Here is a 53815-nt window from a genome sequence, read left to right as displayed (position 1 = left end):
CGACTGCGCGATCTGTGCGACTGCTTCTTGATGCGTTGCCCCGACCGCAATCAATGCCAGGTACTCGGCGGCAAATGGTGCTTTGATTTGCGGGAGATACATCGGATCCTCTTGCATGCGTGCGATGCAGACGGAGGATGCGTTCTGGTCTCACGTGGATCAACTTAAGTTCTCGAACTTTGGGGTGGAGGCATGTCGCGGCCGTTCAGCTACTGAAAAAATGCTTGGCTGTTGCGTATCGGCAACACAAGGCGATTGCTTTGCTCGCCGGAAACTGGCATGCGCCAAATCAATTTGGCAAGTGCCTCCCGAGTGAAAACCTCCAAACTTTCGAGGATCGGCGCGGAAACTCCTGCCAGAAGCGCGACGTGGCGTCAACGGATTCCGCTTGCCTTTTAAATGGGCGTTCCGTAATCTGTGTCCATCCCAGCGACGCGAATCAATCGCTCGAGTGCGGAAGCATCCGAGTCGAGCGCTAGCTTTGCCCATTGCAATCTCAGGTCTGTGTGCCGTCGAGAGGGGATGACTTTGTTTTAATTTTCTGAAAGGAACCAACCATGAGCACGGCAACTGCAATCGCTTCCAACGGTACGCAATCGGACGGGCAAGTAATCGACATCAACCAACTGATCGCGGAACGGCAGCAGCTGATCAGCCAGCAAAAGGCCATCGAAGATCAGCTCGCAAAGCAGGCGGACCAGAAGGGCAAGATCATCGCTGCGCTGCGGCAGCAGGACCGAGACAAGTACGCAGCGCTGGGCCTGAAGCCGCAAGACGTGTGGCACGACCTCACCAAGCCCGCCGGTGAGAACACGACCGAGTCTGCGCCTAAGCAGCAGCCGCAGGATGCCAACGGCAAGGTGCCGCGTAAGAAGCCCGGTGAGATGCAGCCGACGCATAAGTGGACCAGCCCGGAAAGCGGCGTGACCTACTACTGCAATGCTCAGAGCCGGGGTAAGCGGCCTGACTGGATGAAAGTCAATGCGAAGTATGTTCTAGACGCCGACAACAAGGTCCGCTACGACGTGATGGATCCTTTCACCGAGGCAGACGTATGGCACTGGCGCGAATCGCTGAAAAAAAAAGCTCGTCGTACGTAAGGAAGTCGGATCGGCCCTTGTGGACGGGCGAGGACCCCAGCGAGTGGAATCCCGCTGAGCGCTATCGCTTCGATGAAGGCTATACGTTCAGCGGGTACGAATGGTACGTCAATAACCGAAACGGGCGATCCTACATTCCGCCAGAGCTGCGCGATGAATTCGAGCAGGTGCAGCAAGCGAACGCCGGAAGGCGCTACTAACAACTACGGAATGACGGGGCGATTCGAATGAAATCAATGTGTGACTTGCTGTTGTGTGAGCGCGACGATAACGTTTGAGGCGACGACCGCACCGATCGTCAAGCCATGGGGCTGCCAGACGTGCCTATGGGGCTGTAGGCCGCATGGGCGCGCAGTGCAGGCCGGGCGACCCAAGTAAATATTGCGAGAAAGCAGCTGCGAACGCAGACTGGAGTTCGGTCCAGCGTAGGCCGACATTAAGAGGAGATCAGCATGAAGCTGGCAGACCAAGAGTTGCGCAAGGTGCGCGACGCGTACAACGTACAGAAGAAAACCCAGGCCCGCCGCAAACCGGATCGCAACGGCCACCGCATCCAGGTCACGATGACCTTTGAGGAATGGCTGCAGGTCTGGATAGAAAGCGGCAAGCTGCACTTGCGAGGGAATGGGCGCGGCAAGTTCTGCATGGCGCGGAAGGACGATCTTGGCGACTACGCAGTCGGCAACGTGGTAATCAAGGCCTGCGAGGAGAACAGCCGGGAAGCAAAACTAGGGAGGTCCCACTCCGCTTGCACGCGCGACAAGATGAGCGCGAGTAGGGAAGGCGTCGCAAAGTCGCAGGACCACAAGGACAGCATCGCCGATGCACACTCGGCATTGCCCGTCGTCCGCTGCCCTCACTGCTCCAAGTCGGGCAGACAGGGCGGGGCAATGCGTCGTCATCACTTTAACCGGTGCAAGTCTGGTTGGCATGGGTTGGACATGCCCCAGCGGTAGACTACGAGAATGAAAGACGCGGACGAAGGGGATTCCCACGAGAAGATGCGCGCCAAATGGGCAGCAGAAGTGGGCAGGTTTGTTATGGCGTTTGGCTCTATTGAGGGCAGCACTTACGCTGCGGCACTGTCCCCGCGACCCAATCGCGCAGCCGCTGATCGAAGCGAATCTAGCCCTTCCACCGCGCATTGATCTGCTGACAGGAATTGTGGGGGCACGGAGCGGGTCGCACTGGGCAGCATTCCAAGCGGTGCAAAAAGAATTAAAGCGTTGGCAAAGAAGCGGAACCTAATCGCCCACAATGGGGTTGGACTTGCTGACGGGAAGCTTTGGAAGGCCACCACCTAAATGTCGCCCCGCTTGGCCTTCTGCTTTTCTTTCAACTCGTCGATGAGTCGGCGAGACATCATGCTCAAGCTGCTGGTCGAGATGTCAGATACGAACCGAGAAAGAGTGACCGAGCCTGCCGGCGAATCCGACCTGCATCGCTCTTGTTTGAAAGAGGCGCCAGCGCGAGTACTGACGATCTCTTCTTCGCATTGGAACTGGCTCGAATACTTTGTCAACAGCGCTGCTCTTACGTCGTCGTACCCGTTCGCGGTGAAGTAGAATGAAAATGAGTCCAGCACCCCATCTTTGAAATACACGTAGGGCGTGCTGTACTTGGATTGAATGCCGGCAACTGTGAACCCGTTCAGGTTCGGATGAAGCTGCTTGAAATCGGCTTCTGGCATTCCAAGATAGATGCCTTTAATTTCGATGGTTTGCGCAGAGGCGGCGAAGGAGCAGGCAAAGAGGCCGCACGCAAATACGTGCTTCAAGAATGGCGAATTCATCGAGCAGGTCATAGAGCAATGTTTTGCCAGTGGACGCAACATACTAGAAGCTAGAGCACTACAGCGATAGCTGGTTTGCCCCGCAGACTTTCAACTGCACAAGTAGCGACTTGGTGCTCTGCTAGTAGCTCATCATTGACGGGATGCCCTGCTGCTGGCATGATCGGCGCTCTGCTATTGAAGCTAGAACATGGACAAGGTAAAGCGCTTCTTCGAGTTCCTCTTCAGTAAAGATTCCCTGCTACGACTGCTGATCATCGCTGGCATCTTTGCGCTGCTTAGTGTGTCGGACGGCAGATTCAACATCCGTATCGACCATTACCACAACTTAACATATGGTGGCTTCGACGTCAACGTAAAAGAAAAGTGATGAAAGCAGCGGCGCTCATTCTAGGTCTCGCACTTTCAAGCGTGGGCAGTGCCCAAGCTGCGCTGGCTTATGAGGTTCCTGACTGCGGCACGTGGGTCCGGCAGGACGTTACGGGGCACCGCTGGTGGTTGCTAGGGTTTATCAGCGGCCTCAACTCGGCGCTTCGGCACGAAGTCAAAGAAGACCCTCTGCGCGGAGTTAAAGGGGATCAAGTTCTTCTCTGGATGGACAACTACTGCAAAGCCAATCCGCTGAAGAACATTCACGACGGTACGTACAAGCTTTACGAAGAGCTGCGTCAACGCGCCGGGATTAAGTGAACATGAGTAGAGGTTGGTTCAGACTTGGAGTGTTTGCCACGACGCTTTGGCTGCTAGCGGTGGTAGGCCTCTTTGCTTGGGAGCGGGTACACCTCTTGGGTTGTGGCCTCGGGCCATGGGTTGAATACGGCGGTAGAGACTATTGTGGCTATGTGTTCTGGTATTGGGTGAGTGATCCCCTTGCTCTGTTTGACACAAACTGGCTGACTAAGCATGGAAGCAGCCCCCAGTACCCATACACAGCACTTCCAGACTGGGTGCGGTTCGGAATGTTGCTGGTGCTGCCGCCTGCGTTCTTGTGGGGAGTAGCAGCAGGGCTGGCGTGGGTCAGGAGCGGTTTTGCGCAAGCAACGTAGGCGCCAACCTTCGGAACCAAGGTGGCGACAAGGTACGGGGCTTCTTAGGGCAACTACTAACTGTTCAGGCTACGCTTTTTACACGTGGTGTCTTACGATGGCCCCTTGGCCTTCTTCCTATACATCATCGGAGCGGTAGCCTTTATCGCTGGTCTGAGCGTGTTTGGCGCTTCCAAAGGCGCTATTCACGAGATCGAGGCACTCATGTTCATGGTACTAGGCGCCATTTGCATTTCGGGCGGGGGCATCATTGACGCGGTGAACCGGCTTGGAAAAAGGTCCGCTGTTGAGCCTCAAGCAGCGGGGCCGAGCGCAAGGCACGAGCCAACATGAATTGAAAGTTCGCCATGAGGATGGCGACTATTCGCGGATACTGAAGTGAAAGTCTTTCCGCCAGAGCTGGTGAATCACCATTGTCTACAGCTTGAAGTAGAAGTTCGCAACCAAAGGGTGTGAATGACCAGTGCCTTCTATGTTTCCCGAATTCTTGGCAAGAGGTCAAGCAATGCCGTTCAAAAAGAATGTCTCTTGACTTGGCAGCCACCTGAGTGTGGGCATCAGCGAGCACCGTAACAATAGAACAGCTATGGCTATGTGGCAAGAAAGACCAGATGCCACAAGAGCTTAGGTGATGTTCTTCACACTGGTACGAATGGTGCGTAAGTCATTGCCAAGGTACACAGGTGACCTTTTATTTGAACTCAAGAGAAAATGGACATTCGCCTGGCCGTGCAGGTCGTAGCGCGTGTTGTCCTTGCTGTAGATGGGCAGCGGGTCGTCGTGCTTGATGCTGAACAGGGGCTGGACGCTCACGGCCATCTTCCTGTGCGGCTGTGTGGCCGTGATGCGCAGGATGTTCATGGACATCCTTGATGGTGTTCCGCAGGCAGTCACAACGAATTGTACCGGTGGGGAAGTAGATCCCGTTGAAGAAACGGTCAACACTGCTGGTAGTTCGGGACTTCAGTACGATCCGCTCACCATGCAATACACGTATGTTTGGAAGACGGACAAGAAGTGGACTGGATGCCGGCAGTTAGCGATGAAGTTCAAAGATGGATCGACCTACCGCGCCAATTTCCAGTTCACCAAGTAGGTCCATCGGTGTGCCACGTATGACGACTCATCTCTGCACCGGCAGACAGGCGTCGTCGTGGTCCATTGAAGAGCACCGGACCGCTACCCGCGAGCAGATCACTCACTTGAGGGCTTTAAGGAGCGCTGCCGCCGCGAGCAGGATGGTGGGCGTCAACAGCAGCGCCCATGCGGCCAGCTTCCAGCCGGGGTGCTCCTTGTGCCAGTCGAATTTGGGCATGGGGTTCCTCCAACGCATGCACAGCATTGTCCCTGGCAGGCGTCGTCCACCCCGCTGCTCATCTGTCAGTCGGCCCCTGTCATCAATGTAGGTGAACAGCAGACATGGGCACATCAGTGGTCAGGTTTGTAGCCCATACGTATTCCTTTTAGGTGTTCTCGCCACACCCATGGGGTGCATCTGCAGGTCGTAGCGCGTGTCGTCGCCGTAGAACATGACGCGGTGCCAGTCACGGTGGTCTTCCACTCCTGCTTGTTGATGGTGACGCCGCCTGTACGTTGATGTGCAGCTAGCCGTCGCCCCACGTGTTCGGAAGCTCATGAGCGACTGCAGCGTGTGGTAGACGCCCAGCCCGTCCTTCTTGAGGTATTTGCCTCCCCTCCTGGGCGGTGTAGCCCCCATTCTCTGGATCTTTCGAGCTACAGTGCCGCACGCCATTCGGGCCCGCTACAGACGCTGGAACCGAATGACGTAGCGATCGCCGGTGAGTTCGTGGACTGAGCCTACGAGGTCATCGCGCAGGATGAACTCCTTGCGGATCTTGCTCGCGACCTCTCCGGCCTGCACTCGTCCAATCTGGTCTGTCTTGACGATGACCATTCTCACGCGACTTCCAGCGGCCAAAGCGCGGGCGACGTTCTCACGAAACTCTCTGTTCCCGTGCCCAGCCCAACGTTCGAACGAGTCAGCAAAGTCCATCATGCCGGGCGGGGCGCCGGGCAGGAAATGGTGATCCCAAAGGCTAACAACCAGATCGCCCGAAGGTGTCCACGCTGAAACTGACCATTGGGGGTTGTTTAGCGTTGCGCCGTAGGCTGCGAATGCGGCGTTGATCGCGAGCTTTGCCACGGCTACCTGCGCCGTTTGTTCAACGCGGTCCGCCGTGCCTGCAGCAGCTGCTTGGCTGGCTGGCCAACATAAATGCCACCGATGGCGAGCAACCCGGGGAGCGCGTAGCCAAGCAGGCTTTCCGGTACCCACCACAAGGCGTATGTCGGGAAAGCCTCTCTCAAGCCAGTCAGGGCCGGAAGCTTACTGAGGCTACGACTTGAGTTGATTGCGGTGGTGGTGACCCGACCGATTAAGCCGCTGACGATCAGAAAGCCGCCAAGCGCGAACAAGGACTGTCCAGCAAGAAGAGCAAGCTTGGGTGCCGCAGCAATCTGAATCTTGAGCCAGCTCATAGCTCTACTGTATACGAAGCAGAGATGTGCAGGACTGTGCCTTGTTGCACGGATTCAGCAGACGATGCACGCTCCGGTCACGATGTGAATGGAGTGGCCATGCACAGTCGTGGGCGAGAACACTACTGGCGCTTGAACCGAATGACGTAGCGATCGGCAGTAAGTTCGTGGACCAAGCCGACCAGATCATCGCGCAGGAAGAACTCCTTGCCAATCTTGCTCGCATCTTCCCCCGCTTCAACATGCGCAATCTGATCCGTCTTAGCAACTACTAAGCGAATGCGACTTTCCGCAGCATACGCCTTGCTCAAGTTCTCCCGGAACTCCTTGTTCCCATGCCCCGACCACCGAGCAAAGGAATCAGCAAAGTCCATCATTCCGGGTGGCGCTCCCTTACGGAAGTGGTGGTCCCAAAGACTTACGACCAGTTCGCCTGAGGGCGTCCAAGCGGATACGGACCATTGCGGATTTTTGAGTACGGCGCCGTACGCTGCGAAAGCTGCATTGATCCCGAGCTTCGCCATGTCTGCTCCAGCGCCTTTTTTCACATTACTGAAATATCACCTGCCGCAATCTTTCGGTCGAACTCATTCGAGTCGTATTCCAGTTGATCGGGCGGGCTGTTGTCGTGCGGATCATCCACCAACGTCAGAACGACAAGATGGGCATCCCTACTCGCTATCTGATAGATGACGCCGTTGATGAGGTAAATGGTGTCAGACATAAGCAGCTTTCATGACGCATCCGTCACACCAGCCTGTGTCGTTAACGCCGGCTTCGCGCGATGCGCTCGGGTCGTATAGCCAGCTTACTGCGTACGCGCGGCCTCCGCACAACATCAGCACGCTGCGCTGCACGCTGGCCGAAGCCGCTTGGGCTGACGCTTCCGCTGACTTCTGACTTAGCTTATGTACTGAGTGGTTCCAAGCCCGTTTGGGGAGTCGATTTAGGTCCGTTCGAAGAACGTCTTGATCTCATGGGCAACGTCTTTGGGTCGCACCATGGCCGGTAGATGTCCGCTTCCCTCCAACTCTACGAATTTGGAGTTCGGCAGTAGCGAGTCTAAGTAGTGGAAGTTACGCACATCGAACAGGGCATCTTTTTGCCCGTGTATCAGCAGCGTCGGCAGGGAAAAGGTAGCCAGTCGGGTTGGCCAGTCGATCTTGTCCTGAAATTCCACCATGAACAATCGATCGGCAATATCGGGTGGGGAGCGGAACAGGATGTGCATGCCCCAACGCCGGATGTGATCCACGTCCTCTTCCGGCGTGCAACGCTCGATAAACCAGCGCAAGTGTTCTTCGTGTGTCTCGCCTGGCCACTTGGACGGAGCGATGCGAGTCGCAACGGGCAAGCTTGGGTCGCGGACCTCCCCATGCCCGTTCAAGAGCACCAAGCCGTCGAACCGCTGCGGTTGCTGGACGGCGGCGCGCAGGACAGTAGCCGTCCCGCGCGAAAAGCCGCCCAAGATGCAGCGGTCGATCTGCATCGCGTCCATCACGCGGAAAACATCGTCAACGAGACTTTCGGACGTGATCGCTTCAACTGGAACGGGCGATTCACCGGAACCACGGTGGTCGTACACCACGACGCGCCAAGAGCTACTTAGCAGGGCAACGACGTCAATCCAGTCTTCGAAGTTGCTGATCCAGCCGCCATGCGCCAAAAGCGTCCTCTCCCCGCTTCCGAAGCTAAGGGCGAAAATCTTGTGTCCGTCGATCTGCAGAAACATGAGCGAACCTCGTTCCTGTGCTGGTGCTGGGCGCTAGCCGGCGACCCGCGCTTTTTCAAGGGAGGGTAGCCCGGAGTATTTGCAATGTGCAGGCGACGCCGACCCCAGGTAAACCCGATACTGCGGCGCTTGCTGGCTGCCTATCCTGGCTCGTTTCCAAGGAGAACATGCCATGATCAAGGTGAGCGTCATGTACCCTCATTCGAAGGGGGCCCGGTTCGACCATGCGTATTACCGGGACAAGCACATGCCGCTGGTCAAGCGTCGAATGGGTGATGCATGCCTTTACTACACAGTTGACAAGGGAATCGCCGGGGGAGCCCCTGGTTCCGAGCCTGTGTACGTCGGCAGATGCGACATCTTTTGCGAGTCGGTCGACAGCTTTCAAACGGCCTTCGGTCCGCACGCGAAAGAAATTATGGCGGACATTCCCAACTACACGGACATCCAGCCGCTCATGCAGGTCAGCGAGGTGGTTATCGAGCGATCTTAGGCGGTCGGACTGCCCAGGAAAATGTTCGCCGGCCGTGCGCGGCGCAACTTGCCCAAACAGTGCACGCGCCCGGCTGTGCGGCCCAGGCATCAGCAATGCCCAAGCAGCGGCTTCCGCAGCGTCCCCACGCTCCCGTCAAACCCGTCCGCACCACTTGCAAACTGGTCCGAGCAGCCCACAATGCTGGTGAACTGCAGCCGGATCGTCACTCATGTCCTTTTCCACCATTGCTGTCGTCACCGCAGTAGCGGCAATTCTCCTGGGCTTGGCTTGGCTGTTCGCTGGGGGCCTTCTGTTGCGTCGCTGGGGAATTGAACCTAGCCCAACCGGGTTGCTGATTGGAAGGCGAATCGGCTGCATCTATCTTGGCCTCGCGGCGTTGCTGCTCATGGTGCGAGCGACGTCAGCACCCGAAGCGCGGTGGGGCATCGCTGCAGGATTTGCTGTTGCGCTGAGCTTGCTAGCCCTCATTGGCATTTTCGAGCTGATCGCGAAGCGAGCGAAGCCCGGCATTCTCTCCAGCGTGGCGCTGGAAGCGCTGCTTGCTGCCGGTTTCATCAGCAGCATGGCGGTGACAAGCTAGTTCTCGCCGGCGCCCGTCAAAACCGGCACTGTTGCACACTATCTGCACGCTGCCCTACACGCTGGCCCATACCGCTTGGGCCGACGCTCTCGCCAGTCTCAGGCTTAGCTGATGTACTGCAGGGCGGCCGAGATGGATTCGATGAGGTCGGCGGCCTTGATCGTGGTGGGCATGCGGGTTCCGGCGGTGTGGTGGGGCAGGGCGGGATTATCCCAAAGGCTGTCGAGGCGCCTTCCGCCACGCTTCGGCGGCACTTCAAACGCTCGGGGCCACGCTGCTGCGACGCTGCGCACCTGCACAAATCAGCACAAAACGGCTGGGCGCGCTCAGCTCTAAAGATGCAGCAGTCCTCGCTTGCTCAGAACGGCCAGTGCGAGCCCCACGACGAAGCCGATTGCAACGTTCCCGATGCAAAGCGCAGCACAGACAAGGACAACGATCCCGCCCCTGCGACTCGCAGGAAGTGCACCCGTTCGAGCTGCGAGCTGGATGCCAGCAACGAACAGCACAACGCCAAGGACTGCCGTTCTTGCGCCGAAGGCCACGTGGGCAGCCATCCCGCCAGCCCGTGACGCATGGGGATGCCCGGCCATGTTGTGGCCGCGCACAAGCGCCTTGCAAACATCGTCACCCAGCGGCCGTCTTCATATAAAACGCGCTTCATGATCATTGAAATTGTCGGCGCATGTTTACTGGCGGTTGTCGTTGTGGCCCTGTTCATTACGGCCGACAGATGGTCCAACGCTTTATGGGCCAAGCACCGGGAACAAATCCCGCCGGGCGGTCTGCTCGGTCAGCTGTGGCGAAAGCTGACCCGCTCGAAGCAGAAGTGAGGCAGTTTGGGCGGCCGTTCGATCGGCAGAAGCTGTGCGTGGGACGTCACCCACGTGGACTCAACCGCCACTCCTGCGCGCCGCATCGCCCTATGGTGGCAATCTGAGATGGCTCGACAACAGAACAGGAGATTCAATGGCATGGAACCGCATCCAGGCAGCACGCCTGCTGTCCACCAAGGAGATGGCACTCTTCGAAAGCAGCTTGAGCGATCAGGCGCCGCAGATGGCCGACAAGGAACTGCAGGCCACGATACGGCGGACTCGAAATGAGCGTGACAAGTACCAGGACCTGCTGCGGCGTCAACGCGTATCGACGCGGGAGCGGAGTGGGACGAAATCCGGCCGCAGCGGAGTCGCCAACGCTCGGACCGATCAGAAGGTGCAGGTGTTTTCCGAGGCGCTTGGCCGCTTGGAGAAGCAGCAGGCTCAACGCGAACGACATTCCGAAAAGCCAGCCGCCAGCAAGCCTGGACGTAAGACGACCGTGCGATCCGCCGTTCGCCTCGCAGTGGAGTCGAAGGCAAGGAGTCGCACCAGCGACAAGCCTCAAGCAAGCCGCAGCAGCAAGGCGCCTAGCGACGGACCACGAAGCGCCGCTGCCAGCAAGGCCGCGACGCAGAGCCCCGCTACCACGCCGCACGCCAAGCGGGCACAGGCGATGGGACAGCAGCGGCCACTGGCACATGTCTCCTCGCGCGGAAGGCAGCAGCAGGCGAAACGCGATTCGAAATGAGCAGGTATCGCGCTGCGATGAACGCAGCCCCGGCCGACGCTTTCGCCAATCTCAGACCTAGCTGATGTATTGCAGCGCGGCGGCGATGGATTCGATCAGGTCGGCTTGCTTGATGGTCGTCGGCATTGCGTTCGGTCGGTGTTGGACGGGCTAATAATCCAACCATCTTCTGAGCGAAGCGATGGCTGTTCTCCAGGTCGAACGCCGCGGGGAGCAACGAAGTGCGACGAGCAAGTGAATTACAAAATTGATCGCTCTGGGATCAGACCTGCCCCGAGCGCCAGCGCAAGAACCTTGAACCTTGACTGAACGTTCCTGAAAACGTTGCCTTGGTGTTGCAATCACGAGCAAGGCGACAGGACCAAGCCTGTACGTGGCCACCGATGAAGGCGACATCACAAGATGACGCCGAACTGAAACCCGCCCTGCGCCGCGCGGCCCGGCCGGGCCGTGCGGCGTGTCCGATGAAGTACGAGGACCTGCCCATGCGCCATGCCGCCGCCTTCTCCGTGGCTTCCGTGTTCCTTGTGACCGTCGGCACCTCGCCGATGCCGACCTGTTCAGGAAATCCAAGTGCCTGGCCTGCCATGCGGTGGACCAGAAGCGCCTGGGTCCGTTGCTGAAGGAGGTGGCGGCCAAGTACCAGGGCGACAGCAGCGCCGCCGACAAGCTGGCCAGGAAGATCCGCGAGGGCGGCGTCGGAGTGTGGGGCCAGTTGCCGATGCCGCCACAACCCCAGGTCTCCGAGGCCGATGCCAAGAACCTGGCCGCGTACATCCTGTCGCTGTAGCGCTGCGGGCGCGGTGGATGGATCAGCCGGTCCCCGCGTCAGCGCTGGGTGCCCCCAGCTCCAGCCAGGCCGCGAACGAGTCCAGCCGGTGGGCCAGCCGCCACTCGTCGAGGACGGCGCGGGCTGTGGCGCGGGCCGCGCCCGGGGCGGCGCTGGCCTCCACGTGGTCGAGGAGCCACTGCTCGAATGCCTCCGGCTCGGGGTCGTCGCGCGCGACGCGCTCGAGCAGCTCGCGCCTCAGCGACAGGCCGATCGCGTCCGCGGTCTGGTCGCGCTTGCGGGCGCGGCTGCGGCCTTCGGCCGCGTCGAGCGCGGCCAGCAGGGCCACGCAGATGCGGGCCGGGCGTAGCGTTTCGGTCATTGCGGGCGCGGCATCGCCGGCGGCGCGGCAAGGTCTGCGAGCGAGGCATCCAGCGCGAAGCCGGGCTCGGGCGGACGCAGGAAGCCGCGCTCGACCGCCGCCAGGTCGAACTCGACGCTCTCGAGGTCCGTCACCATGATCTCGTCGGGCGGCGTCGCCTGCAGCGTGGTGCAGGTCTTGAGGTAGCCCGAGCAGCCGCTGCAGGTCTCGGCCGCGAACTTCGATGTCTGGCCCTCGACCACCAGCGTGCCCAGCGTGTCGTGGTCGGTGGTGCCGCAGTAGGTGCAGGCCAGGATGGCCATCGGCCAGCCCGTGCCGCAGCGGCCGCAGCGCAGGTGGCGTGTGCGTTCGATGCCGCGCAGTTCGGCGAACGCCGGCCACGCCCCGCACACAGGGCAGTAGCCCTGAGACCAGATGGGATCGGGCTCGGCCGCCCAGCCCCGCCCGCAGGCATGCAGGTAGGGCATGGGCAGCAGGCGGGCCAGGGTACGCCAGCCTTCGGGCGTGGCGCCCACGCGCGAAGCCTGCAGGTCCAGCGCCGCCGGGTCGTGGTTGATGGACGCCAGGAAGACGGCCAGGGCCTCTTCGGCCAGTGCGTCGTGCGCACCGGCCGACGTGCCCGTCAGCGCATGCAGGCCCTGCGCATGGGCGACGCCAAACAGTCGCTGCAGCAGTTGGGCGAGGGCGCCTGCATCGGGCCGCAGTCCGGCGCCGGCCAGTCGCGGCGCCCACTCCACGCCGGGCGCGAGAACGGGCGGGCCCGCATCCCAGGCAGGGTCGGACAGCGCGGGGAGGAGCTCGCGCACCACGCGCAGCCACGGCACCCATTCGGCGTGGACCTGCGCCAGTGCGTCCAGCCGGGCGACGGCGCCAGCGGGACGCCGGGGGGATGCCGCCGCCGCGCTCATGGCCGGACGAACCCGCGCGCGTGGTTCGCCGGCTCCAGCACCTGCATGCCGCCCTTGGCCTCGCGTTCGATGTCGTAGTAGGGGCGCGAGCCGGCATGCAGCTGCACGACTTCGGGGCGGTTGCCGACATCGCCGCCCGGGCCGCCGCCGCGTACGCGCTCGGCCTCCGGGGCATCGCAGGCGGCCAGCAGCACGGCCAACATCCACGGCAGCTGTCTCATGGCAGGTTGGCCTCCGGCACGAACACGATGGCGGTGCGCACGAGGAAGCCGCCCGCCAGCACCAGGGCGGCCGCCAGCGGCAGGCTGGCCAGGCGCGGCGCCTTGCGCGGCAGCGCCGCGACCAGCGGCAGAACCACTCCGACGACGACGCCCACCGCCAGCACGAACCCCCACACATTCAGCCAGCCGCGCGCGGCATCGCCGAGGTTGAGGAACAGCGCGAGCAGCACCAGCAGCTGCAGCCCCAGCAGCCAGGCCAGGATGCGCTGCAGTGCGGCCACCACCGGTATCTCGCCGCCCAGCCAGCGGGATCCCAGCACCAGCAGTGCCGCCGCCATGGCGACGGCGGACACGTTGAACAGCATGCCGAACAGCGGCGTGTCCGACCACACGGGCTGGTTCAGCACCGAGATCATGACGCCGGTGTAGCCGGTGATCACCAGCGCGAAGAAGGCGCCCAGCACCACCACCGTCGTGCCCAGCGCTCCGGGCGGGCGCAGGCGCCGGGCCCAGGTCCAGTGCGGCCGCCGCCACTCGGCAAAGGACGCGACGAAGGCCAGCAGGGCGAACAGGCCCAGGAACAGCACCGCCCAGGACCCGATCGACATCGGCACCCAGGGCTTGAACATCGGCTCCAGCGTGTGGTTGGCCAGCAGCATGTGCCAGAAGCGCTCGGGGCGCTTCAGGTCGACGATCAGGATGACGCCGACCACCGCCAGCAGCGGCAGCGTGGCCAGGTAGCCCAGCCGGGCCAGGCGGCGGTCGGCCTCGGGCCGGGTCAGGTCGATCAGGGCCGAGAGGAAGAAGGTGCCGGCAGCCAGTCCGCTCAGGAAGAAATGCAGCACGATCAGCCAGCCCCAGTGCGTGGGCACGGTGAACCAGGTGCTGCTGGGGGCGTCGAGCATCTCAGTCATCCTTGCCCTCGCGGGCGCCACGCTCTCGGAAGTTGAACAGGCTGACCAGCCCCACCACCAGCGCCCCCAGCGCGGTGAGCCAGCCACCGGGCTGCAGGTTGCGGCTGGGCATCTTCGGGTCGGGCGGCAGCCCGTACACCTCGGGCTTGTCCACCAGCAGGAAAAAGGCGTTCAGGCCCCCCAGCATGGTGTCGTCCGCGCCGTAGAGCCTGGCGCGCGTCTCGCCCGCTGCCTGCAGCTGTTCCACCCGGCGGCCGGCGCGCTGGCGCAGCTGCCAGATCGGTCCGAACACGATGGAGTCGGTCGGGCAGGCTTGCGAGCACGCCGGCTCCATGCCCACCTGCAGGCGGTCGTAGCACAGCGTGCATTTCTGTGCCGTGTTGGAGACCGGGTTGATGTCGATGACGCCGAACGGGCAGGCGCCGATGCAGGCCTTGCAGCCGTTGCAGGTGTCCGACTGGATGACCACGGTGTCGAACTCGGTGCGGATGATGGCGTTGGTGGGGCACACCTCCAGGCAGGCCGCGTTCACGCAGTGCTTGCACACGTCGCTCAGCATGGTCCAGCGGCCGTCGCGCCGGTCGTCGGAGAACTGCTCGACGAACTTCACGTGCCGCCAATGCGTGCCATCGAGCTTGCGCGTGTTGTCGTAGCTGTCGCCGGAGAGCGTGCTGCGCTTGTCGTCCAGGGCCGGCAGCTGGTTCCACTGCTTGCAGGCGACCTCGCAGGCCTTGCAGCCGATGCAGACGGTCGGGTCGGTGAAGAAACCCATCGGTTCAGCCATCGAAATACTCCTTTTCAGGCCTTCCGGAGGTTGCAGACGAAGGACTTGCCTTCATGCATGCTGGTGTTGGGATCGCCCACCAGCGCGCTCATCTCGTTGACCACGTCGCTGGTGGTCAGCCCCTCCCAGCCCCAGTGGAACGGCATGCCGACCTGGTGCACCGTGCGGCCGGCGATGCGCAGCGGCTGCAGGCGCTTGGTGACCAGGGCCTTGGCCACCACCGAAGCGCGCGGGCTGGTCACGCGCACGAAGTCGAGGTTGGCAATGCCCACTTCGCGCGCCAGCTCCGGCGACACCTCGACGAACAGCTCCGGCTGCAGCTCCACCAGCCAGGGATTCCAGCGGCTCATGGCGCCCGACAGGTAGTGCTCGGTCAGCCGATAGGTGGTGATGACATGCGGGTACAGCGGATCGCCCAGCCGCGCCAGCTCGTTGCCGGCCATCTTCCAGTACTTGAGCACCGGGCTGGATTGCTGCTTGTACAGCGGATTGCGCACCACCGACTCGGCCGGCTCGTAGTGGGTGGGCAGCGGCCCGTCGGCCAGCCCTTCCGGCACGAACAGCCAGCCCTTGCCGTCCGGCTTGAGGATGAACGCATCGGTGCCCGAGTGCGCCTCCATGCCGATGGCGCCCGGCTTGGCCGGCTCGGTCGGCGCCTTGTTCAGGGGAAAGTCGGGCACGTCCCGGCCGACCCATTTGCCGAGCGTCTCGTCCCACCAGATGTAGCGCTTGCGCTGGCTCCAGGGACGGCCTTGCGGGTCGGCCGAGGTGCGGTTGTAGAGGACGCGCCGGTTCGACGGCCAGGCGAAGCCCCAGCCCAGGTGCGCGCCCTTCACGCCGGGCGGGTCGGCCTGGCGGTTGGCCGAGCGGTTGTTGTCCGGCGAGGGGTAGACGCCGCAGTAGATCCAGGAGGCGCAGCTGGTCGAGCCGTCGGCGGCCAGTTCGTCCGGGCCGCCGAGGTGGCGCGTCGGGTCGGCGCTGTAGGTGCCGTTGATTTCCCGAAGGATCTTCTCGGACGAGGGTTCGCCGCGCCGGCGCTCGTGCGGGTCCGGGGATTCGTAGTCCCACACGAGGTGCTTGAAGCCCTCGTCGCGCGGCAGCGTGGAGCCGGCGTAGAGCTGCTTGAGCCGCTTGCCCAGCTCGTAGGTGAAGTACAGGTCGGAACGGCAGTCGCCCGGCGGGTCGGCCGCCTTGTAGTGCCACTGCAGCAGGCGCTGGGTATTGGTGAAGCTGCCGGCGTACTCGGCCACCTGGGCCGAGGGGAAGAAGAAGACCTCGGTGGCGATGTCGGCGCTCTTGATCTCGCCGGACCGCACCTCGGGCGCGGTCTTCCAGAACATCGCCGTCTCGTGCAGCCAGTTGTCCTTGACCACCAGCCAGTCGAGCTTGCGCAGCCCGGCCCGCTCGAGCTTGGCGTTGAGTGACGTCGCCGGGTTCTGGCCGATGCAGAACATGCCCTTGACGCGCCCCGCATTCATGGCGACGAACATCGGCATGTGCGAGTGGTCGCCGATGATCTTCGGATGCCAGTCGTAGCCGAAGTCGTTGGCGCGGGTGGCTGCCTCGCCGTACATGGACTTCAGGTAGGACACCATGAACTTGGGCGTGTTGGCCCAGTAGCCGGTGGGCGTGGTCTCCTCGACCAGCCACTGCGCCAGCGACCCGTGCGGCTTGAGCGCCGACGGGTGCGCCATGTAGCCGTGGATCGAGTGGTACAGCGTCGGGATATCGGTGGAGCCCTGGATGGAGGCATGGCCCCGCAGGGCCATGACGCCGGCGCCGGGCCGCCCCACGTTGCCCAGCAGCAGCTGCAGCAGCGCGGCGCAGCCGATGATCTGCACGCCGTAGGTGTGCTGCGTCCAGGCGACGGCGTAGGCGAAGGACGTGGTGCGCTCGGCCCCCGAGTTGTCCAGGATGGTCTGGGCCACCCGCAGGAAGGTCTCGCGCGGGCAGCCGGTCACCTGCTCGACCATCTCGGGCGTGTAGCGCGCGAAGTGGCGGCGCACGACCTGCAGCACGCAGTGCGGATGGGTCAGGCTCTCGTCGCGCGGGGCGGGCGCGTTCACCAGCGCCTGCACCATCGGCTCGTACGAGGGCGCGCCCGCCGCGGCCTGCAGCGCCCGTTGCGCCTGGGCGCCGAGCCCGCCGCCCTGGTCGCGCGCTTCGCCACCCGCGGCGCCTTGCAGGTCGGACTGCTGCTCGCCGGAGCCGAGCGTGTCGGCCGTGCGTCCTTCTGACTTCACGTCCCGGCCGGCGTACTGCCAGGACGCGCCCTTGTACTCGCCGACGAAGCCGTTGAACGGCCACTCCTTGGCGTCGCCGGTGTATTCCACCAGGCCGGAGAACACGCCGCCGAGTTCCTCGGTGTCGCGGAATTCCGGCGAAACCAGGGTGGCCGCGTTGGTGTAGGTGGTGACGAAGGTGCGGAAGAACGGGTCTCTGTTCCAGCGCTCGCTGTTCAGCACGAAGTGGATCAGGCCGCCGAGGAAGGCGATGTCCGAGCCGGTGCGCAACGGCGCATGGATGTCCGCCATCGCGCTGGTGCGGGTGAAGCGCGGATCGACGTGGATCAGCTTGGCGCCATGTTCCACCTTGGCCTTCATCGGCCAGCGGAAGGCGACCGGATGGTTCTCCGCCATGTTGGAGCCCATGATCACCACGCAGTCCGACTCCTCCATCGAACGCGGATACAAGGTGGCCGCACCGCGGCCCAGCCTGGTCCCCAGACCGGGGACACTGGAGCTATGTCATATTCGGGCCTGGTTTTCGATCGGCACGATGCCCAGGCCGCGCATCAGCTTTTGCTGGATGTGGTTCCACTCGTTGTCCAGCGTGGCACCGCCTAGCGAGAAGATCGAGGTGGTGCAGTTGACCTGCTTGCCGTCCGCCAGCCGCTCGATGAAGGTCTCGTCGCGCGTCTTCCGGGTCAGCTCGGCGACGCGGGCCATCGCCCGCTCCAGGTCCCATACCTCCCAGTCGGCCGCGCCCGGTGAGCGATGCAGCACCTGGGTCGGGCGGTTGGGATTCACGTGCAGCTGGAAGGTGGCCGCACCCTTGGGGCAGAGCGTCCCCTCGTTGACCGGGCTGCGCACGTCGCCTTCGATGTTGACGATCTTCCCGTCGACCGAATGGATCAGCGTCGCGCAGCCGACCGCACAGAAGGGGCAGATGCTCGGCGTGGTCTTGGCATCGCGGATGCGCAGCTGCTGGGCGCGCGCGGCGCTGGGGGCGAGGCTCATGCCGGCACCGACCAGGGCGCTGGCCGCCGAGCCGCCGCCGGCAAGCAAACGGCCGAAGTCGCGTCGAGAGATGTTCTGCATCGTGCGTTCCCTGCGTGTGCACTGTCGCGCAGTCATGCAACAGCGATTTCATAATATCGACAAAGATGGGACCCGTGGGGCAGCTTGCCCCGGCCTGCTGTCCAACCCGCGGTCCTTTCGTGATGCAACAAGACCTTCCTGCACCAACGCACTGCGCGACGAGCCTGGACGGGCCGCAGCCCGCGGAGCGTCCGCCCATCCCGTCGATCGACCGGCTGCTGCAGAGCGATCCGCTGCGCGCCCTCGTCGATCGGCACGGCCGGGTCCGGGTGCGCGATGCCCTGCGCGAGCGACTGGACGTGCTGCGGGCCCGCTGGGCTTCCCACCCTGCCTCGGCCTTCGACGCCGACACGCTGGCGCTGGGGCTCGGCCACGCGCTCGATGCCGCGGCGGCGCCTTCGTTGCGGCCGGTCGCCAACCTGACCGGCACCGTGCTGCATACCAACCTCGGCCGCGCCCTGCTGCCGGAAGAGGCCATCGAAGCCATGGGCCGCGCGGCGCGCACGCCCTGCAACCTCGAGTTCGACCTGCAGGACGGCGAGCGCGGCGAGCGCGACGCGCATGTGGAAGCGCTGGTGTGCGGGCTGACCGGCGCCGAGGCGGCACTGGTCGTCAACAACAATGCCGCCGCGGTGCTGCTGGTGTTGAACACCATGGCCGCGCGGCGCCCGGTGATCGTCTCGCGCGGCGAGCTGGTCGAGATCGGCGGGCAGTTCCGGGTGCCGGACATCATGGCGCGCGCCGGCGCCCGGCTGCACGAGGTCGGCACCACGAACCGCACCCACCTGTCCGATTACGAGGAGGCCATCGACGCGCGCACGGCGCTGTTGATGAAGGTGCACCCCAGCAACTACGAGATCCGCGGCTTCACCGCGGCCGTGGCGGTCGAGCGGGTCGCGCAGCTGGCGCGCGAGCGGGGCCTGGTGTCGTACTCGGACCTCGGCAGCGGCACGCTGGCCGATCTGCGCGCGTGGGGCCTGCCGCACGAGCCGACCGTCCGCGAGACGCTGGCCGCCGGTGTCGATCTCGTCAGCTTCAGCGGCGACAAGCTGCTGGGCGGTCCGCAGTGCGGCATCGTCGCGGGACGGGCGACGCTGGTCGCGCGGCTGCGGCGCAATCCATTGAAACGCGCGCTGCGGGTGGATAAGTTGACGCTGGCGGCGCTGGGCGAGGTGCTGCGCCTGTACGGCGACCCCGACCGGCTGGCCGCGCGGCTGCCGACCGTGCGACTGCTGGCCCGCCCGCGCGAGGAAATGGCCGGCGTGGCGGCTGTCCTGGCCGATGCGCTGCAGGCGCGGCTGCGCGGCTCGGCCGAGGTGCAGGTCGTCGACTGCGCCAGCATGATCGGCAGCGGCGCGCTTCCGGTGGCCGGCCTGCGCAGCGTGGGGGTGCGCATCGTGGCTCGCGGGTCGCGCCGCGAGCGCGACCGCGCGGCGGTGCGCCTGCTGGTGGCGCTGCGCAGCCTGCCGCTGCCGATCATCGGCAGGCTCGAGGATGGCGCCGTGCTGCTCGACTGCCGCTGCCTCGAGGATGCCGAACCCGTGCTGCTATCCTTGGCCGCGCTGGGCGGCGAGGCCTGAAGGCCGCCCGCGTCCAGGAAGAGCGACGTCCCTGGTGGGGCGCCCGGACTTCAAATCCGGCGGGAGGCGCGTCGCGCGTCTCCGGTGAGTTCGACTCTCACCTCTTCCGCCCCCACGGGGCCCGCCGCACGGGGGGCGCCACCCTCCGATGAGGCGGCCCACTGCTGCAGGTGGTCGTCGCGCATGCGGCGGACCTCGCCCACGCGCAAGGTGGCGCCGGCACGGTCCAGGCATTCCAGGATCTCGATGGCCAGCCCGCGGCCGGTGCCGATCGCGTCGCGGAACTGCGCCACAGTGAAGCTGCCATCGGGCGACGCGGCGGCCAGGGTGGCGGCCGTTGAGCCCAGGGAGGCCAGCGTGGTGCGCAGGCAGAAGCGGTCGGCGCCCACCCGGTGCACGGTGCCGGCGACGCGCCGGCGGTGCAGCATCTCGGTCAAGGCGCGCGGATCCACGCGGGCGGCCTGCGCGAGCTCGCGCGCCCGCGGCAGCACGGTGGATATGCCGCCGGCTGAGCCACGCAGCAGGGGATAGACGGCGTCCCACAGCTGCCGGTCAGCGGGATTGGCGGCCACGTCGTGCTCGGTCAGGCGCGCCCGTCCCTGGTGCACGGCCACCGCACGCGACAGTGACCCGCCGTGCAGCAGCGCTTCGAACGCCGGCAGGGGCAGCGCGGGTGCGACGCGGTCGCGCAGATCCTTCATCCGCATGCCGGGCATGGCCGGCTGCAGCGCGTGGAACTCTGCAAGGCAGTCGCGCGTGGCGCGTTCCCAGCCCGTGAGCCGGTCGTGCGTGATCCCGATGCGCGGGTCGCGCCCGAGCAGCTCGACGCCCAAAGCTTCGCGCAGCGCCTGTGCTGCGTCCGGCGCCAGGTTGAACATGCGGTCGAACTGGTCGAGGTCGCAGCCGCCCGGTGACTGCAGCAGGCCCGGCAGCACGTCTTGCGCGCGGCCTGCCGCGAGAACTTCCAGCATCTGCTGGCGTTCCGCGCCCCGGCGGCGGACGGTGGGAAAGGGATGGAGCACCATGCCTCCGCCCAGCGTGCGCCCGGCCGCCGAGTCGCGCAGGATGAAGCGGTCGCCGTGCAGTGCCGCCAGCGGCTCGTCGACCACCAGCTGGGCCCAGGTACTCTGGCCGGCGACCAGCCGCTGGCCGGCGATCGGCAGCACCCGTGCCATGACGTCGCGGCAGCCGTGGTGCAGATGCACGCGGGCCGCCGGACCGGGCACGTGCGCCCCGGGCAGCAGGCGCAGCCGCACATCGAGCCGCGAGGTCGGCCGGTGGATCGGGTCGGCGACGAGCCAGTCGCCGCGGTCGACGTCGCCCAGCGCGACATTCGCCAGGTTGATCGCGCAGCGCTGTCCCGCCCGCACGCTGGCCACTTCACTGGCATGCACGTGCAGGCGCCGTACCCGGGCGGCCACGGCGCCCGGCGAGACGAGCAGGCGGTCGCCGGCGGCCGCCTGCCCGCTGAAGACGGTGCCGGTGACCACCGTGCCACTGCCCTCCACGCTGAACGCGCGGTCGACGGCAAAGCGGAAATGCCGCCCGGGCTGCCAGCGCGCCTGCATCGCCTCGGCGGCGGCGCGCAGGAGCGCACCGATGGCTTCGATGCCCTCGCCGGTCACCGCGGAGGCTTCGACAATGTCCAGGCCCTGCAGGGCCGTGCCGGCGACGAGCGCTTCGATCTCGGCGCGCACCTGCAGCCGCCGCGCTGGTTCGACCCGGTCGACCTTGGTCATCACCGCCAGGCCTCGGGCCACACCGAGGAGGTCGAGGATCTGCACGTGCTCGACGGTCTGGGCCATGACGCCGTCGTCGGCGGCGACCACCAGCAGCGCGAAATCGATGCCGCAGACGCCGGCGACCATGTTGCGCACGAATCGCTCATGGCCGGGCACGTCGACGAATCCGACCAGCGGTCCCCCGGCCGGCGAACCGTAGGCGAAACCCAGGTCGATCGAGATCCCGCGGGCCTTTTCCTCCGGCAGCCGGTCGGTGTCGATGCCGGTCAGGGTGCGCACCAGCAGCGTCTTGCCATGGTCGATATGGCCGGCAGTGGCGACGATCATGATCCGGAGCGGGCCGCCGTCGAGGTTCGCCCGCGGTGAAAGCTGGAACCCCGGCGGTCATCGCCCTGAAGTTCTGGTGGCTGGATGGCGGCGCGGCGCATAGGGTCCCGGGCTCGAAGAAGGTGGCGGTCTGCGCAAGGCAGTCCCGGCGCGCACGGCGCGCCCGCGACGGTCCAGCTTAAGCCATCCATGTGCCCTTCGGGTGTAGGACCGCGTTGATCGAGCGCTGCAAGCCGGCGATCACGTCCTTGGGCGTGACGCTCGGCGCATTGCCGCCCTTGCCCTCGGCCACGAGGATGTCGCCGTTGGGCAGGAGCAGCGTCTGGAGCGGGATCTGCAGGTCGGTCGCGATGGCCGTGACGGTATGGCCCTGCGGCACCGTCGGACGCTGGTCACCCCAAGCGGCCGGATTGGCGATGTCCATTTCGGGCAGCAGGCCGCGCTGCGGCTTCGGCAGTTCGACCTGCGTGCCGAACTGCGGCGGCGGCACTTCCGCGCCGCAGCCGACCAGCAGGGCGCTGGTGGCAAGCCATGCCAGCACTTCCTGGGGGCCACGCTCAGCGACCTGGCGTACGACGGCATGCAGCGGATGGACGGCCTGTGAATACCTGGCAGCGAGGGTGTGGGCCGCGGAGATGCTCTCCTGTGCGCGGGTCACGATGAACCATGGGCGATGTGCAAGCCTTAGCGTCGTGCTCCCGCGCACGGGGGCGCGGGCCGGTGTCAGGTCGCCAGAAAGTGTGAGAAAGCTCGGCGCCAAGGAGGGGCGAGTCAGCCCGGCAGCAGGACCTTGTCCACCACGTGGATCACGCCGTTGGACTGGTACACGTCGGCGACGGTCACCACGGCGGCGTTGCCCTTCGCATCGGTAATGACGACCGCGTCGCCCCGCAGGGTGGCGGTCAGCGTGCCGCCGCTGGCGGTCTTCATCATGGCCTTGCCGCCGCCGGCCTGGATCTGCTGCGCCAGCGCCCTGGCGTCGATGTGCCCTGGCACCACGTGATAGGTGAGCACCTGGGTGAGGCTGGCCTTGTTCTGCGGCTTCAGCAGCGTGTCCACGGTGCCCGCGGGCAGCATCGAGAAGGCGGCGTTGGTCGGCGCGAACACGGTGAACGGGCCGCTGGATTTCAGCGTCGGCACCAGGCCGGCCGCCTGCACGGCAGCGACGAGCGTCGTGTGGTCGCGCGAGTTGACGGCGTTGTCCACGATGTCCCTGCTGGGGAACATCTCGGCGCCACCGACCATCTTGGTGCCGGCTGCGCCCATGGCGCTGCTGCCCATGGCAGTGCTGTTGCCGGCCATGATGGAGCCGGACACGGAGGCGTTCCTGTCGATCAGGACGCCACGCCCATAACCTTCGGCGGCGGCAGTGCCGGCAACGGCGAGCAGGGAGGCGGCGAACGTGGTGATCAGCGTGCGGTGCATGGAAGAGCTCCTTCGGATTGCGAATTCGGGGCCGACGGAATGGCCGACCCTCGCAGATCGATACGCAATGACGCAGACATCGGATGCAAACAAGCGTGCGCGCTGGATCGGAGGGTGGTGAGTTTCCAAGGAGGGTGGGTCAGCAAGCTGGAGCAGCTCGGCTTCTTCTTGCCGGCGTGCTGGCGCTGATCTGGTTGACCTCGACAGCGGGCACCGGTCGAGCAAGCATTCATGCGGGCGAGGTCTATGATGGGACGATCGGCGCCGCAGCGTGTCGGCCATTCGGTTCTCAGCGAGTTCAGTCCAGCCACTCCGGATGCGAAGAAAGGAGTGCGTCATGTACCAATTCCTTGCCGCCAACCGGGAAGAGCTGATTGCCCGGTGCAAGCAGAAGGTGGCGGCACGCCCGAAGCGCTCGGCGACGCCGCAGCAGCTGGTCCACGGCATCCCGATTTTTCTGGAGCAGTTGACGAGAACGCTGGAGGCCGAAGAGAAGGGCCAGGCCGCGGAAGGGACGCGGATTTCGGGGGCGGCGGGCGGGCAGGTTCTGTCGGCGTCCGAGATCGGTGTCACCGCTGCGGCGCACGGCAAGGAGTTGCTCGAGTTGGGGTTTTCGGTCGACCAGGTGGTCCACGACTATGGCGACCTGTGCCAGGCCATCACCGATCTCGCGGTTGAACGCGACGCCCCCTTCACCATCGACGAGTTCCGGACCCTGAACCGCTGCCTGGACAATGCCATCGCAGACGCCGTCACGGAATTCAGCGCGCTGCGTGACGTCTCCCGGGATCTCGCGCACGCGGCGGCAGAGAACCGGCGAATGGGCTTCCTGGTGCATGAGTTGCGCAATGGACTGGGCACCGCCAGCCTTGCCCTGAATGCTCTGGAGATGAGCAACATGCCCGTCTCGGGCGCCACCGGGGCCGTCCTCAAGCGCAGCCTCGCCACCCTCAGGACGCTTACCGAGCAGGCCATCGCGGAGGTGCGCTCCAACATGCAGCCGCTGGCGCAGACGGAGGTCTTTCTGGTCGCCGACTTCATCGCCGAGGTGGCGGCGGCTGCGCGGCTCGATCCGAAAGCAAGTCATTGCGAGTTCGCGGTCGATCCGGTGGATCCACGGCTCGCCATTGCGGGTAACAGGGGCCTGTTATCGGCCGCTGTCGGAAACCTGCTTCAGAATGCATTCAAGTTCACCCATGCGGGCAGCCGCGTTCAGCTGAGAGTCACGACGGCGCAGGATTCGGTGGTGATCGAAGTCGAGGACCGGTGCGGCGGGCTACGACCCGGCAGCATCGAGCGGATGTTCAGGCCGTTCTCCGAACGCCTGGACGAGACCACCGGGCTCGGCCTGGGCCTGTGCATCGCCCACCAGAGCGTGGAGGCCGATGGAGGTGTTCTGAGCGTGAGGAACCTCCCGGGCGTGGGCTGCGTGTTCACCATGCAACTGCCGGCGCACTCGCTCGGGCGCACCGAGGAGGTCGGGCCGGCGTAGTCGGCCTCGCACCAGGCCTCTGGCTCAGGTTCTGCATTTCCCGGCGCTCACAATGCGATCGGCAATTCGCCATCACTTCTGGAAAGCAGTCATGAAGCAGATACTTTTGGCGCTGGCATTGGCCATGAGCGGCTCGGCATTCGCCGCAGAATCCTGCGATGCGCAGGCGACGGCCCGCCAGCTCTCGGGCGCGGCCAAGACCTCGTTCATCAGGAAGTGCGAAGCCGGCGCGCCGGCCGGTGCCCTGACGTGCGACGCGCAGGCCGCGAGCCGCAAGCTCGCTGGCGCCGCGAAGACGAGCTTCATGAAAAAGTGCGAGGCCGATGCGTCCGCCGCCGGTGCCACGGCAGCCTGCGAGACACGGGCCACCGAGCGGAAGCTGGCAGGGGCCGCCAGGAACAGCTTCGTGAAGAAGTGCGCTGCTGACGCGAAAGGCTGAGGCCGCCTTCCGTCGGCCGACCGAACGCGGTTCCCGCCGCCCGGTGCGGCGTGGCCGCGGCCGTCGCTTCCCTCCGCGCCGCATGTGCTGCGCATGCTAAATTGCCGCGATGAAGCGCCTGTACAAGTATTTTTTCCGGGGCCTTCTGGCCGTGCTGCCGCTGGCAGTGACGGTGTACGTGCTGTTCCTGTTCCTGGGCTGGGTGGAGTCGCTCTTTCTCGGCGTGCTCGGGCCGGTCATCGGGTCCTTCTACGTGCCCGGCATGGGGCTGCTGTCCGGGGTGGCGATCATCGTGGGCATCGGGGCCGTGCTGTCCAAGCGGAAGGTGCGCGAGGCCCTGGCGTTCATCGAGCTGCCGTTCACCCGGCTGCCGGTGGTCAAGAGCATCTATTCCGCGCTGAAGAGTTTTTCCGACTATTTCGATCCGGGCACCCGCGCCAACAGCCAGCAGGTGGTCATCCTGCGCATGCCGGACCACGAGCTCGAAGTGGTCGGCCTGGTCACGCGGCGGCGCTTCGCGGACCTGCCCGCCGGCTTCCTGCCGGGCGAGCGGGTGGCCGTGTACCTGCCCATGGGCTACATGATCGGCGGCTACACCGTGTTCGTGCCGGCCAGCTGGGTCACGCCCATCAACATGTCGGTGGAGGAGGCGATGCGCTCCTCGCTCATTGCCTGGATGCAGACCCGGCCCGACCCGGCGCAGCAGGCCCGCACGCAGCCCACGCAGCATCCGCGTCCCGGCTTCTGAGCGTCCCGGTGCCGCGTCAGGCGCCGTCCGGCGCGACCGCCTGCAGGACATGGCGGGCGAAGGCGCCACCCAGGGCGGCACCCAGCACATCCATCACCAGGTCGGAGAGCGTGTCCACCAGGCCCAGCGGGCCCGCCATGCCCTCCAGCACCTCCCAGCCCACCCCCAGGGCCAGGCCCATGGCTGCGCACCAGCCCACGAGACTGTCGCGCCTGAGAACATCGACGCGCGCGTAAAGGAAGCCGATGGCCGCCAGGCCCGCGAAGCCCGTGTAGCCGTGGGCCAGCTCATCGAACCAGGGCACGTTGTCGAACCACCTGAAGAATCCCCCCGCGGCGTTGAGCAGGGCCGCCAGCACCAGCAGCAGGCGCAGCAGGCTGGGCAGGCGCGAGGGGACCCACGCGGCCGCCAGGCCGGCGAGCACGAACACCGCCAGGCCCGTGACCATGAGCATCCGCTGGGCGTGCCAGGCCAGCACCAGCTGGGCGGCGATGAGCAGCACGCCGGTGCAGGCGAAGCCGCGCCAGAGGGGGGCGTCGAATCGGGCGGTGTCAGAGCGGGTGCGAGTCATCGGAGGTGAACCCTAGGGCCAGCGGCCGCAGCCCCGTGTGGCCCGTCGCCTGATTGCGACGTCGTCTGAAGCCCAGGCTGGGCCGCGGTCCGACGCACGCTTACGCCCGCTTTCACATCCAGCCTGCGATCGCGCGCGTACTTGTCGTGCAGCCGACCCGGGCTGCCTTCTTCAACACCGACCGAGGACCTCATGAAGACTTATCACCTGGCATTTCCCGCGCTTGCAGGCGCCATCCTGTTCGGCGCGGCCTCGACGGCCGCCGCCGGTCACCTGAACCCCGTGCTCGAAGCCCAGCTGGACGGCAGGGAGGAAGTCGCGGCCAACGCCACGGACCGCCGCATGGTGGGCGACCCCAACGCGCGCGCGCAGGCCTATGTGTTCGGCGTGGATGGCGACCCGCGCACGCTGTGCTACCTCATCGTGGACGTCCGCAAGCTGGCCCAGACCGAACTGCCTCCCGGTGGCGGCCGCGCGGCGCACATCCACGAGGGCGCGCGCGGAACCAACGGGCCGGTGGTGGCCAACCTCGCCTGGCCGCAGGACGGCCAGGCCGCGGACTGCCTGACCGAAGGAGAGACCGACCCCTCGGGCCCCAAGTTCCCGACGGGCGAGCCCGGCATCGTGCAGCGCATCCTGGCCAACCCGAGTGCCTTCTACATCAACGTGCACAACACGGACTTCCCGGCAGGCGCGATCCGGGGGCAGCTCGGCGAAGCGGAGCACACGCACGGCAAGCGTTGACGCCAGGCCGCAGGCGCCGGCGGCGTCGGCAGAATGCGGGGATCCCATCGAGAGCCCCACGCCATGACCACCGACGCCACCCGCACGCTGCTCCAGCTTCTCGGCACCCAGTTGCCGGTCCTCCAGGCGCCCATGGCGGGCGTGCAGGGCAGTGCCCTGGCCATCGCGGTGAGCAATGCCGGTGGGCTGGGCGCCTTGCCCTGCGCCATGCTGGCGCCCGAGGCCATGCGCCGCGAGCTGGAGGCGATCCGGGCCGGCACGCAGCAGCCCTTCAACGTCAACTTCTTCTGCCACGAAACGCCCGCGCCCGATGCCGCGCGCGAGGAGGCCTGGCAAAAGGCCCTGGCGCCGTATTTCGCGGAACTGGGGCTGGACACGCAGGTGCCCGCGGGCGCGGGGCGTCTTCCTTTCGGCCCCGAGGCCGCTGACGTGCTGGAGGCCTTCCGGCCCCCGGTGGTGAGCTTCCACTTCGGCCTGCCCTCACCGCAGCTCCTCGCGCGCGTGCGCGCCTGGGGCGCGCGCGTGCTGTCCTCGGCCACCACGGTGGAGGAGGCGAAGTGGCTGGAGGCGCGGGGCGTGGACGCCATCATTGCCCAGGGCCTGGAGGCGGGTGGCCACCGCGGCATGTTCCTCACGGCCGACCTGAACTCGCAGCTGGGCACCATGGCCTTGGTGCGCCAAGTAGTGCAGGCGGTGTCGGTGCCGGTGATCGCGGCCGGCGGCATCGTCGATGCGCAGGGCGTGGCGGCCGCGCTCGCGCTCGGCGCGGCCGGCGTGCAGGCGGGCACCTGCTTTCTGCTGTGCCCGGAGGCGAGCACCAGCGCGCTGCATCGCGCCGCCCTGGCCAGCGAGGCGGCGCGGGTGACCGCGCTCACCAACGTCTTCACCGGACGGCCGGCGCGCGGCATCGTCAACCGCGTGGTGCGCGAGCTCGGCCCCATGAGCGCCGCGGCCCCGGCCTTTCCGCTGGCGACCGCCCGCATGGGCGTGCTGCGCGCGGCGGCCGAGGCGCGGGGCAGCAGCGACTTTTCTCCGCTGTGGTCCGGCCAGAACGCCAGTGGCTGCAGCGAGCGTCCGGCGGCCGAGGTCACGCGGGCGCTGGCCGCCGGCTGGGCCTGAGCATTCCGCACCGCCCCCACGTCGGTTCGCGCCGTCCGCAGGCCCTTGCGTCGCACGCCGGTGGTCTGCGCGCGCGTCCATGGACACCATGGCTTCCATCCGCAGCGAAGGAGCCCGCCATGGACATGTCTCCCGTCATCGCCGTCCACATGACGGCCGCCCTCACCGCCGTGCTCACCGGCCCCGTCGCGCTGTGGGCGCGGCAGGGCGACCGGTCGCGACCGCGCCTGCACCGCGCCTTCGGCTACGCCTGGGTCACGGTCATGCTCATCACGGCCATTTCCGCCCTGTTCATCCGCGACTTCAGCCTGCCCAACATCGCGGGCTACACGCCCATCCACCTGCTGGTGCCCGTCACCTTCCTGGGGCTCTTCGGTGCGTTCCGGCACCTCGCGCGCGGCAACGTGGCGGCGCACCGGCAGGTCATGCGCGGCCTGTACTACGGCGCCTGCGTGCTCGCCGGCGTGTTCACGCTGCTGCCCGGTCGCTATCTCGGCCAGCTGGTCTGGGGCGGGTTGGGCCTGCTATGAGCGCGCTTTCTAGAATCGACCGGCCATGAAGACGCTCGCCTCGCACGAGATCCCGGCCGCCAGCGCGGGACGCCTGCACTGGCCGGTCAAGCTGCGCCACTTCCTCCTGGTGCTGGTGTTCTGCCTGGGCATCGCGGTGCTGAACGTGGCCTTCTCGCCGGACAAGTCCTTCGTCGTATCGACCACTTATTCGCTGGCCATCGGCCTGGCCACCTGGTCGCTGATCGACTTCGGCCGCCACGCCTTCCCCTCCAGTGCGCAAACCGGCTGGCCGACCGGCCTGCAGGGCGTGCTGCTGGTGGCTGCAGGCGTGGCGCTGGGCTGGGCGGCCGGGGAGTTCGCGGCCTCGCACCTGCTGCAGCTTTTCGGCTGGAGCGAAGGCAGCGCCGCCGGCGCGGGTGCGATGCCGCGCTCGCTCCTCATCTCGGTGGTGGCCGGCGTCGCCGGCAGCTACTACTTCTACAACCGGGGCCGGCGCGAATGGCTGGTGCGCGAGATGGAGCAGGCCCGCCGCCACGCGGCCGAGTCGCGCCTGAAGCTGCTGGAGGCGCAGTTGGAACCGCACATGCTGTTCAACACGCTGGCCAACCTGCGCGCGCTGATCGGCGTGGACCCGCCGCGCGCGCAGCAGATGCTGGACCACATGATCGCCTACCTGCGCGCCACGCTGGAGGCCTCGCGCGCCACGCGCCATCCCCTGTCCGCGGAGTTCGAGCGGCTGCGCGACTACCTCGCCCTCATGCAGGTGCGCATGGGTGCGCGCCTTTCCTACGCGCTGGAGTTGCCGGCCGCGCTCGCCTCGCACCCGATCCCCGCGCTGCTGCTGCAGCCGCTGGTGGAAAACAGCATCCGGCACGGCCTGGAACCCAAGCTGGAGGGCGGACGCATCGAGGTTCGCGCCTGGCGCGAGGGCGACGCGCTGCTGCTGCAGGTGGACGACACCGGCCTGGGCGCGGCCGTCCCTTCGGAGGCAAGCGGCTTCGGCCTCACGCAGGTGCGCGAGCGCCTGGACGCGCTGTATGCAGGCCGGGCCGGCCTTCAGCTGGCGGCCCATCCCGAAGGCGGCATGCGCGCCACGGTGCGACTGCCCTGGCAGCCATGAAGGCCAGCGCCCTCATCGCCGAAGACGAGCCCCTGCTGGCGCAGGCGCTGGCCGACGAACTGCGGCAGGCCTGGCCCGCGCTGCAGGTGCTGGCCACCGTGGGCGACGGCCTGGCCGCGGTGCGCGAGGCCTTGGCCCTGCGGCCCGAGGTGCTGTTCTTCGACATCCGCATGCCAGGGCAGAGCGGCATCGACGCGGCCGTGCAGCTGGCCGACGAATGGCCCGAGGGCCCGCCGTTTCCCGCGCTGGTCTTCGTCACGGCGTATGACCAGTATGCGGTGCAAGCCTTCGAGGCTCAGGCCATCGACTACCTGCTCAAGCCGCCCCAGCCCGAACGTGTGCGCCGGATGGTGGCGCGGGTGCAGGAGCAGCTGGCGCGGCGCGGCGGCGCGGACCTGGACGCGGCCCTCGCGCCGCTGCGCCGGCTGCTCGCGGCGCCGGTTTCGGACCAGCCCACGCTCAAGGTGATCCAGGCCAGCGTGGGCACGACCATCCACATGGTGCCGGTGGACGAGGTGCTGGCTTTCGAGGCCGCCGACAAGTACGTGCGCGTGCTGACGCGGGACCGCGAGTACCTGATCCGCACGCCGCTAAAGGACCTGGCGCCGCAGCTGGATGCGCAGCTGTTCTGGCAGGTGCACCGCGGCACCATCGTGCGCGCCACCGCCATCGAGGCGGTGCATCGCGACGAGGCCGGCAAGCTGCAGCTGGCGCTGCGCGGGCGGCCCGAACGCCTGGCGGTGAGCCGCCTGTACGCGCAGCGCTTCAGGCCGATGTAGCGCCGGGCGCGCGGCCCGGGCTGCGCGGGGCGGTCAGGGCGCGGTCGCCGTGGCGAAGCTGAGGGGGCAGGGCTCGGCCATCACGAAGTTCTGGCGGTTGTTGCCCAGGTCCAGTGCGTCCTTGAGCAGGCCCATGCGCTGGCGCTCGGCGGCGGTGGCGAAGGCCGAGCCCGTGCGGCCCAGCATGGTGTCGGCAGCGTCCATCAGTTCGGCCACGGTGGCAAAGCCGCTCACGTGCGTGGTGGACTGGGCGGCGGGGGCATAGAGGATGGCGGACGCCGACACCTTGTTGGTGATGACGTTGAGCTTCATCGCGGCCAGCTGCGCGGAGAGCATGTAGGCCATGTTCTTGGCGCGGGCGCCCTGGATCCAGGTGCTCAGTTGAGCGGCCGTGGTCGGGTCGAACTTGGAGGCGTCTTCGTTGCGCAGGTTCAGGGCGTGCAGGGCGGCAAGTTCGCTGTCGCCGATCTCCGACTGTCCCTTGTTCATCCAGTAGCCGATGGTCCTGGCGAGCTGGCCGCCGTCGCCGGTGCAGACGTTGCCGAACGTCACCGCGGTCCCGGCCACCGTCGGCGTGACGCCGAGCGTATTCATCTTGTAGGTGCCGGAGACGGCCGTGACGACGATGGGTGTGCTCGTGGAGAAGGGGCCCGCATACACGTTCGTGGCGTACCACTGCGGCTGGTCGGGCATCAGCTCCCAGACGGAGTGCTCCTGCAGCGCCAGGCCGTTGAAGACGGCCTCGGTGCGAGCGGTGGCTTCCATGGTTCCGCGGCTCACGCCCACCAGCCAGCCGCCTTCGGCGCCGGTGAGGTAGACCTCGTCGGCGTTGCGCTGGCCGTCCACGTTCTTGTCGTAGAACTTGCGCACGATGATGGAGCCGGTGGTCGGCTGGGGCGGCAGGGGCGTGTCGCGCTCGGCCACCTTGAAGGTATCGGTCTTGGTGAGGTTCGGGTCGAAGTCGCGGCTCAGGCTGACCCAGAGCTTGTACTCGTTGCCGTTGTTGGGCGTGTCGTCGTAGCCCGCGCGGCTGGAGTCCGAGCCGCGCCTGAGGATGTCCACCAGCACGTAGCAGGTCGTGAACTTGCCGGTGGCGTCGGTCTCGATGGGCCGCTCATTGGGCGAGCCCACGCTGGTGCCCAGCACCACGTTGCCGGACGGGCTGGTCACGCGCACGTAGAACTTCGCCTCGGGCACCAGGCCGGCCGACTTCTCGTTCTGCGGCCCGCCCTGCACGGTGACCTGCGACTTGAGCGCATAAAGGTTCCTGTTGACCGTGTCGCACTGCTCCAGGGTGGAGGTGTAGACCGCTCCCTGCAGGTTGGACGCCTTGCTGGCGGTCGCCCACCAGCCGCTCGTTTCCTCCACCGGCACGCTGGCCGTGCTGCCGGAGCCGCCACCCGCCACGCCGCCGTCCGCGCTTCCGCCACCGCCGCAGGCGGCCAGGATCGACAAGGCCAGGGCCGAGGCGGCGAGCGGCCACGACCGCACGCGCTTGAGCGAAGAAGGATTCGTTTGCATTTGTGACGTCCGGTTACAGCCGGGACGCAATGTAGTCCCCCGCGCGCAGGCCTGCAAGTCACCCGAACGTGTCGTTTTTGAGAACGGTGTGCGTCCAGGCGCCTGGCCTGCTCAGCCGTAACCGTCTTGGCTTGCGTGTGTTGACACCGCCGAAACGGCCGCCGCATCATGTCCGTTTCCCTGCAAAAACCGCCTCTGGCCAGAAGGAGATCCCCATGCTGCGCATCAACGACACCGCCCCCAATTTCCAGGCCGAGACCACCCAGGGCCGCATCGACTTCCACCAGTGGATCGGCGATCAGTGGGCCATCCTGTTTTCGCATCCCAAGGACTTCACGCCGGTGTGCACCACCGAGCTGGGCTACATGGCCCGCATCGAGCCGGAGTTCACCAAGCGCAATGCCAAGCTCATCGGCCTGAGCGTGGACCCGGTGGACAGCCACCAGCGCTGGCTCGGCGACATCGAGGAGACGCAGGGTGCCAAGGTCAACTACCCCATCATCGCGGACCGGGACCTGAACGTCTCCAAGCTCTACAACATGCTCCCGGCCGAGGAGGCCGGCAGCTCCGAGGGGCGCACCGCCGCCACCAACCAGACGGTGCGCTCGGTCTTCGTCGTGGGGCCGGACAAGCGCATCAAGTTGATGCTGGTCTATCCCATGACGACCGGCCGCAACTTCGACGAGATCCTGCGCGTGCTGGACTCCATGCAGATGACGGCCAAGCACAAGGTGGCCACGCCCGCCAACTGGAAGCAGGGCGAGGACGTGATCATCGCGGGCTCGGTGAGCGACGAGGAGGCCAAGACCTTGTTCCCGGACGGCTGGAAGACGGTCAAGCCCTACTTGCGTGTGGTCAAGCAGCCGGGGAAGTGAGTTTGCTCAAACGGCCTGATCCATTGCGAGGACTTCACGTTCATTCCGGGCAAGGGTTCGCGTGGTGGTCTCGCCCAGCTAGCGTTCGCCCTGAGCTTCCATTCACCGCGGCGACGCCCCGGTGAAGCGCATGCCCGATCGAACACCTCCGTTCGCCCGGAGCCTGTCGAAGGGCTCGCGTGGTCGTCTGGCGCTGGGCTTCGACAGGCTCAGCCCGAACGGCTCGGGTGGCGGCGGGGCCGAGGGCCGCCGGGGCCTTGTTCCCGACTGCCTGAAGCCATGACATCGCTGCTCCCTTGGCTTCGTGATGCCGGCGTGGTCCTCGCCGCCGTCGTCGCCATGGAGGCGGTGGCCTGGCTCGCGCACCGCTACGTCATGCACGGATTCGGCTGGCGCTGGCATGCCTCGCACCATGAGCCGCGGGCGGGGCGCTTCGAGCGCAACGACCTGTATGCGCTGGTCTTCGCGGCCATCGCCATCGCGCTCATTGCCGCAGGCCAGACGCCCGAGCGCCGCGTGCTGGCGCTGCTGGGCCTGGGCATGACGATCTATGGCGCTCTCTACCTGCTGGTGCATGACGGCCTCGTGCACCGGCGCCTGTTCTTCCGCTGGCAACCGCGCAGCGGCTATCTCCGGCGCCTGATCGACGCCCACCGCCTGCACCACGCCGTGCGCTCGCGCGAAGGCTGCGTCGCCTTCGGCTTTCTCTGGGCTCCGCGGCCCGAGCGGCTACGGGAAAGCCTGCGCCGCAGCGGGGCGGCGCGGCGCGCAGACAGGTGATCTTGCGATTCAGAACGGCCGCTGGAACAGATGCACCGGCCGCGCCGGCAGCTCGATGGCGCTGGCCGCCAGCGCCACCCCTGCGCCCCGCGCCACGAACCACAGCTTCTCGCCCCGGCTGGTCGCCACGCGCCGCTCCAGCGCGCTCGGGCCCGACCGCTTGAGCTTGCGGCCGATCTCGCGGTAGATGCCGCGCGCCGTGGCGATGGACCAGGCGCAGCGCAGGGGCAACTCGCCGATGCCGGCCAGTGCCGACTGGTAGTACGGCTCGGCGGTCGCGACCAGGCGCGCGACCACGCGGGCCAGCGCCTCGCGGCGACCGGGATCCTGCACCTCGGCCAGCCCGTGCAGGCCTTCCTCGCGCAGCCAGCCGGCCGGCAGGTACAGGCGGCCGTTCGCCGCGTCCTCCAGGACGTCACGCGCGATATTGGTGAGCTGGAAGGCGATGCCCAGGTCGCAGGCCCGGTCCAGCGTGCGCGCGTCCGAGACGCCCATCACCCGCGCCATCATCACGCCCACCACGCCGGCCACGCGCCAGGCGTAGAGCAGGGTGTCGGCGAGGGTGCGGTACTCGGTGCCGCGCGCATCCATCGCGAAGCCGGCCAGCAGTTCCATGGGCAGTTGCGCCGGCAGGCCGTGGCGGCGGACCACCTCGGCCAGCGCCTGGAAGGCGGGGTCGTCTCCCGGCTTGCCCGCGCAGGCGGCGCGGGTCTTGGCCTGGAGTTCGAGGAGGCGGGTTTCGAGGTCGGCAGGGGAGGCCGTTTCGTGACTCGGATCGGTGGCGGGGCCTTGGCGACACGCTTCGACGGGCCTGTCCTGAGCTTTGTCGAAGGGCTCAGGGTGAACGGACCGTTCCTCGTTCGTCGCGTGTCCCAGCACCTGCCCGTCGATCAGGTCGTCGCAGTGGCGGCACCAGGCATAGAGCATCACGGCGCTCTCCCGCGTGCGGGCATCGAAGAGCCGCGCGGCCGCCGCGAAGCTCTGCGAGCCCTGCGCGATGCTGGCGCGGGCATGCTCCAGGGCCACCTGCAAGCGGGCGTGATCCAGCTCCTGCGCGTTCACGGGCTGGCCTCCAGCATGAGCCGCGCCGTGGCCTTGGCCGAGCCCACCACGCCCGGCACCCCCGCGCCCGGGTGCGTGCCCGCGCCGACGATGTAGAGGTTGGGGATGGCGTCGTCCCGGTTGTGCGGCCGGAACCAGGCGCTTTGCGTGAGCACGGGCTCCAGGGAGAAGGCCGAGCCCAGGTGCGCGCCCAGCGTGTCGCGGAAGTCGGCCGGCGTGAAGATGCGCTGCGTGACCAGGTCGCGGCGCAGGCCGGGCATGTAGCGCCGCTCCAGGTAGTCCAGGATGCGGCCGGCCAGGCGCGGACCTTCCACCGACCAGTCCAGCGGCACCTGCCCCAGGTGCGGCACCGGCGCGAGCACGTAGTGGCTGGAGCAGCCGGGCGGCGCGAGCGAGGGGTCCGTGACGCAGGGCGCGTGCAGGTACAGCGAGAAGTCCTCGGCCAGTTCCTTGCCATGGAAGATGTCGTCGATGAGCGCCCGGTACCGCGGCCCGAAGCACACCGTGTGGTGCGCCAGCTGCGGCTGCGGCCGCGCCAGGCCGAAGTGCACCACCAGCAGCGACATGGAAAAGCGCTTGGACTTCAGCCGCCGCGCCTCGCGCGCGCCTTCGGGCACGTGGCCCAGCAGGCGATCGTAGGTGTGCACCACGTCGGCGTTGGAGGCCACCTGGTCGAAGGCCAGGCACTCGCCCTGCACGCGCAGCGCACGGGCCTGCCCGCCCTCCACCTCGATGCGGTCCACCGGCGCGTCCAGCCGCAGCGTGCCGCCCAGGTCCTGGAACAGGCGCACCAGCGCCTGCACCAGCGCGCCGGTGCCGCCGCGCGGGAACCACACGCCCCATTCGCGCTCCAGGGCGTGGATGAGGGCGTAGATGGCCGACGTCTCGAAGGGATTGCCGCCCACCAGCAGCGAGTGGAAGGAAAAGGCCTGGCGCAGGTGCTCGTCGCGGATGAAGCGCGCCACCACGTCGTGCACGCTGCGCCATGCGCCCAGGCGCGCCAGCTGCGGGCCGGCCTGCACCATGCTGCGAAAGTTCAGGAAGGGCACGCTTCCCAGGCGCAGGTAGCCGTGCTCGAACACCGCGCGCGAGTAGGCGAGGAAGTCGCGGTAGCCCTGAACGTCGCGCGGCTCGCGCGTGGCGATCTGCGCGTCCAGCGTCGCCTGGTCGTTGGCGTAGTCGAAGTGCGATCCGTCCTCCCAGCACAGGCGGTAGAAGGGCGAAACCTGCAGCAGCTCCACGTAGTCGGACAGGCGCCGGCCCGAGAGCTGGAACAGCTCCTCCAGCGCCGTGGGGTCGGTGATGACCGTGGGCCCGGCATCGAAGGTGAAGCCCTGGTCATGCCAGACGTAGGCCCGCCCGCCCGGCTTGTCGCGGGCCTCGAACAGGGTGGTCTGCACCCCCGCCGACTGCAGGCGGATCGCCAGCGCCAGCCCGCCGAAGCCGGCGCCGATGACGGCGGCGGTGCGAAGGGGCAGGGCGCTCACGTGGGCACCTCGCGGCGGGCATCGTCCTGCGCACCGGCCTGGCCCCAGGCGGCGCGCCAGGCGGCGGCCAGGGGCACGGGCGGCTTGCCGACCAGCACGCGCAGCCGGTCCGCCGGGGTGCTGCGGCCGGCATAGAAGCGCTCGATCAGTCCTTCGGGCAGGCCATAGAAGCGCTGCATCACGCGCCAGCGGTCCTGCGGCCGGGCGGCCTGGAACAGCATGCGGCCGAGGAGGCGGTAGAAGCCCTGCGACCGCCAGCGCTGCAGCGCATGCGCGCGAAGCGCTTCGAAGAGCGCAGGCGCCGCGAGATCCGGCAGGGCGGCGACGACCTCGGCCAGGCGCACGGCCTCGGGCAGGGAATAGCCCGTGGTGGGGTGGAACAGGGCCGCGGCGAGCCCGGCCCGGGGCACGCCCGCGGCCTCGCGCCACAGGGCCTGCATGTCGCCGTCCAGGGCGATGGGCAGCACGCCCTGCTCCTCGCGCCGCACGGTGTCCACCTGCCAGCCCTGGGCGGCCGCGTAGTCGGCCACGCGTCGCCGCAGCTGTGCCGCGTCGAGCGTTTCGCCGTCGGCATAGCAGGTGTCCTCCACCAGCACGGTGCAGGGGTCCAGCGGCAGGCAGTAGATGAAGCGGAAGCCGTCGTGCTGGTCCACGGTGGCGTCCATCAGGCGCGGCACGGGCAGGCCATGGGGCCGCGCGAGCGTGAGCACCTGGCCCAGGAACTTCTGGAAGCCCAGGCGCAGGTGGTGCGTCGGCGGCAGGCCGCGCGCGTCGATGACGCCGCGCGCGCGCAGCAGCTCGCCGCTGGCCAGGCGCACGCTGGTGGGCGTGAGTTCGACGACCTGCGCACGCGGGCGCACCGAATCCCCCAGGGCCTGCGTGAGCACGCGGTGGAAGTGCTCGGAGGCGATGGACGCGTAGCCGCCGCCCAGGCGCCGGCGCAGGCCCGGGAAGCGCACCTCGTGGCCGGGCCAGCGCCAGCCCACCAGCGGTGCCATCCAGCGCTGCTGCGCGCGCGTGAGGTCGGCGTCGTGGAAGGACCAGGTGTGATTGCCGCCCAGGGTGCACCCGGCTTCGAGCACCCGCACGCGCAGCGCGGGGCGCAGCTGCGCGAGGCGCCAGGCGATCAGGCCGTTGGCCAGGCCGCCACCGACCAGGAGGAGGTCGGCGTCCGGTGGCGTTTCCAGGCGGGCCATCTCAGTCCAGCACGGTCGCGAGACCGGCGGGGCGTGCCGCCGTCGGCGAGTCGGGTGAAACCACCATGGCCTCGATCAGGTCCGCTGCACGAGGCGCGCCGCCGGCCTCGGGGATCCCGCGTCCCAGCGCCAGCGCGCGCTCGGCAAAACCGGCTTCCTCCAGCAGGCGCCGCAGGCCCCGGCGGATGCGGCCGGTGGTGGCCAGGCGCGGGTGCATCTGCAGCCCCGCGCCGTGCCAGGCCACCCGCGCGGCCGTGCCGGGCTGGTCGAAGGCCAGGGGCAGCGCCAGCATGGGCGTGCCGGCGGCCAGGCAGTCCATCACCGTGTTGATGCCCGCGTGCGTGACCGCAAGCTGGGCGTGCGCGAGCATGGCCGGCTGGGGCACGAAGTCGGTCACCCAGTCGGCGCCGGCGCGCTGGAGTTCGTGCGCCTGCGCCGCGTCCAGCAGCCCGCAGTGCGCGATCACCAGCTGCATTCCCTCCGCGCGGCAGGCCCGCGCGATGCGGCGGAAGAGGGCCAGCCGCCCGCCCTGCATGGTGCCCAGCGAAGCGAACACCAGCGGGGCCTCGGGCCGGCGCCGCCAGTGCGCGGGCCAGGGCACCTCCCTCGAGCCTTCGTCCGGCCGGCGCCAGGGGCCGGTGTAGTGCAGCTCGCGCGGCGCCGCCTGCAGCGGGAACTCGATGCCGCGCGTCATCTGGCTCAGTTGCAGGCGCGGCGACAGCAGCTCGTCCAGCCGGCGCAGCCGCCCCAGGCCGAAGCCGCGCGCCTGGTGCTCGATCTCGTCGTACAGCGGCGCCATGAGGCGGTCGTACACGCGCTCGCTCTCGTCGAGCACGCGCCTGCGCCAGTCCTGCGCATCGGGCGCGGGCCGCCAGGGCATCACCGCCAGCGGCAGGCCCGGCTCGCGGTTCAGGGGCATGGCGCAGGACAGCGACGCATAGGGCAGGCCCAGCCCGCGCGCCACCAGCGCACCGGCGGCTTCCATGGGGTCGGCCAGCACGGCCTCGGCGCCGAGGCTGCGCAGCGCCCCGGACAGCTCGCGGCACAGCATGCGCGTGCCCGCGGCCATGTCCTGGATGACGCGGCGCAGGCCCCAGGGCGAGCCGGGCGCGGCGGCGCGTGCCATCAGCCCGCCCAGGCTGCCCGGCGGGTGGCTGGACGCGCCCAGCGCGACGAACCCGATGCGCGGATCGCGCAGGGCCTGGCGTGCATCGGCCTGCTGGAGCCAGCTCAGGCGATGCCCGCGCGAGACCAGGTGGCTGGCCACCGATTCGAGCGCCCGCACATGGCTGGGAAAGGGCGGCGCGATGATGGCAAAGTGGGTCAAGGGCGGCTGCCTCCGCCGCGGATTCTCAAGTGGGCGCGATGTAGGACGGCACCGCTTCCGTGTGACACCCGCCTCATGAGGGCTCCGGCCCGGCTAGGCTCCGGCGCGTGAATGCAGCCCTTCGTCCGACGGCCGATCCGCACCTGGCTCCCGTGACGCCCCCGAGGGTCGCGGATGGCGACGCAGGGCTGCAGCCGCTGCTGGGCCGCATCGAGGCGCGCCTGTCGCAGCTGCTTCCTCCCCCCCGCGAGGGCGACCCCGTCGGCGCGGCCATGCGGGTCGCGGTGCTCGGGCCGGCCAAGCGGCTGCGGCCGCTGCTCACGCTGCTGGCGGGCGAGGCCCTGGGTAGTGAGTCGCCGGCGCTGCTGGAGGCCGCCTGCGCGGTCGAGTTCATTCATTGCGCCTCGCTGGTGCTGGACGACCTGCCCTGCATGGACGACGCCGCGCTGCGCCGGGGCCAGCCGGCGCTGCACCGGCTGGTGGGCGAGGACGTGGCCTTGCTCGCGACCGTCGGCCTGATGGCGCTGGCCTCGCAGGTGCTTGCCCGGGCGCCGGGGCTGGATGCGCTGCGCTGCTGCCGGCTGGTGGAGGTGCTCAACGCCGCCGTGGGTCCCGCAGGACTGGTGCAGGGCCAGTACCGCGACCTGCGCCTGGGCGCCACCGGCTGCGAGGCCGGTGACGAGCTCAACGAACTCAAGACGGGCGTGCTCTTCGCCGCCGCGCTGGAGATGGCCGCCGTCGTCGCCGGACGCGAGGACCAGGTGCCGGCCCTGCGGCAGGCGGCGCTTGCGCTCGGCCGGGCCTTCCAGTTGCGCGACGACCTGGACGACGCCGCTGCCGTCGGCGCGCGCGCCGAGGTGACCCTCGTGTCCCTGCTGGGGCACGCACAGGCCCAGGCCATGCTCGGGCGCAGCGTGGAGCGGGCGCGCACGCAGCTGTGCGAGGCCCTGCCCGCGCCGGACCGCATGGCCGCGCTGATGACGGCGTACTTCGGCGTCGCAAGCTGAAAAGCTGAGCCAGCAGCTCAGTCACGCGGCCGACACGGGGCGTGCGTCCAATGGCTTCGCACATCGAGCCAAGCCCCATGGACGACAACCCTTTTGCGCTCCTGTTTTTCTGCGGCCTGCTTCTGGCCGGACTCCTGGCCGAACTCTTCGACGGCTGGGACTAGAGGCGCAGGGCGGCCGCTTCGATTCCGCCTATTCCCCCCATCCGAAAGGCCAATCGCGGCGCCGCGCGTTGGCGCCTAAGCTGGCGGTCCTGGGCTGTCGAAACCCAGGCAGGTGCAGCCACGTTCGCCGCGGCGAACGCGTTTGCCAGAGTCACAAGAGATGAAGGAGAACCCCATGAGCGCCGAAACTGAACTCAAGTGCCCCGTCGCGCACGACGTCAAGCCCCGGCACACCCGCACCAATGCCCATTGGTGGCCCGACCAGCTCAACCTCACGGTGCTGCACCAGCATCGCAACCTGGGCGACCCGATGCTGGAGGACTTCGACTACAAGAAGGAATTCCAGTCGCTGGACCTGGAGGCGGTCAGGGCCGACCTGTTCGCGCTCATGACCGACTCGCAGGACTGGTGGCCCGCCGACTATGGCCACTACGGCCCCTTCTTCATCCGCATGGCCTGGCACTCCGCCGGCACCTACCGCATCTTCGACGGCCGCGGTGGCGCGCGCTCGGGCGAGCAGCGCTTCGCGCCCCTGAACAGCTGGCCGGACAACGGCAACCTGGACAAGGCGCGGCGCCTGCTGTGGCCCATCAAGCAGAAGTACGGCCGCAAGCTCTCCTGGGCCGACCTCATGATCCTGGCCGGCAACGCCGCGCTGGAGTCCATGGGCTTCAAGACCTTCGGCTTCGGCGGCGGACGCCAGGACGTCTGGGAGCCGCTGCCCATCGACTGGGGCCCCGAATCCACCTGGCTGGGCGACGAGCGCTACAGCGGCGAGCGTGAACTCGCCAAGCCGCTGGCGGCCGTGCAGATGGGCCTCATCTACGTCAACCCCGAAGGCCCCAACGGCAAGCCCGACCCGGTGGGCTCCGCGCGCGACATCCGCGACACCTTCGGCCGCATGGCCATGGACGACTACGAGACCGTGGCCCTGGTCGCCGGCGGCCACACCTTCGGCAAGTGCCACGGCGCCGGTCCCGCGCACCACGTGGGCGAATCACCCGAGGGCTCCAACATCGAGGAGCTGGGCCTGGGCTGGAAGAGCGCCTACGAAAGCGGCATCGGCGCGCACACCATCACCAGCGGCCTGGAAGGCGCCTGGACGCCCACGCCCACGAAGTGGGACATGAGCTACCTGGAGACCTTGTTCAAGTTCGACTGGGAGCTGACCCAGAGCCCGGCCGGCGCGCACCAGTGGAAGCCCAAGGGCGACGAGGGCCGCAACGTGCCCGACGCGCACATCCCCGGCAAGTTCCACCAGCCCATGATGACCACGGCCGACCTGGCCCTGCGCTTCGATCCGGCCTACGAGAAGATCGCGCGCCACTTCCTGGCCACCCCCGAGGAGTTCGCCGACGCCTTCGCCCGCGCCTGGTTCAAGCTCACGCACCGCGACATGGGTCCGAAGATCCGCTACCTCGGCCCCTGGGTGCCGAAGGAAGACCTGCTGTGGCAGGACCCGATCCCGCCGGTGGACCACCCGCTGGTGAACGACGCCGACGTCGAGTCCCTCAAGCAGAAGGTGATGGCCTCGGGCCTGACCGTCCCGCAGCTGGTCAAGGCCGCCTGGGCCTCGGCCTCCAGTTTCCGCGGCAGCGACATGCGCGGCGGCGCCAACGGCGCGCGCGTGCGCCTGGCGCCGCAGAAGGACTTCGAGGCCAACGACCCGGCCGAACTCGCCAAGGTGCTGTCCACCCTGGAAGGCGTGCAGAAGGACTTCAACGCCTCCGCGGGCGGCGGCAAGAAGGTGTCCCTGGCCGACCTGATCGTGCTGGCCGGCGGCGCGGCCATCGAGGCGGCGGCGAAGAAGGCGGGCCACACGGTCAAGGTGCCCTTCACGCCCGGCCGCACCGACGCCCCGCTCGAGCAGACCGACGTCAACGCCTTCGAGGTGCTGGAGCCGGCCGTGGACGGTTTTCGCAACTACATCCGCAAGGGCGCCGAGGGCAATGTGGCCAATGCCGTCATCGACAAGGCCAACCTCCTCATGCTCACCGCGCCGGAGATGACGGCGCTGGTCGGCGGCATGCGGGCGCTGGGGGCCACCAGCGGCAACGTGCCGCACGGCGTCTTCACCACCCGGCCCGGCACGCTCACGCCGGACTTCTTCGTCAACCTGCTGGACATGCGCACGGCCTGGAAGAAGTCCGAGCAGACGCCGGGCCTTTTCGAGGGCACGGACCGCAAGAGCGGTGAGCGGCGCTGGACGGCCACGCTGGCCGACCTGATCTTCGGCTCCAACGCGCAGCTGCGCGCGCTGTCGGAGGTGTACGCGGCCAAGGACGGCGAGGCGCACTTCGTGCAGGACTTCGTGAAGGCCTGGACCAAGGTCATGGAGCTGGACCGCTTCGACCTGCGCTACCCGAAGGCGGCCTGAGGCGCCGGGCGCAAGGCGGTCGCTCCGAGCCCGGCGGGGGCGGGGCGACCGCGACTTTTGGCACGCCCATTGCTTTCCAGCCGGGCCTGGCGCGTGCCGGCGCGCAAATTGCCGAGTTGTCCCTATGATGCGCAGGCCCTGCGCCGTGTGGAACCGCACGCCGTCGCCCCGGGCCCCCGGTTCCAGCGAAGCATGTCGTCCATGAAGTCCCCCGTCCCCTCGCGCTTCTTCGGCGCGCGTGGTTCCCTCGCGGCCGCGTGGGAAGCGCAGTGCTGGTCCGAGCACCCCCTGGGCCCTCCCGCGCAATGGCCGCCCATTCTCACCAGCCTGCTGCGGTCCATGAACCGCTCGCGCGGCCCCATGTTCGTGTGCTGGGGTGAGCAGGCGCATCTCCTCTACAACGAGCACTACGCCACCGTCCTGGCCGACAAGCATCCCGCGGCCTTCGGCCGTCCTTTGCGGGAGGTCTGGTCCGAGATCGGAACCCAGTTGGACGCCATGCTCGCGCGCGTGTTCGCGGGCGAGGGCCTGTATGGCGAGAACGTGCCCTTCCGCCTGCATCGCGACGGACGCGACGAGCCGGCGTATTTCACCTTCACCTGGAACCCCGTGCTGGACGAGGACGACCAGGTGCTGGGGTTTTCCTGCCCCTCGTTCGAGACCACCTCCGCCGTGCAGGCCGAGCAGGCGCGGGCGGCCGAAGCCAATCGGCTCATGCTCCTGTTCCAGCAGGCGCCCGGCTTCGTCGCCGTGCTGGAAGGCCCCGAGCACGTGTTCCGCCATGCCAACCAGGCCTACCTGGATTTCGTCGGCCGCAGCCACATCGTGGGCAAGCCGGTGCGCGAGGTCGCCCCCGAGGCCATCGCGCAAGGGTACGGGCAGGTGCTGGACGACGTGCTGCGCACCGGGGTGCCCTTCGTCGGCCACAGCGCCCCGGTGCGCTTGCGCCGCGACGAACACGGCGAGACCGAGGAGCTGTCGGTCAACTTCATCTTCCAGCCCATCCGCGGCGACGACGGCCGGATCGACGGCATCCTGATCCAGGGCTACGACGTCACGGCGGAGGTGCACGGCCAGTCGGCCCTGCGCGAGAGCGAGGCGAAGTTCCGCGCCATCGCCGACGCCATTCCGCAGATGGTCTGGACCACGCGGTCGGACGGTTGGGTCGAGTACTTCAACCGTCAGTGGTACGCCTTCACCGGCGCGTGCGAGGGGGACAGCGAGGGCCACGGCTGGCAGCAGGTGCTGCACTCGCAGGACCTGGCGCGCACCATCGATGCCTGGCGGCACTCGCTGGCCACCGGGACACCCTACGAAATCGAATACCGCCTGCGCAACCGGCACGGTGAGTACCGCTGGATGCTCGGGCGGGCCCTGCCGGTGCGCGACGACGCGGGCGCCATCGTGCGCTGGATGGGCACCTGCACCGAGATCGAGGACCAGGTGCGCTCGCGCGAGAGCCTGCGCGAGGACGACCGCCGCAAGGACGAGTTCCTCGCCATGCTGGCGCATGAGCTGCGCAACCCGCTGGCGCCGATCACCTCGGCGGTCGCCATGCTGCGGCGCGCGGCCGGCGACGCGCAGCGCGTGCGCTCGCTCACCGACATCGTCGAGCGGCAGGCCTCGCACATGCGCGGCCTGGTCGATGACCTGCTGGACGTCTCGCGCGTCACGCGCGGCGTGGTCACGCTGCGCCAGGAGGAGGTGGACCTGCGCGAGGTGCTGGCCGAGGCCCTGGAGCAGGCCCGGCCGCTGGTGGACGGCCGGGGGCACACCGTGGCCAAGGCCTTCGAGGCCGACCCGCTGCCGGCCTTTGCCGACCGCAAGCGGCTGGTGCAGGTCTTCGCCAACCTCATCAACAATGCCGCGCGCTACACGCCGGCGGGCGGCCGGATCCGCATCGCGGCGAAGGCGCGGCCCGGCGACACCGTGATCGTTGTCGAAGACAACGGCCAGGGCATGCGGCCCGAGCTGATCGAGCGCGTGTTCGAGCTTTTCGTGCAGGGCGAGCGCCGGGCGGACCGGCGCGAGGGCGGCCTGGGCATCGGCCTGGCCTTGGTGCGCAGCATGGTGGAACTGCACGGCGGCCGGGTCGCGGCCGACAGTGCCGGGCCGGGGCAGGGCAGCCGTTTCGAGGTGGTGCTGCCCGCGCTGGTGTCTCCGGCACCCCTCGCGGACACGCCGGAAACCGCCGGACCGGCGGCCAGTCCGGCGGGCGCGCGCGTGCTCATCGTGGACGACAACGAGGATGCGGCCACCGTGCTGGGGCTGCTGCTGGAAGACCTGGGACACGAGGTGATGGTGGAGCACACCGCCGGTCGCGGCCTCGCGACCGCGCGCACCTTCCTGCCGCAGGTCTGCCTGCTGGACATCGGCCTGCCGGATGCCGACGGCCGCGAACTCGGCGCCCGCCTGCGCGGCTTGCCCGGCATGGAGCGCGTGATCCTGGCCGCGGTGAGCGGCTACGGACAGCCCAAGGACGTGGCGGCGACCGCCGCGGCCGGCATGGTCCATTTCGTCAAGCCGCTGGACCCGGAGGTGCTGGCCCGCTGGCTGGACGAAGTGGCGCCGGCTTCCTAGTTCCTCCGGGTTCCCGGCCGACACCGCTGGGCGCCGGGACTGCCTAGACTGGCCGGATGTCGCTCGCCCTCGATCGCATCCAGGCCCTGTGCTTCGACGTGGACGGCACCATTGCCGACACCGACGACCACCTCGTCACCCAGGTCGCCAGGCTCCTCTACGCCGTGCCGCTCATGAGCGGGCGCCGTGCGGAGCGGCTGGCCCGGCAGTTGGTGATGGGGGCGGCCTTGCCCGTGAACAAGGCCTACGGCTGGCTGGACCGGCTGCATCTGGATGGTCCTTTCCATCGGCTGCGCGCCAGGGCCGCGCGGGCGCGGCAGGCCAGCCCCGGGCCGGCCCACGCGCCCACCGCGCAGGCCGCCGACGAAGTGCCGCACGAGATGGTCGCGGGGGTGCAGGAGATGATCGAATGCCTGGCCGCGCGCTACCCCATGTGCGCCATTTCCACCGGGACGGTGCCGCGCATCGAGCGCTTCCTGACGCACTACGGTGTGCGTCGGCACTTCAGCGCCGTGATCGGCGCCCAGACCACGCGCCGCCTCAAGCCGCACCCCGAGCCGCTGCTCCATGCGGCCGAGGTCATGGGCGTCGCGCCCTCGGCCTGCCTCATGATCGGCGACACGCGCGTGGACATCGACACCGGGGTCGCGGCGGGCGCGCAGACGGTGGGCGTCCTCTGCGGCTTCGGCCGCGAGGAGGAACTTCGCGAAGCCGGTGCCGACCTCATCCTGCCCACCACCTCGGACCTGCTGGCCGTGCTCTTGCCGTCGCGCGATGCGCTGGGCAAGTCGGCCGTGCCGCATGCGACGCTTCCGCCCGCCGGCCTCGGCGCGATGCAGCGGTCGTGAACGCACCGCGCCTGGCTTCAGCTCCGCAGGACGCGCAGCCGCTCCTCGTACTCGCGCTGGTCGATCTCGCCGCGTGCGAAGCGTTCGCGCAGGACGTCCTCCGCGGATGCCCGACGGGGCTGATCGCCGCCGCGCGAGCCGGTGTCCCGCAGGATCCACCGCAGCAGCAGCGCGCCGGCGCCGACCAGCACCAGCCACCACAGCAGATGCATCACGGCGAAGCCGATACCCCAGCCGGCGCCGCCGGTGTCCCATCCCCACATCATTCGAATGCTCCAGTGCCTGATTTCATCGTTTTGTCTCCTGCGTGTGTGACAGCGTTGGCGCCGACCTTAACCGTGCCGGGCGAAAAGGGCTTGACGACAATCAAGGCCGCGGCCGGACGGGCCGCGTTCGCTCCCGAGGAACAGCCATGAAACCCGTCAAGCTGATCGGCGTCGTCCTGTTGGTCGTGCTGTCCTTGCTGGTGCTCGCCGCAGCGCTGATCGCCTGGCGCTTCGACGAGGCCTGGGCGAAGGACAAGCTCGTGCAGGCCGTCCAGCAGAAGACCCAGCGCACGCTCACGATCGACGGCGACCTGTCGCTGGCCTTCTTTCCCTCGCTCGGAATCGAGCTGAACAAGGCCAGCCTCAGCGAGCGCAACGCGCCCCAGGAGTTCGCCAGCATCGAGCGGGCGCGCGTGTCGGTGCGCCTGTGGCCCCTGCTGTCGCGCCAGGTGGCCGTGGACCGTCTCGAACTCGACGGCGTGCGCGCGCGGATCGTGCGTGATGCGGGCGGCAGCTTCAACTTCGACGACCTGCTCACGAGCCAGCCGCAGCCCGCTGCCGCGGCGTCTGCGGACACCGCCGGCGAAGCGCCGGTCGAGGTGGACATCGCCGGCCTGCGCATCACGCGCTCGTCGGCCTCGTTCCAGGACCGGCAGAGCGGCCAGTCGCTGCAGCTGAGCGAGGTGGAAGTGCGGACCGACCGGCTCGGCCAGGCGGGCAGTGGCGCCCTGCGCGTGGGGTTCAAGGCCCGGGGCGAGCAGCCGCGCCTGGATGCCGGCGTCCAGCTCGACGGCCGCTACCGCTACGAGCTGCCGAAGCAGCAGTTCGCGCTCGACCAGCTCGCCCTCACGCTGCGCGGCGACGTGCTGGACTTCAGCCAGCTCGACGCCTCGCTCAAGGCCGCGCATGTCGCGTATGGCGGCGCGCAGGGCAGCGTGGAAGCCAGGGACCTGGTCCTGGCGCTGAAGGGGCGGCAAGGCCAGGACGCCATCGAGGCGCGTGCCAGCCTGCCGCAGCTGGCCTGGGCGCAGGGCCGTGCCAGCGGGCCGCAGGCGAGCGCCGGCCTGAAGCTCGCGGGCGCCCAGCGCCAGCTCGATGCGAACCTGACCCTTTCGGCCCTGCAGGGCGTGGCGGCGAAATGGTCGGCGGACAAGCTCGCGGCGCAGTGGACGCTGCGGCAGGGGCCGCTCGCCACCAGCGGCACCATCGCCGGTGGGGTGCAGGCCGACCTGGCGCAGAAGGTCCTCGCGCTGCCCGGCCTGGCCGGCGAGGTGCAGGTCGCCCATCCCAGCCTGCCGATGAAGGAGGTCAAGCTGCCGCTGCAGGCGTCGCTGCGCGCCGACTGGGGCCGCTCGCAGGCCTCCGGCCAGCTGGCCACGCGGCTGGACGACAGCGCGCTGCAGGGCAAGTTCAGCGTCAGCCGCTTTTCGCCCCTGGCGCTCGGCTTCGACCTCGCCGTCGATCGCCTGAACGTGGACCGCTACCTGCCGCAACAGGCCGCCGCGCCGGCCCAGGCCCCTTTTTCGCCGCCGCCGGGAGCGAAGGCGCCCCCGGCGGGCGCGGACACCGCCGCCATCGACCTGTCCTTCCTGCGGGGCTTCGACCTCGCGGGCACCCTGCGCATCGGCGCCCTGCAGGCCCGCCAGCTGAAGTTCGACAAGGTGGCGGCCACCCTGGCCGTGAAGAACGGACGGCTGGACGCGGACCCGGTCTCGGCCGAGCTCTACCAAGGCAAGCTCGCCGCGGCGCTCAGCGCGCAGGCCGAGGGCAATCGCGTCGCGCTGCGGCAGACGCTGGACGGGATCGCCGTCGGTCCGCTGCTGCGCGACGCCGCGGGCAAGGACGTGCTCGAAGGCCGCGGCCGCCTGGTGCTGGATGTGCGCAGCGCCGGCGGCACGGCGGATGCGATGCTGCGGGCGCTGGACGGCAGCGCGAGCCTCGCGCTGCGCGACGGCGCCATCAAGGGCATCAACCTGGCCAAGGCGCTGCGGCAGGCGAGGGCGGCGCTGCGCGGCGAGTCCCGCGACGCGGCCTTCGCGGCCGACCGGGCCGAGAAGACCGACTTCTCCGAGCTCACGGCCTCGTTCCGCATCCAGGACGGCGTCGCGCGCAACGACGACCTCGATGCCAAGTCGCCCTTCCTGCGGGTCACGGGCGCCGGCACGCTCGACCTGCCGCGCGAGCGCATCGATTACCTGGCCAAGGCCACCGTGGTCGCGAGCTCCAGGGGCCAGGATGGACGCGAACTCGATGAGCTGCGCGGCCTGACCATCCCGGTGCGGCTCACGGGCCCATTCGACGATCCGTCGTACCGGCTCGAGCTCGGCGCCCTGGCCGGCGAGCTGGCCAAGCAGCAGGTGCGCAAGCGCGTCGAGGAGCAACTGGACAAGCAGCTCGGCGGCAGCAAGGGGCTCGGTGACCTGCTCAGGGGGCTGCGCCGATGACGGCCGGCGTGCCGCGGGCCAACGCCGTGTCGCTGAAGCGCCTGAAAGAGGCGGTGCGGCGGATCGCCTCCGGCGTGCTCGCCACGCCGGGCCTGGGCGTGCTGCTGCAGGCCGTGCGCAACTACGTCATGCACCAGAGCGCCAACCAGGCCGGCAGCCTCGCGTTCTCGTGGGTGCTGGCCGTGTTCCCGCTGCTGATCCTGCTGTCCGCCTCGGCCGCCTACATTGGCAATCCCGGCGACGCGGCGGCGCTGGTGGAACGCGTCATCGGCTATTCGCCGCTGCTGGTGCAGGAGGCGCTGCGGCCCGTCATCCAGCAGGTGCTGGCGCAGCGCAACCAGGCCTTGCTGGCCATCGGCATCGTCATCACGCTGTGGACCGGTTCCTCGGGGCTGCAGGCCATCCGCACCGCGCTGAACCGGGCCTATGGCATCCAGCGCGGCATGTCCTTCTGGAAGGCGCGCCTGAAGGTCACGATCTTCACGATCATCACGGGGACGGCCGTGCTCGTCGCGTTCAGTTCGGTGGTGATCGTTCCCTACATCCGCATGTGGGTGGAGGCGACGGCCGAGTCGCCGCAGGACCGGCTGTGGCTGCACTTCGGCGTGCGCTACGCCAGTGCGTTCTTCGTGCTCACGGCCGTGTACGCGGTGCTCTATGGCTGGCTGCCCGACGTGCGCCAACGGCTCTACACCGTGTTGCCCGGCGCCGTGGTCGGGGCGACCTTGTGGGTGGGCGCGGCGGCCACGCTCTCCTACACCCTGCGCACCGCCGGCAAGCTGGCCCTGCTCTACGGCGGCTTCGCGGGCGTGGTGGCCACGCTGGTGTTCCTCTACATCAGCGCCTCGACCCTGATCTACGGGGCCGAGGTCAACGGCGTGCTGCGCGAGCGGGGCAACCGGTCGGGGTCGTCGCCCGGTGAGTGAGGCCGCCGCGGGGCACCCACCCCGGCCTAGGTAAATGCCGACGTCCTGCAACGAGACGTCAACTGCGCAGCGCCGCGGATGCCTCCTGAGTCACTTCTTACGTTCGGAGACAGCCGCGCGGATCGCAACAGCTGAGCATCGCGGCTCCCCCAAAACGAGGAGAAGAGATGCATACGAAAGTCAGACCGCTGTTCCCCGTCGCCGCCCTGGGCGCGACCTTGCTCGTCACCGCCTGCGGCGGCGGTGGGGGCGGCGAGGCGCAAGGCACGGTGCGCATGGCCCTGACGGACGCACCGGCGTGCGGCTACGACCATGTGTACGTCACCGTGGAGAAGGTCCGCCTGCACAAATCCGACGAGGCCGCGGAGTCCGAGGGGGGATGGGAGGAGATCGTCCTGGCCACGCCCAAGCGGCTGGACCTGCTGGAACTGACCAACGGCACGCTCGAGGAGCTCGGCCAGACCGAGGTGCCGTCCGGCAGCTATCGCCAGGTCCGCCTGGTGCTGGCCGAGAACCAGGCCGGCGCGCCGCTGGCCAATGCGGTCCAGCCCACCGGCGGTGCGCTGGTGCCGCTGCGCACGCCCAGCGCCCAGCAGAGCGGCCTGAAGCTCAAGACCCGCATCGACGTCGAGCCCGCGGGCCTTGCCGACCTGGTGCTGGACTTCGACGCCTGCCGCTCCGTCGTGAAGGCCGGGAACTCGGGCGCCTACAACCTCAAGCCCGTGCTGTCGCTGGCCCAGCGGGTCCAGACCGGCATCCAGGGCTACGTCTCGACCACCATGACCCTGGGCAGCACGCTGGTCTCCGCCCAGCAGAACGGCGTGGTCGTCCGCTCCTCGGCCCCCGACGCCACCGGCCGCTTCGTGCTGCCCTTCCTCGGCGCGGGCAACTACGACGTCGTGATCACCTCCGCCGGCCGCGCCACGGCGGTGCTCACCAGCGTGCCGGTGTCCACCGCCACCACCACCCTCAACGGCACGGCCACCGCCTTCCTGCCGCCGACCTCGGCCATGCGCCAGGTCAGCGGCACGGCCCGCACCGGCACCGTCACGCCGACCACGGTCACCACCGCCGACGTGCGAGCCACCCAGCCACTGACGGGAGGCCCGGTGATCCAGGTGGCGGCGACCCCCGTCGATGCGACGGACGGGACCTACCGCTTCGACCTGCCCGCGGCCGCGCCGGTGAAGGCGAGCTACACGCTCGGCGGCACGCCCGTGTTCGCGGCCGATGTGCCGGTGGCCGGCAAGTACACGGTGCAAGCGTCCGCGCCCGGCTTCACGACGGGCGTGACGCAGGCCGCCGACGTCTCGACGGCCAACGCAGTGGTCGACCTGCAGTTCGGCCCCTGAGGCACCGCGTCCCGGCGCACGGCGACACGCCGGCGCCGGGGCGGCGGTGGCGCGAAGCGCCATCGGCACCGCTCAGAGGATGCGCCACTTCACCACCAGGTAGACCAGCAGGAAGACCAGCAGCACGATCAGCGGGAGGACGAAGCGGGTGACCTGCGCCTGGCGCGAGACGGCCACCCGCTGCAGCTCGATGCTCTCTTCCACGCTCCTGTTCGACCGTTCGAGCTGGCGCTGCGCGATCTGCAGGTGCTCCTGCTGCAGGGCGAGCGCCTGGCGCTGGTTGTCCTCGATGCGCGACAGCAGCTCGATCATTCGCAGTTCGGGTTCGGTCATGGCAGGCAAGCGGCAGAGCGTGGGCCGATGAGCTTAACGCGGACATCGCGCCGGGCCGACAATCCGTCGACCACAGCGCCCGCCGCACCGCCGTCCGCCCATGCTCGTCCAACTGACCGACCTCCACATCTGCGAGCCGGGGCAACTGGCCTGCGGACGCATCGACACCGCCGCCTTCCTGCGCACGGCCGTCGCCTCCGTGCTGCGCCTGAGGCAGCGGCCCCGGGCCGTCGTCATCACCGGCGACCTGGTCGAATCGGGGCGGGCGGCCGAGTACGCGCACCTGGCCGAGCTGCTCGCCCCGCTGGACCTGCCCCTCTACCTGCTTCCCGGCAACCACGACGAGCGCGGGCAGCTGCGGCGCAGCTTTCCCGGGCATGCGTGGCTGCACGAGGGCGGCGAGTTCATCCAGTACGCCGTGGACGTGGGTGGCCTGCGACTGATCGCGCTGGACACCAGCGAGCCGGGCGCCTCGCACGGCCGGCTGGACGCGCCGCGCCTGACGTGGCTGGAACGCCAGCTGCAGGCCTGCCGGGACCGGCCGGTGGTGATCGCCATGCACCACCCGCCGTTCACGACGCTCATCGGCCACATGGACGACATCGGCCTGCTGCAGGGCGCGGGCGAGCTGGAGGCGCTCGTGGCGCGCCATGCCAACGTGGAGCGGGTGATCTGCGGCCACCTGCACCGGGCCATCGACGTGCGCTTCGGCGGCACGATCGCCTGCACGACGCCATCGCCTGCGCACCAGATCACGCTGGACCTGGACCCGCGCGCGCCGGCGCAGTGGATGTTCGAGCCGCCCGGCTTGCGCGTGCTGGCGCAGGATGGGCGCGGACGGGTGGTCTCGCACGTCGCGGCCTCGGGCGAATTCGAGGGGCCGTATCCGTTCTGAAGCCGAGTGTCGAATCCGGGGGGCCTCGCTCGTCGAGCACGTGAAGCACCCGGCTTCCATCCCCATCCATCACACCAAGGAGTACTCCGTGCGTTTCATGATCCTGGTCAAGGCCACTGCCGACAGCGAAGCGGGCCGCATGCCCACCGAAGAACAGTTTGCCGAAATGGGCCGCTTCAATGAGGAGCTGGTCAAGGCCGGCGTGATGGAGGCCGGCGAGGGGCTGCATCCCAGCTCGCGCGGCGCCCGGGTGCGCTTCTCGGGCCCGCAGCGCGAGGTGGTGGACGGTCCGTTCGCGCCGGCCGGCGAGCTGGTCGCGGGCTTCTGGATCTGGAACTGCGCCTCGCTGCAGGAGGCGGTCGAGTGGGTCAGGCGCTGCCCCAACCCGATGCCGGGCGACTCGGAGATCGAGGTCCGCCAGATCTTCGCCGCGGAAGACTTCGGCGAGTCCTTCACGCCCGAGCTGCGCGAGCAGGAAGAGCAGTTGCGCGCACGGATGGCAGGGCAGTGAAGGTGGATGGGCCCGAATTCGCGGCAAAGTCGATCTTTTTCCACCTCTTCCGGGTAGCGCAATCGTAAGAACCGTGTGCGCATACCGCTGAGGCAGGCGCCCGGGCGCAGAGCGCGTCCAGCAGTGGCGGTGGCGGTGTTGCGCACCGCCCAGGCGGCTTCTTCGCCGCCACGCCCGTCGCCGCCAGTCGCGGCGCTGGCGCTGGCCCTGTTACGCCGTGTGTCGATTCGGATTAGCTCGTCGTTATGAAATGCAGGGATCGTGTCGTGCGCGCCAGGTCCCTGCCGGGACGCGCTCGAACGCACCGGTCCAGGGAGGTTTCATGAGCGCTTCTTTTCGGCTGAGTCGATGGCATTACGCCGGCCTGTCGGGCCTGTTCGCGCTGAGCGCGTGCGGCGGCGGCGGAGGCGACGAGGAGGGCGGCGGGCCGGTCGGCGTGGCCCCCCGCGTGGTCGCCGAGGGACTCTGGCGCGGCCTGGCCACCGATGGTTCCACGCTGACCCTGGCCGTGCTGGAGAACGGCAGGACCTGGGGCTTCTACAACCGGGACAACAGCCTGCAACGCGCCATCCAGGGGCAGGTCGCGAGCGCATCCAGTGCCAGCTTCAACTTCGCGGGAACCAGCTACAGCCTGCAGGACGGATCCATCGCGCCCGTGCGCCTGAGCGGCACGGTGGCCGAGCGGGCTTCGATCCTGGCCGATTCGTCGGCCGGCCCGTCGGTGCTGCTGTCGTACCGCCCGGACTACGAGCAGCCCGCCTCGCTGCAGCAACTGGCGGGCACGTACATCTTCGCCGAGGACTTCACCGCCACCGTCAACAGCGAAGGTGGCCTGAACCTCACCGGCCTGAACTGCACCGCCGTCGGCACCCTGCTGCCGCGGCCCAGTGGGCGCAACGTCTTCGACCTGTCCGCCGTCGTGGCGGGCGCTGCCTGCCCGATCGCGCCCGGAACCCGCCTGGGCGGCGTGGGCCTGCTCGACACCACGGTCGTGCCGAACCAGCTGCTGTTCCTGGCCGTCTCGGCCAGCGGCAATGACTGGCTGGCCGGGAACGGCGACAAGGAGCAAGTCGCCGGTACGCCGCCGCCGCCGCCGCCGCCGCCGCCGCCGCCGCCGCCACCGCCGCCGCCACCGCCACCGCCACCGCCACCGC

At 68.3% G+C, this 53815-nt stretch carries 57 protein-coding genes, 1 tRNA gene and 1 pseudogene (1 of these 59 cut by a window edge); 32 read left to right on the top strand and 27 right to left on the bottom strand.

Features of this window, described 5'->3' with window-relative positions; genetic code table 11:
- Nucleotides 1-117, bottom strand: the 5' portion of a protein-coding gene (locus EZ242_RS22040; protein WP_167784759.1) for a hypothetical protein. Its footprint begins 48 nt before the window's first position; 117 of the gene's 165 nt are visible here — the first part of the coding sequence; it begins with the start codon at nucleotides 115-117; its stop codon lies beyond the left edge, outside the window.
- A gap of 440 nt (nucleotides 118-557) precedes the next feature.
- Here EZ242_RS22040 and EZ242_RS13135 point away from each other — a divergent pair, with 440 nt between their 5' ends.
- Nucleotides 558-1100 (top strand): hypothetical protein, encoded by a 543-nt coding sequence (locus tag EZ242_RS13135; protein WP_135285634.1) that lies wholly within the window; start codon nucleotides 558-560, stop codon nucleotides 1098-1100.
- A 452-nt stretch (nucleotides 1101-1552) separates the two neighbouring features.
- Nucleotides 1553-2056 carry a hypothetical protein gene (locus EZ242_RS13130; RefSeq protein ID WP_135285633.1) on the top strand — a complete coding sequence of 168 codons (504 nt, stop codon included), beginning with the start codon at nucleotides 1553-1555 and terminating at the stop codon, nucleotides 2054-2056.
- Between the two features lie 344 nt (nucleotides 2057-2400).
- Here the strand turns inward: EZ242_RS13130 and EZ242_RS13125 are convergent, their stop codons facing one another.
- Nucleotides 2401-2892 carry a hypothetical protein gene (locus EZ242_RS13125; RefSeq protein WP_135285632.1) on the bottom strand — a complete coding sequence of 164 codons (492 nt, stop codon included), beginning with the start codon at nucleotides 2890-2892 and terminating at the stop codon, nucleotides 2401-2403.
- Between the two features lie 190 nt (nucleotides 2893-3082).
- On the opposite strand from EZ242_RS13125, the gene EZ242_RS13120 reads away from it, so the two are divergent.
- A complete protein-coding gene (locus EZ242_RS13120; RefSeq protein ID WP_135285631.1) occupies nucleotides 3083-3262 on the top strand; it encodes a hypothetical protein in 180 nt (59 codons plus the stop codon).
- Entirely contained in the window at nucleotides 3262-3582 is a 321-nt protein-coding gene (locus EZ242_RS13115) for a hypothetical protein (protein ID WP_135285630.1), read from the top strand. The genes EZ242_RS13120 and EZ242_RS13115 overlap by 1 nt, the downstream gene beginning before the upstream one ends.
- A 980-nt stretch (nucleotides 3583-4562) precedes the next feature.
- Here EZ242_RS13115 and EZ242_RS13110 read toward each other — a convergent pair.
- Nucleotides 4563-4799, bottom strand: a complete 237-nt coding sequence (locus EZ242_RS13110; RefSeq protein WP_135285629.1) for a hypothetical protein — start codon at nucleotides 4797-4799, stop codon at nucleotides 4563-4565.
- Between EZ242_RS13110 and EZ242_RS13105 the strand changes: the two genes are divergently transcribed.
- Nucleotides 4798-5034: a PxKF domain-containing protein gene (locus tag EZ242_RS13105; protein ID WP_135285628.1), complete on the top strand. Its 237-nt coding sequence runs from the start codon at nucleotides 4798-4800 to the stop codon at nucleotides 5032-5034. The genes EZ242_RS13110 and EZ242_RS13105 overlap by 2 nt on opposite strands.
- Nucleotides 5035-5700: 666 nt before the next feature.
- On the opposite strand, the gene EZ242_RS13100 is transcribed toward EZ242_RS13105, so the two are convergent.
- The 5 genes from EZ242_RS13100 to EZ242_RS13080 all read right to left on the bottom strand — a co-directional run bounded on the left by EZ242_RS13100 (nucleotide 5701) and on the right by EZ242_RS13080 (nucleotide 8169).
- Nucleotides 5701-6102 (bottom strand): hypothetical protein, encoded by a 402-nt coding sequence (locus EZ242_RS13100; RefSeq protein WP_135285627.1) that lies wholly within the window; start codon nucleotides 6100-6102, stop codon nucleotides 5701-5703.
- 2 nt (nucleotides 6103-6104) lie between these two features.
- Entirely contained in the window at nucleotides 6105-6437 is a 333-nt protein-coding gene (locus EZ242_RS13095; RefSeq protein ID WP_135285626.1) for a hypothetical protein, read from the bottom strand.
- Between the two features lie 122 nt (nucleotides 6438-6559).
- A complete protein-coding gene (locus EZ242_RS13090) occupies nucleotides 6560-6961 on the bottom strand; it encodes a hypothetical protein (RefSeq protein WP_135285625.1) in 402 nt (133 codons plus the stop codon).
- A gap of 20 nt (nucleotides 6962-6981) precedes the next feature.
- Nucleotides 6982-7161: a hypothetical protein gene (locus EZ242_RS13085; RefSeq protein ID WP_135285624.1), complete on the bottom strand. Its 180-nt coding sequence runs from the start codon at nucleotides 7159-7161 to the stop codon at nucleotides 6982-6984.
- 222 nt (nucleotides 7162-7383) lie between these two features.
- Nucleotides 7384-8169 carry an alpha/beta fold hydrolase gene (locus tag EZ242_RS13080; protein ID WP_135285623.1) on the bottom strand — a complete coding sequence of 262 codons (786 nt, stop codon included), beginning with the start codon at nucleotides 8167-8169 and terminating at the stop codon, nucleotides 7384-7386.
- Nucleotides 8170-8341: 172 nt separating this feature from the next.
- Between EZ242_RS13080 and EZ242_RS13075 the strand changes: the two genes are divergently transcribed.
- Nucleotides 8342-8662, top strand: coding sequence for an EthD family reductase (locus EZ242_RS13075; RefSeq protein WP_135285622.1), 321 nt, complete (start codon nucleotides 8342-8344; stop codon nucleotides 8660-8662).
- Nucleotides 8663-8873: 211 nt separating this feature from the next.
- Entirely contained in the window at nucleotides 8874-9245 is a 372-nt protein-coding gene (locus tag EZ242_RS13070) for a hypothetical protein (RefSeq protein ID WP_135285621.1), read from the top strand.
- A gap of 104 nt (nucleotides 9246-9349) precedes the next feature.
- On the opposite strand, the gene EZ242_RS22035 is transcribed toward EZ242_RS13070, so the two are convergent.
- On the bottom strand, nucleotides 9350-9499 hold the full coding sequence (locus EZ242_RS22035; protein WP_167784758.1) for a hypothetical protein: 150 nt from the start codon (nucleotides 9497-9499) through the stop codon (nucleotides 9350-9352).
- Nucleotides 9500-9826: 327 nt separating this feature from the next.
- On the opposite strand from EZ242_RS22035, the gene EZ242_RS13060 reads away from it, so the two are divergent.
- From EZ242_RS13060 to EZ242_RS22670, 3 genes are all read left to right on the top strand, one after another.
- Nucleotides 9827-10078 (top strand): hypothetical protein, encoded by a 252-nt coding sequence (locus EZ242_RS13060; RefSeq protein WP_167784757.1) that lies wholly within the window; start codon nucleotides 9827-9829, stop codon nucleotides 10076-10078.
- A gap of 136 nt (nucleotides 10079-10214) precedes the next feature.
- Complete coding sequence (locus tag EZ242_RS13055) at nucleotides 10215-10814, top strand: hypothetical protein (protein ID WP_135285618.1); 600 nt, start codon at nucleotides 10215-10217, stop codon at nucleotides 10812-10814.
- A 457-nt stretch (nucleotides 10815-11271) separates the two neighbouring features.
- Nucleotides 11272-11604, top strand: a complete 333-nt coding sequence (locus EZ242_RS22670; RefSeq protein ID WP_420821251.1) for a c-type cytochrome — start codon at nucleotides 11272-11274, stop codon at nucleotides 11602-11604.
- Nucleotides 11605-11626: 22 nt separating this feature from the next.
- Here the strand turns inward: EZ242_RS22670 and EZ242_RS13045 are convergent, their stop codons facing one another.
- The 7 genes from EZ242_RS13045 to EZ242_RS22690 all read right to left on the bottom strand — a co-directional run bounded on the left by EZ242_RS13045 (nucleotide 11627) and on the right by EZ242_RS22690 (nucleotide 18112).
- Complete coding sequence (locus tag EZ242_RS13045) at nucleotides 11627-11965, bottom strand: type III secretion fhipep protein (RefSeq protein WP_135285617.1); 339 nt, start codon at nucleotides 11963-11965, stop codon at nucleotides 11627-11629.
- The gene (locus EZ242_RS13040) at nucleotides 11962-12873 is read right to left on the bottom strand and encodes a formate dehydrogenase accessory protein FdhE (protein ID WP_135285616.1); all 912 of its coding nucleotides are present in this window, start codon (nucleotides 12871-12873) and stop codon (nucleotides 11962-11964) included. Before EZ242_RS13040 ends, EZ242_RS13045 begins: the two co-directional genes overlap by 4 nt.
- Complete coding sequence (locus EZ242_RS13035; RefSeq protein WP_135285615.1) at nucleotides 12870-13094, bottom strand: hypothetical protein; 225 nt, start codon at nucleotides 13092-13094, stop codon at nucleotides 12870-12872. The genes EZ242_RS13040 and EZ242_RS13035 overlap by 4 nt, the downstream gene beginning before the upstream one ends.
- On the bottom strand, nucleotides 13091-13999 hold the full coding sequence (gene nrfD / locus EZ242_RS13030) for an NrfD/PsrC family molybdoenzyme membrane anchor subunit (protein ID WP_167784756.1): 909 nt from the start codon (nucleotides 13997-13999) through the stop codon (nucleotides 13091-13093). The genes EZ242_RS13035 and nrfD overlap by 4 nt, the downstream gene beginning before the upstream one ends.
- A 1-nt stretch (nucleotide 14000) precedes the next feature.
- Nucleotides 14001-14792: a 4Fe-4S dicluster domain-containing protein gene (locus tag EZ242_RS13025; RefSeq protein WP_135285613.1), complete on the bottom strand. Its 792-nt coding sequence runs from the start codon at nucleotides 14790-14792 to the stop codon at nucleotides 14001-14003.
- Nucleotides 14793-14806: 14 nt separating this feature from the next.
- Nucleotides 14807-17470: a molybdopterin-dependent oxidoreductase gene (locus EZ242_RS13020; RefSeq protein ID WP_205960649.1), complete on the bottom strand. Its 2664-nt coding sequence runs from the start codon at nucleotides 17468-17470 to the stop codon at nucleotides 14807-14809.
- A 69-nt stretch (nucleotides 17471-17539) separates the two neighbouring features.
- On the bottom strand, nucleotides 17540-18112 hold the full coding sequence (locus tag EZ242_RS22690; RefSeq protein ID WP_205960648.1) for a molybdopterin-binding domain-containing protein: 573 nt from the start codon (nucleotides 18110-18112) through the stop codon (nucleotides 17540-17542).
- Nucleotides 18113-18234: 122 nt separating this feature from the next.
- Between EZ242_RS22690 and selA the strand changes: the two genes are divergently transcribed.
- Nucleotides 18235-19692 carry an L-seryl-tRNA(Sec) selenium transferase gene (gene selA / locus EZ242_RS13015; protein WP_135285611.1) on the top strand — a complete coding sequence of 486 codons (1458 nt, stop codon included), beginning with the start codon at nucleotides 18235-18237 and terminating at the stop codon, nucleotides 19690-19692.
- 16 nt (nucleotides 19693-19708) lie between these two features.
- A tRNA-Sec gene (locus EZ242_RS22030) sits at nucleotides 19709-19801 on the top strand.
- A gap of 88 nt (nucleotides 19802-19889) precedes the next feature.
- Here EZ242_RS22030 and selB read toward each other — a convergent pair.
- The 3 genes and pseudogenes from selB to EZ242_RS13000 all read right to left on the bottom strand — a co-directional run.
- Nucleotides 19890-21761 (bottom strand): annotated as a pseudogene (gene selB / locus EZ242_RS22665) (selenocysteine-specific translation elongation factor); the annotation flags it as partial.
- Between the two features lie 178 nt (nucleotides 21762-21939).
- A complete protein-coding gene (locus EZ242_RS22425) occupies nucleotides 21940-22419 on the bottom strand; it encodes a hypothetical protein (protein ID WP_240787077.1) in 480 nt (159 codons plus the stop codon).
- A 113-nt stretch (nucleotides 22420-22532) separates the two neighbouring features.
- Nucleotides 22533-23063 carry a fasciclin domain-containing protein gene (locus EZ242_RS13000; protein WP_135285961.1) on the bottom strand — a complete coding sequence of 177 codons (531 nt, stop codon included), beginning with the start codon at nucleotides 23061-23063 and terminating at the stop codon, nucleotides 22533-22535.
- A gap of 460 nt (nucleotides 23064-23523) precedes the next feature.
- Between EZ242_RS13000 and EZ242_RS12995 the strand changes: the two genes are divergently transcribed.
- The 3 genes from EZ242_RS12995 (at nucleotide 23524) to EZ242_RS12985 (ending at nucleotide 25865) form a co-directional block, all read left to right on the top strand.
- Nucleotides 23524-24678, top strand: a complete 1155-nt coding sequence (locus tag EZ242_RS12995; protein ID WP_135285609.1) for a sensor histidine kinase — start codon at nucleotides 23524-23526, stop codon at nucleotides 24676-24678.
- A 91-nt stretch (nucleotides 24679-24769) separates the two neighbouring features.
- Nucleotides 24770-25117: a hypothetical protein gene (locus EZ242_RS12990; protein WP_135285608.1), complete on the top strand. Its 348-nt coding sequence runs from the start codon at nucleotides 24770-24772 to the stop codon at nucleotides 25115-25117.
- Between the two features lie 109 nt (nucleotides 25118-25226).
- Nucleotides 25227-25865, top strand: coding sequence for a DUF502 domain-containing protein (locus EZ242_RS12985; RefSeq protein WP_135285607.1), 639 nt, complete (start codon nucleotides 25227-25229; stop codon nucleotides 25863-25865).
- A gap of 16 nt (nucleotides 25866-25881) precedes the next feature.
- Here EZ242_RS12985 and EZ242_RS12980 read toward each other — a convergent pair whose 3' ends face one another.
- Nucleotides 25882-26436 (bottom strand): DUF2238 domain-containing protein, encoded by a 555-nt coding sequence (locus EZ242_RS12980; RefSeq protein WP_135285606.1) that lies wholly within the window; start codon nucleotides 26434-26436, stop codon nucleotides 25882-25884.
- A gap of 192 nt (nucleotides 26437-26628) precedes the next feature.
- On the opposite strand from EZ242_RS12980, the gene EZ242_RS12975 reads away from it, so the two are divergent.
- The 5 genes from EZ242_RS12975 to EZ242_RS12955 all read left to right on the top strand — a co-directional run bounded on the left by EZ242_RS12975 (nucleotide 26629) and on the right by EZ242_RS12955 (nucleotide 30710).
- Nucleotides 26629-27180, top strand: a complete 552-nt coding sequence (locus tag EZ242_RS12975; RefSeq protein ID WP_135285605.1) for a CHRD domain-containing protein — start codon at nucleotides 26629-26631, stop codon at nucleotides 27178-27180.
- 63 nt (nucleotides 27181-27243) lie between these two features.
- The gene (locus tag EZ242_RS12970; RefSeq protein ID WP_135285604.1) at nucleotides 27244-28299 is read left to right on the top strand and encodes an NAD(P)H-dependent flavin oxidoreductase; all 1056 of its coding nucleotides are present in this window, start codon (nucleotides 27244-27246) and stop codon (nucleotides 28297-28299) included.
- A 119-nt stretch (nucleotides 28300-28418) separates the two neighbouring features.
- A complete protein-coding gene (locus EZ242_RS12965; protein ID WP_135285603.1) occupies nucleotides 28419-28829 on the top strand; it encodes a DUF2306 domain-containing protein in 411 nt (136 codons plus the stop codon).
- Nucleotides 28830-28854: 25 nt separating this feature from the next.
- Nucleotides 28855-29931, top strand: coding sequence for a sensor histidine kinase (locus EZ242_RS12960; RefSeq protein ID WP_135285602.1), 1077 nt, complete (start codon nucleotides 28855-28857; stop codon nucleotides 29929-29931).
- Nucleotides 29928-30710: a LytR/AlgR family response regulator transcription factor gene (locus EZ242_RS12955; RefSeq protein ID WP_135285601.1), complete on the top strand. Its 783-nt coding sequence runs from the start codon at nucleotides 29928-29930 to the stop codon at nucleotides 30708-30710. Before EZ242_RS12960 ends, EZ242_RS12955 begins: the two co-directional genes overlap by 4 nt.
- Nucleotides 30711-30743: 33 nt before the next feature.
- On the opposite strand, the gene EZ242_RS12950 is transcribed toward EZ242_RS12955, so the two are convergent.
- Nucleotides 30744-32231, bottom strand: a complete 1488-nt coding sequence (locus EZ242_RS12950) for a hypothetical protein (protein ID WP_135285600.1) — start codon at nucleotides 32229-32231, stop codon at nucleotides 30744-30746.
- 215 nt (nucleotides 32232-32446) lie between these two features.
- Between EZ242_RS12950 and EZ242_RS12945 the strand changes: the two genes are divergently transcribed.
- Nucleotides 32447-33106 carry a peroxiredoxin gene (locus EZ242_RS12945; RefSeq protein WP_135285599.1) on the top strand — a complete coding sequence of 220 codons (660 nt, stop codon included), beginning with the start codon at nucleotides 32447-32449 and terminating at the stop codon, nucleotides 33104-33106.
- A 279-nt stretch (nucleotides 33107-33385) separates the two neighbouring features.
- The gene (locus tag EZ242_RS12935) at nucleotides 33386-33886 is read left to right on the top strand and encodes a sterol desaturase family protein (RefSeq protein ID WP_135285597.1); all 501 of its coding nucleotides are present in this window, start codon (nucleotides 33386-33388) and stop codon (nucleotides 33884-33886) included.
- Between the two features lie 9 nt (nucleotides 33887-33895).
- On the opposite strand, the gene EZ242_RS12930 is transcribed toward EZ242_RS12935, so the two are convergent.
- The 4 genes from EZ242_RS12930 to EZ242_RS12915 are packed head-to-tail and all read right to left on the bottom strand — an operon-like array spanning nucleotide 33896 to nucleotide 38958.
- Nucleotides 33896-34948 (bottom strand): phytoene/squalene synthase family protein, encoded by a 1053-nt coding sequence (locus EZ242_RS12930; protein ID WP_240787076.1) that lies wholly within the window; start codon nucleotides 34946-34948, stop codon nucleotides 33896-33898.
- On the bottom strand, nucleotides 34945-36435 hold the full coding sequence (locus EZ242_RS12925) for a phytoene desaturase (RefSeq protein WP_240787075.1): 1491 nt from the start codon (nucleotides 36433-36435) through the stop codon (nucleotides 34945-34947). The genes EZ242_RS12930 and EZ242_RS12925 overlap by 4 nt, the downstream gene beginning before the upstream one ends.
- Nucleotides 36432-37631 (bottom strand): lycopene beta-cyclase CrtY, encoded by a 1200-nt coding sequence (gene crtY, locus EZ242_RS12920; protein WP_135285596.1) that lies wholly within the window; start codon nucleotides 37629-37631, stop codon nucleotides 36432-36434. Before crtY ends, EZ242_RS12925 begins: the two co-directional genes overlap by 4 nt.
- A 1-nt stretch (nucleotide 37632) precedes the next feature.
- Nucleotides 37633-38958: a glycosyltransferase gene (locus EZ242_RS12915; protein ID WP_135285595.1), complete on the bottom strand. Its 1326-nt coding sequence runs from the start codon at nucleotides 38956-38958 to the stop codon at nucleotides 37633-37635.
- A gap of 152 nt (nucleotides 38959-39110) precedes the next feature.
- Here EZ242_RS12915 and EZ242_RS12910 point away from each other — a divergent pair, with 152 nt between their 5' ends.
- The 4 genes from EZ242_RS12910 to EZ242_RS12895 all read left to right on the top strand — a co-directional run bounded on the left by EZ242_RS12910 (nucleotide 39111) and on the right by EZ242_RS12895 (nucleotide 45934).
- On the top strand, nucleotides 39111-39965 hold the full coding sequence (locus EZ242_RS12910) for a polyprenyl synthetase family protein (RefSeq protein WP_240787074.1): 855 nt from the start codon (nucleotides 39111-39113) through the stop codon (nucleotides 39963-39965).
- A 339-nt stretch (nucleotides 39966-40304) separates the two neighbouring features.
- A complete protein-coding gene (gene katG / locus EZ242_RS12905; RefSeq protein WP_135285594.1) occupies nucleotides 40305-42506 on the top strand; it encodes a catalase/peroxidase HPI in 2202 nt (733 codons plus the stop codon).
- A 201-nt stretch (nucleotides 42507-42707) separates the two neighbouring features.
- Nucleotides 42708-45086, top strand: coding sequence for a hybrid sensor histidine kinase/response regulator (locus EZ242_RS12900; RefSeq protein ID WP_167784755.1), 2379 nt, complete (start codon nucleotides 42708-42710; stop codon nucleotides 45084-45086).
- A 56-nt stretch (nucleotides 45087-45142) separates the two neighbouring features.
- Entirely contained in the window at nucleotides 45143-45934 is a 792-nt protein-coding gene (locus EZ242_RS12895; protein ID WP_135285592.1) for an HAD family hydrolase, read from the top strand.
- A gap of 17 nt (nucleotides 45935-45951) precedes the next feature.
- On the opposite strand, the gene EZ242_RS12890 is transcribed toward EZ242_RS12895, so the two are convergent.
- Nucleotides 45952-46200 (bottom strand): SHOCT domain-containing protein, encoded by a 249-nt coding sequence (locus tag EZ242_RS12890; RefSeq protein WP_135285591.1) that lies wholly within the window; start codon nucleotides 46198-46200, stop codon nucleotides 45952-45954.
- A gap of 146 nt (nucleotides 46201-46346) precedes the next feature.
- Here EZ242_RS12890 and EZ242_RS12885 point away from each other — a divergent pair, with 146 nt between their 5' ends.
- From EZ242_RS12885 to EZ242_RS12875, 3 genes are all read left to right on the top strand, one after another.
- Nucleotides 46347-48644, top strand: coding sequence for an AsmA family protein (locus EZ242_RS12885; protein ID WP_135285590.1), 2298 nt, complete (start codon nucleotides 46347-46349; stop codon nucleotides 48642-48644).
- Nucleotides 48641-49570, top strand: coding sequence for a YihY/virulence factor BrkB family protein (locus tag EZ242_RS12880; protein WP_135285589.1), 930 nt, complete (start codon nucleotides 48641-48643; stop codon nucleotides 49568-49570). Before EZ242_RS12885 ends, EZ242_RS12880 begins: the two co-directional genes overlap by 4 nt.
- A 167-nt stretch (nucleotides 49571-49737) precedes the next feature.
- Nucleotides 49738-50922: a DUF4382 domain-containing protein gene (locus tag EZ242_RS12875; RefSeq protein ID WP_135285588.1), complete on the top strand. Its 1185-nt coding sequence runs from the start codon at nucleotides 49738-49740 to the stop codon at nucleotides 50920-50922.
- Between the two features lie 72 nt (nucleotides 50923-50994).
- Here EZ242_RS12875 and EZ242_RS12870 read toward each other — a convergent pair whose 3' ends face one another.
- On the bottom strand, nucleotides 50995-51255 hold the full coding sequence (locus EZ242_RS12870; protein WP_135285587.1) for a hypothetical protein: 261 nt from the start codon (nucleotides 51253-51255) through the stop codon (nucleotides 50995-50997).
- 100 nt (nucleotides 51256-51355) lie between these two features.
- Between EZ242_RS12870 and EZ242_RS12865 the strand changes: the two genes are divergently transcribed.
- The 3 genes from EZ242_RS12865 to EZ242_RS22230 form a co-directional block, all read left to right on the top strand.
- Complete coding sequence (locus EZ242_RS12865; protein ID WP_135285586.1) at nucleotides 51356-52150, top strand: phosphodiesterase; 795 nt, start codon at nucleotides 51356-51358, stop codon at nucleotides 52148-52150.
- Nucleotides 52151-52238: 88 nt separating this feature from the next.
- Nucleotides 52239-52661, top strand: coding sequence for a YciI family protein (locus EZ242_RS12860; protein ID WP_135285585.1), 423 nt, complete (start codon nucleotides 52239-52241; stop codon nucleotides 52659-52661).
- A gap of 322 nt (nucleotides 52662-52983) precedes the next feature.
- Nucleotides 52984-53815, top strand: an 832-nt coding sequence (locus EZ242_RS22230) for a hypothetical protein (protein WP_205960647.1), incomplete at its 3' end; no start/stop codon positions are given.

Origin of the sequence: Ramlibacter rhizophilus, from assembly GCF_004681965.1 — a bacterium.
Classification (GTDB): Bacteria; Pseudomonadota; Gammaproteobacteria; order Burkholderiales; family Burkholderiaceae_C; genus Ramlibacter; species Ramlibacter rhizophilus.
This window is presented reverse-complemented; position numbering and strand designations above follow the sequence as displayed.

Bases quoted from the DNA above. Each gene is read 5' to 3' on its own strand.
- EZ242_RS13135 (WP_135285634.1), top strand. From the start codon at position 558: ATGAGCACGGCAACTGCAATCGCTTCCAACGGTACGCAATCGGACGGG.
- EZ242_RS13130 (WP_135285633.1), top strand. From the start codon at position 1,553: ATGAAGCTGGCAGACCAAGAGTTGCGCAAGGTGCGCGACGCGTACAAC.
- EZ242_RS13125 (WP_135285632.1), bottom strand. From the start codon at position 2,892: ATGAATTCGCCATTCTTGAAGCACGTATTTGCGTGCGGCCTCTTTGCC.
- EZ242_RS13120 (WP_135285631.1), top strand. From the start codon at position 3,083: ATGGACAAGGTAAAGCGCTTCTTCGAGTTCCTCTTCAGTAAAGATTCC.
- EZ242_RS13115 (WP_135285630.1), top strand. From the start codon at position 3,262: ATGAAAGCAGCGGCGCTCATTCTAGGTCTCGCACTTTCAAGCGTGGGC.
- EZ242_RS13105 (WP_135285628.1), top strand. From the start codon at position 4,798: ATGGACATCCTTGATGGTGTTCCGCAGGCAGTCACAACGAATTGTACC.
- EZ242_RS13110 (WP_135285629.1), bottom strand. From the start codon at position 4,799: ATGAACATCCTGCGCATCACGGCCACACAGCCGCACAGGAAGATGGCC.
- EZ242_RS13095 (WP_135285626.1), bottom strand. From the start codon at position 6,437: ATGAGCTGGCTCAAGATTCAGATTGCTGCGGCACCCAAGCTTGCTCTT.
- EZ242_RS13090 (WP_135285625.1), bottom strand. From the start codon at position 6,961: ATGGCGAAGCTCGGGATCAATGCAGCTTTCGCAGCGTACGGCGCCGTA.
- EZ242_RS13085 (WP_135285624.1), bottom strand. From the start codon at position 7,161: ATGTCTGACACCATTTACCTCATCAACGGCGTCATCTATCAGATAGCG.
- EZ242_RS13080 (WP_135285623.1), bottom strand. From the start codon at position 8,169: ATGTTTCTGCAGATCGACGGACACAAGATTTTCGCCCTTAGCTTCGGA.
- EZ242_RS13075 (WP_135285622.1), top strand. From the start codon at position 8,342: ATGATCAAGGTGAGCGTCATGTACCCTCATTCGAAGGGGGCCCGGTTC.
- EZ242_RS13070 (WP_135285621.1), top strand. From the start codon at position 8,874: ATGTCCTTTTCCACCATTGCTGTCGTCACCGCAGTAGCGGCAATTCTC.
- EZ242_RS13060 (WP_167784757.1), top strand. From the start codon at position 9,827: ATGCCCGGCCATGTTGTGGCCGCGCACAAGCGCCTTGCAAACATCGTC.
- EZ242_RS13055 (WP_135285618.1), top strand. From the start codon at position 10,215: ATGGCATGGAACCGCATCCAGGCAGCACGCCTGCTGTCCACCAAGGAG.
- EZ242_RS13045 (WP_135285617.1), bottom strand. From the start codon at position 11,965: ATGACCGAAACGCTACGCCCGGCCCGCATCTGCGTGGCCCTGCTGGCC.
- EZ242_RS13040 (WP_135285616.1), bottom strand. From the start codon at position 12,873: ATGAGCGCGGCGGCGGCATCCCCCCGGCGTCCCGCTGGCGCCGTCGCC.
- EZ242_RS13035 (WP_135285615.1), bottom strand. From the start codon at position 13,094: ATGAGACAGCTGCCGTGGATGTTGGCCGTGCTGCTGGCCGCCTGCGAT.
- nrfD (WP_167784756.1), bottom strand. From the start codon at position 13,999: ATGCTCGACGCCCCCAGCAGCACCTGGTTCACCGTGCCCACGCACTGG.
- EZ242_RS13025 (WP_135285613.1), bottom strand. From the start codon at position 14,792: ATGGCTGAACCGATGGGTTTCTTCACCGACCCGACCGTCTGCATCGGC.
- EZ242_RS13020 (WP_205960649.1), bottom strand. From the start codon at position 17,470: ATGGAGGAGTCGGACTGCGTGGTGATCATGGGCTCCAACATGGCGGAG.
- EZ242_RS22690 (WP_205960648.1), bottom strand. From the start codon at position 18,112: ATGCAGAACATCTCTCGACGCGACTTCGGCCGTTTGCTTGCCGGCGGC.
- selA (WP_135285611.1), top strand. From the start codon at position 18,235: ATGCAACAAGACCTTCCTGCACCAACGCACTGCGCGACGAGCCTGGAC.
- EZ242_RS13000 (WP_135285961.1), bottom strand. From the start codon at position 23,063: ATGGCCGGCAACAGCACTGCCATGGGCAGCAGCGCCATGGGCGCAGCC.
- EZ242_RS12995 (WP_135285609.1), top strand. From the start codon at position 23,524: ATGTACCAATTCCTTGCCGCCAACCGGGAAGAGCTGATTGCCCGGTGC.
- EZ242_RS12990 (WP_135285608.1), top strand. From the start codon at position 24,770: ATGAAGCAGATACTTTTGGCGCTGGCATTGGCCATGAGCGGCTCGGCA.
- EZ242_RS12985 (WP_135285607.1), top strand. From the start codon at position 25,227: ATGAAGCGCCTGTACAAGTATTTTTTCCGGGGCCTTCTGGCCGTGCTG.
- EZ242_RS12980 (WP_135285606.1), bottom strand. From the start codon at position 26,436: ATGACTCGCACCCGCTCTGACACCGCCCGATTCGACGCCCCCCTCTGG.
- EZ242_RS12975 (WP_135285605.1), top strand. From the start codon at position 26,629: ATGAAGACTTATCACCTGGCATTTCCCGCGCTTGCAGGCGCCATCCTG.
- EZ242_RS12970 (WP_135285604.1), top strand. From the start codon at position 27,244: ATGACCACCGACGCCACCCGCACGCTGCTCCAGCTTCTCGGCACCCAG.
- EZ242_RS12965 (WP_135285603.1), top strand. From the start codon at position 28,419: ATGGACATGTCTCCCGTCATCGCCGTCCACATGACGGCCGCCCTCACC.
- EZ242_RS12960 (WP_135285602.1), top strand. From the start codon at position 28,855: ATGAAGACGCTCGCCTCGCACGAGATCCCGGCCGCCAGCGCGGGACGC.
- EZ242_RS12955 (WP_135285601.1), top strand. From the start codon at position 29,928: ATGAAGGCCAGCGCCCTCATCGCCGAAGACGAGCCCCTGCTGGCGCAG.
- EZ242_RS12950 (WP_135285600.1), bottom strand. From the start codon at position 32,231: ATGCAAACGAATCCTTCTTCGCTCAAGCGCGTGCGGTCGTGGCCGCTC.
- EZ242_RS12945 (WP_135285599.1), top strand. From the start codon at position 32,447: ATGCTGCGCATCAACGACACCGCCCCCAATTTCCAGGCCGAGACCACC.
- EZ242_RS12935 (WP_135285597.1), top strand. From the start codon at position 33,386: ATGACATCGCTGCTCCCTTGGCTTCGTGATGCCGGCGTGGTCCTCGCC.
- crtY (WP_135285596.1), bottom strand. From the start codon at position 37,631: ATGGCCCGCCTGGAAACGCCACCGGACGCCGACCTCCTCCTGGTCGGT.
- katG (WP_135285594.1), top strand. From the start codon at position 40,305: ATGAGCGCCGAAACTGAACTCAAGTGCCCCGTCGCGCACGACGTCAAG.
- EZ242_RS12900 (WP_167784755.1), top strand. From the start codon at position 42,708: ATGAAGTCCCCCGTCCCCTCGCGCTTCTTCGGCGCGCGTGGTTCCCTC.
- EZ242_RS12895 (WP_135285592.1), top strand. From the start codon at position 45,143: ATGTCGCTCGCCCTCGATCGCATCCAGGCCCTGTGCTTCGACGTGGAC.
- EZ242_RS12890 (WP_135285591.1), bottom strand. From the start codon at position 46,200: ATGATGTGGGGATGGGACACCGGCGGCGCCGGCTGGGGTATCGGCTTC.
- EZ242_RS12885 (WP_135285590.1), top strand. From the start codon at position 46,347: ATGAAACCCGTCAAGCTGATCGGCGTCGTCCTGTTGGTCGTGCTGTCC.
- EZ242_RS12880 (WP_135285589.1), top strand. From the start codon at position 48,641: ATGACGGCCGGCGTGCCGCGGGCCAACGCCGTGTCGCTGAAGCGCCTG.
- EZ242_RS12875 (WP_135285588.1), top strand. From the start codon at position 49,738: ATGCATACGAAAGTCAGACCGCTGTTCCCCGTCGCCGCCCTGGGCGCG.
- EZ242_RS12870 (WP_135285587.1), bottom strand. From the start codon at position 51,255: ATGACCGAACCCGAACTGCGAATGATCGAGCTGCTGTCGCGCATCGAG.
- EZ242_RS12865 (WP_135285586.1), top strand. From the start codon at position 51,356: ATGCTCGTCCAACTGACCGACCTCCACATCTGCGAGCCGGGGCAACTG.